Origin of the sequence: Nocardiopsis oceanisediminis (assembly GCF_048595525.1) — a bacterium.
Classification (GTDB): domain Bacteria; phylum Actinomycetota; class Actinomycetes; order Streptosporangiales; family Streptosporangiaceae; genus Nocardiopsis_A; species Nocardiopsis_A oceanisediminis.
On sequence record NZ_JAFMZJ010000001.1, the window covers coordinates 3,125,479 to 3,183,149 of the forward strand.

Sequence of the window (57,671 nt, forward strand, 5' to 3'; positions counted from 1 at the left end):
CTGCCAGACCGGGGCCCGCTGGAGGCCTGTGAAACCCTACTGGAGGCACATGCTCGCCAGAGCGCGCGAACTCGACCTCGGCCGGGGCCGCTGGCCCGACCTGTTCGACGAGCGGCACTTCACCGAATACGCCGAGACGGCATGAAGGGACCCCCGGATGGAGATCGTCGAACCGGTCGCGTACACCGAGGTCCGGCGGGTCTACCTGCGCGACCACCCGGCCGAGCGGGCCCATGAGGCCAACACCAACCGGGACGGCGAGGAGAACCTGCGCCGCGCCGAGGACCTGCTCGGCACCTGGTGGCGGGTGCGGCTCACCGAGGAGGAGGCCCTCGGCGTCATGCTCCCCTGGCACCTCTCCGAGGGCGGCGGCTACGAGCTGGTGCCCCGGTCCGGGCTGACGGTGGGGCAGGCGGTGCGGCGGCTGCGGGAGGACCGGGACCGGATCGCCGAGCTGAACCCGGTCTGCACGGAGAAACTGGAGCTGATGGGCCGCTCCCCGGCCACCCCCGTCTACCTGAGCACCCGGCCCGTGGACCACGTCGACTACGAGGGCCTGCGCGTCCGCACCGCCCTCACCCACCTGGACGGGCTGCACCGCATGCTCGCCTGGGGCCTCACCGGCCGCCTGCGGCGGGAGGAGGGCCTGGAGGCCTACATCGCGGGCGACGCCGGCCGGGCGCGGCCCCACGTCCCGGCGGAGGGCGGAACGGCCGCAGCGACCCCGCACGCACCGACCGGAGGCAGCCGTACATGACGCGCGCGACGCGCATACACTCTCCTTCCCCCTCTCCCGACCCGCCCCCTCCGGCCGCCCCGGTCCTGCCCGACCTGCTGTCCCGCGCGGCCGCGGCCCACCCGCACCTCCCGGCGCTGGCCGACGGCGCCCGCCGCTACGACCACCGCCGGCTCGACGCGGCCGCGGCGCGGATCGCGGACCGCCTGCACCGCCTCGGCATCGCCCGCGGCGACCGGGTCGCGGTGCTCGGCCCCCGCGACGCCCGGCTGATCGCGCTGCTCCACGGCGTACTGCGCTCCGGCGCGGCGGCGGTGCCGGTCGACCCCGGATGGAGCGCCGCCGACACCGAGCGCCGCCTCAGAACGGTGCAGGCGGCCCTCGCCCTGACCGCCGACGACGCGGCCCCCGCCCCCGCCGCCTGCCCCACCGAGACCGTCGACCTCGACGCGGAGGAGGCGGCGCACGCCGGCGCCCCCGGGGAGCCGCCCCCGGGCGCGGGCCCCCGCCCCCAGGACCCGGCCTACCTCTCCTTCACCTCGGGCTCCAACGGCGAGCCCAAGGCCGTCGCCGTCACCCACGCCAACGCGGCCCACTACGCCCTCTCGCTCCGCCGCCGCCTCGGCTGGGGGGAGGCCGAGGCGCCGCGCATCGCCCACGTCACCACGCTCGCCGCCGACCTCGGGCACACCTCCTGGCTGCTCGCCCCGGTGACCGCGGGGTCCGTGCAGGTCCTCCCGGACCGGCTGGTGCGCGACCCCGAGGGGTTCTGGGCCGAGCTGCACCGGACCGGCGTGTCGGTGCTGAAGACGACCCCCTCGCACCTGGCGGCCCTGCTGGAGGGGCGGCCGCCGGGCGCCCCCGCGCTGCGCGCGCTCATCCTCGGCGGCGAGACGCTGACCCGCTCGCTCGCCGCCCGCCTGCTCGACGAGGGCGTCGCGGAGCGGGTGGCCAACCACTACGGCCCGACCGAGACGACCATCGGCGCCGCCTGCTTCCTCGCCGGGGCCTCCGCCGAGCTGCCCGAGGACGAGGCGACGGTCCCCATCGGCACCGCCATCGGCGGGGGCGCGCTGCACCTGCTGGACGCCGCCGGGGAGCCGGTCCCCGACGGCGCCGCGGGCGAGCTGCACATCGGGGGCCGCGGCGTCAGCGCCGGCTACCACGGCCGCCCCGAGGAGACCGGGCGCCGCTTCTTCGACCACCGGGGGGAGCGGGTCTACCGCACCGGCGACCTGTGCCGCCGCCGCCCCGAGGGCGACCTGGTCTTCCTGGGCCGCGCCGACCGCCAGGTGAAGATCCGCGGGTTCCGCGTCGACCTCGCCGGGGTCGAGCGGGCGATCGAGGAGTTCCCCGGGGTCGGCCGGGCCGCGGTGGTGCTGCGCACCACCCCCGCGGGCGCCCGCCCGGCCGCCGCGGTGCGCCTCACCGACGGCCGCGCGGAGGAGGACGCGCTCGCCGCGCTCCGCGCGCACCTGCACGACCGGCTCCCGGAGTACGCCGTGCCGCGCCCCCTGCTCGCGCTGCGCGAGCTTCCGCTCGGCCCGAACGGGAAGGTCGACGCCGAGCGGCTCGGCGCGATCGTGGACGGCGCCCTCGAAGAGCGGGCCTTCCGCCCGGAGGCGGAGCGGGGCGCCGGACCGGGCGGAGCGGACCGGGAGCCGACCGCCCGCGCCATCGCGCGGCTGTGGGCGGACGCGCTCGGCCTGCCCGGCGTCGACCCCCACGCCGACGTGCTGGAACTGGGCGGCGACTCGATCCTCGCGATGTACACCATCGCGTTCCTGCGCAGGCGCGGCCATACCGCCGCCTTCGACGACTTCTACCGGAACCCGACGCCGAGCGGGCTGGCCGCCGCGGTGCACGAGGCGCGCCCCGCGGAGCGCCCGGCCGCCCCGGTCCGCTCCGGGGAGGCGCGCCCGGCCCCGGCGCAGCGGTGGCTCTTCCGCACCGTGCCGGACCCGCGGCACTGGAACCAGTCCGCGCTGCTCGCCTGCGGGGTGCGGGTGGACCCGGCGGCGCTCTCGGCCGCCGTGCGCGAGGTGCTCCGGCGCCACCCCGCGCTGCGCCGGCCGATCGGCCCGCAGGGTCCCGGGGAGCCGCGTCCCGCCGAGGACCTGGAGGCGGTGACGTTCTCCCCGGTCCGCGGAGCGGCGGACGCCGTCGCCGAGACCGTCGAGGGCACCTGCGCCGAGCTGCACCGCGCCCTCGACCCCGAGTCCGGGCTGCTGCTCCGGGTGCACCTGTTCTCCGGCGGACCCGGTGTCCGCGACCGGATCGCGCTGATCGCGCACCACCTGGCCGTCGACGGCGTCTCCTGGCGGATCCTCCTGGACGACCTGGCCGCCGCCTACCGGGCCGCGCTCCGCGGCGAGGAGGCCGGCCTGCCCCCGACGGCCGACTTCTACCGGTGGGCCGCGGACCGGCCCCCGACCCCCGACCCGGCCGACGCCGCCCCGCAGGCCTCCGACCCGGCCGACGGAGCCCCGGCGGAGGGCGCCACGGTGGCTCCCGCCCCGGCGGTCGGCGCCTCGGGGACTTCTGGTCCGGCGGACGGTGCCTCGGCGGCTCCTGGCCAGGCGGACGGCACTCCGGCGGTTCCCGGCCCGGCGGACGGCGCCACGGCGGCCCCCGCCCCGGCGGACGGTGCCTCGGCGGCTCCTGGCCAGGCGGACGGCACCCCGGCGGTTCCCGGCCCGGCGGACGGCGCCCCGGGGGCGGCCGCCGCGGCCGGCCCCGCCCTCCCGGTGGAGGGCGCCGGCGGCGACCCCGAGCCGGCCGCGCTGGTCTGGGAGCTCGGGGCGGACGCCACCGCCCGGCTCACCGCCCGGCACGGCCGCGGGCAGCGGCTCGAAGCGGTCCTGCTGTCGGCGTTCGCCGCGGCCGTCGCGGACCGGACCGGGCTGGACGCGGTCGGGATCGAGGTGGAGACGCACGGCCGCGGCGCCGCGCAGGGCGGCGGCGACCACCCGGACACCGTCGGCTGGTTCACCGCGGTCAAGCGGGTGCTGCTGGAGCGCGGCACCGGCGACCGGGCCCGCGCGGCCGAGCGAGCCGTGCGCGAGGCCCCCGAACTGCCGATGGACACCCCCGGCCCGCGCCCCGAGACCGGGTTCAACTTCCTCGGCGCGTTCAACCCGCCGGACGAACCGGCACTGGAGTGGACGCCGGCCCGCGAGCATGCCGGGACGGCGCGTCCCCCCGCCGGCGACCTGCTGCAGCGGCTCCGGATGACCGCCCGCATCGTCGGCGGCCGACTCGTGGCCGACCTGGTCTATGCCTGGCCGGGGACGTCCCACCCCGGCGCCGACCGGATCATGGCCGCCTTCGCCGCGGCCGTGGCGGCCGAAGCCGGTGCCGAGGCCCCCGCACACGCCCGCTCCGGGGCCTCCACCTCCGGCCAGGTGATGCTCACCGGCCCAGCCCGTCGCCCACCACCACCCTCAACGGAGGCCCTGCGGGCCGCTGATTCCTCTGCCCGTCGCCCACCACCACCCTCAACGGAGGCCCTGCGGGCCGCTGATTCTTCTGCCCGTCGCCCACCACCACCCTCAACGGAGGCCCTGCGGGCCGCTGATCCCTCTGCCCGTCGCCCACCACCGCCCTCAACGGAGGCCCTGCGGGCCGCTGATTCCTCTGCCCGTCGCCCACAGCCTTCCTCTGACGAGGTCTTCGGAGGCGCCGTCCGGCCTGCCCGCCGAGCACAGGGTCCCTCAAGCGAGGGCCTCCGGGCTGCTGACCGGTCCGCCCGTCGCTCACAGGCGTCCTCAGAGGAGGCCCTTGGAGGCGCTGACCTCTCTGCCCGCCGCCCGCCACCGTCCTCGGACGAGGCCTTGCGGGCCGCCGGCCCCTCTGGCCGCCCCCGGGCGGCGCACCAGGCCGTCCGCGAGGCGCCCCGGGTGCTGCTCACCGGTGCCACCGGCTACCTCGGCGGGCACCTGCTCGACGCGCTCACCGAGCGCGGCGCGCGGGTCACCTGCCTGGTACGCGGGGAGCGCGACGCCGACGCCGCCCGCCGGATCGGCGGCGTCCGGGCCGGAACCGACGCGGTCGCCGGCGACATCGACCGCGAGGGCCTCGGGCTCTCCCCGGAGGCCCTGGCCGGCCTCCGCGACGTGCAGTGCGTGGTGCACGCCGCCGCCGACGTCCGCCTGGTGGCCCCGCCCGCCGAACTGGAGCGCACCAACACCGCGGCGGTGCGCCGCCTGCTCGCCTGGATCGACGCAGAGATCCCCGGCGCGGCCCTGCACCACCTGTCCACGCTGGCCGTCTCCGGCGCCGTGGACGGCCCGCCCCGCCGGTTCGCCGAGGTCGACCTGCGGATCGGCCAGAGCTTCCGCACCCCCTACGAGCGGACCAAGTTCGAGGCGGAGGAGGCGGTGCGCGCCTGGGCCGCGTCCGGCCGCCGCTGCTACGTGCACCGCAGCGGCCACGTCGCGGCGCACAGCCGCACCGGGGCCTTCCAGCACAACATCGCCGACAACCGGGTCTACCAGCTGATCCGCGGCTACGTGCTGGCCGGCGCCGCGCCGCGCCGCCCCGAGGAGGAGTTCGCCTTCTCGCACGCCGACACGGTGGCCGCGGGCATCGCCGCGCTCGCCCTCCACCCGCACGCGGCGCCCGGCGCCTACCACGTGGAGACCCCGCACACGGTGCCGCACGACGAGCTGGTGGCCTGGACGGCCGCGTTCGGCTACCCGATCGAGCTGACCGGCGATGACGGGTTCGCGGCGGCGACGGCCCGGGCGGAGCGGACCCGCCCGGTCGAGGCGCGGCTGGCCGCCGCCTGGTCCCAGGCCGCGGCGCGCAACGTCGCCGTGGACCGGAGCCGCACGGTGTCCGCGCTGGAGCGCCTCGGGGTGCGCTTCGCGCCCCCTACACCGCAGTGGTGGGGCTCCGCGCTGTCCTGGGCGGTCGGCGCCGGTTTCCTCCCGCCCCCCGAAGGTTCCGGCCGGCGCCGCCGACCGCCCGGCGCCGGGCATCGCCGATGAAGGGAAGGAAGACGACATGTCCGATGGCACGGCGACCGACGTCGGGTGGGACACCGCTTACCTGGAGGCGCGGCGCGGCCTGTGGTCGCTGCCGCTCACCGCGGACGAGCGGCGGCTGCTCTGGAAGGACGCCTCCGCCGGCCGGTGGGGCGCCGCCGGCGGGGTGCGGGACCGGCTGCGCGCCTTCGTCCCGGAGGCCGTCGGCGCGGTCGGGTTCGCGCACGTCCGCGGCCTGGTCGACCCGGCCGAGCCCGAAGAGGCCGTCACCGCGGCCCTGATGTTCCTGCTCCGGGAGTTCGGCGAGGTCGTCCCGCAGAACGGCGCGGGGGACCTGACCCAGGTGCTGCGCGACCGGGACGGGGACGGCGCCACCGAGCTCGGCTTCCACTGCGACACCTGCGACCTGCTGGTCCTGCTCTGCCTGCGGCCGGCCGCCCGGGGCGGCGGGCTCACCAAGCTGGCCAGCGCCCGCCGGGTGCACGACATCATCGAGCGGGAGGACCCCGGGGCGCTCGCCCTGCTCAGGGAGGAGTGGACCTTCGACCGGACCGGGCGGGCCGGCCCGCAGCTCATCGTCTCCCCGATCCTGTTCACCCAGGAGGACGGGACGATCGGCTGCTACTACCAGACCCGCACGGTGCGCGCCTCCGCCGAGAAGTCCGGGCGGCCGCTGAGCCCGGGGCAGTGGGAAGCCCTCGGCGTCCTCGACGAAGTCCTCTACCGGCCCGAGATCGCCTTCGGGCTGCCGATGCGCGCCGGCGAGCTGCTGGTCATCAAGAACAGCCGGGTCCTGCACGGGCGCTCCCCCTACACCGACGAACCCGGCCCGCGGGCCCGCCGCATGCTGCGGCTGTGGATGAGCACGGAGGCCATGTGAGCGGCGGCGCGGACGGCGGCCCCCGGGTCGCGGTGGTCACCGGCGGCGGCAGCGGCATCGGCCGGGCCAGTGCGCTGGCGCTGCTGCGCGACGGGTGGGCGGTGGCGCTGGCCGGGCGGCGCGAGGAGGCGCTGGAGGAGACCGCGGAGCTGGCCGGCCCCGATGCCGCCCGGGCGCTGTGCGCCCCCACCGACATCCGCGACCCCGCCGCGGTCGCCGCCCTGTTCGCCGCGGTGCGGGACCGCTTCGGCCGGGTGGACCTGCTGTTCAACAACGCGGGCGCGCCGGCCCCGCGCCGGCCGATCGAGGAGGTGGACGACGGGGACTGGGAGCGGGTCCTGGGCACCATCGTCACCGGGGCCTTCCTCTGCTCCCGGGAGGCCTTCCGGGCGATGCGCGGCCAGTCGCCGCCGGGCGGGCGGATCATCAACAACGGCGCCCCCTCCGCCTACGCCCCGCGCCCCAACGCGATCGCCTACACCACCGCCAAGCACGCGCTGCTCGGGCTGACCCGCTCCCTGGCGCTGGACGGCCGCGCGCACGGGATCGCCTGCGGGCAGATCGACGTCGGCAACGTGGCCCCGGCGGACGGGAGCCCGCAGCCGCCCGCGATGCAGGCCGACGGCTCCATGGCGGTGGAGGCCGCGATCCCGGTGGAGCGGTTCACCGAGGCGCTGCTGATGATGGCGTCCATGCCGACCGACAGCAACGTCCAGTACCTCACGGTGCTCCCCACCGCCATGCCCTTCGTCGGGAGGGGGTGAGGGCCGGCCCCGCCGGACCGCCCGGGCGGTCCGGCGGGGCCGGGAGCGCGGCGCCGGGCTCCGTCCGAGACGGGGCCCGGCGGCCCCGGGCGCCGGTCAGAAGTAGATCGGGGTGAGGTCCTCGGTGGGCCAGGTGCCGACCCGGTTCGCGGCGTCCCACAGCTTCGGGTCGATCTCCGACCAGTCCAGGCCGTCGCCCTCGCTGCGCCGGTTGAACAGGGCGACCAGGGTGGTGCCGCCGCTGCGGGCCAGGAAGGTGTAGGTGCCGGGCATGCTGCCGGTGTGCCAGGTGTTGACCCGGTCGCCGACCGGGCGCACGGACCAGCCCAGGCCGTAGTGGGTGGCGCCGCCGCCGGTCTCGGGTGCGGCGAACACCGTGTCGATGGACTTCCCGGTGAGGATCCCGGCGTCGTCCGGGGCGTCGTAGATCGCGCAGAACCGGGCGAGGTCGGCGGCGGAGGCGACCCAGCCGCCGTTGCCCAGCTGGATCTCCAGGTTGAACCCGCCGTAGGGGTAGGGGACCTTGTCGCCGGAGCCGTCGAGGACGGTGGTCGCGGTGTACTTCGACTCGTAGCGGACCTCGCCCTCCTGGTCCGCGGCCAGCGAGCGGCCGGCGCGCATCCGCGCGATGCCGAGCGGCCCGAGGACGTCGGAGACCGCGTAGTCCTCGTAGGACTTCCCGGCGGCCTTCGCGATCGCCTCGCCGACCAGCAGGTAGCCGTAGTTGCTGTAGGCGTACTCGGTCGCCGGGGCGTGGTCCAGCTCCATCCCGCTGGTGTAGGCGATGACGTCCTTCTCGCTCAGCGGCAGGTCGAGGCCGGCCTCCTGGGAGATCTGGATGGTGCTCCACAGCGGGTCGAGGGAGGCCTCGCGGTCCCAGCCGCCGATGTGCTGCAGGGCCCGGCGCACGGTGACGTCCTTGAGCCGCGGGTCGGCGGTGCCGCCTGGCAGCGGCTCCAGGTCGACCAGCTCGGCCAGGGGCGCGTCCAGGTCCAGCCCGCCCTCCTGGGCCAGGCGCATCGCGGCGGTGCCGGCGACGGGCTTGCTCAGGCTGGCGATGCGGAAGACGTCGGTCGGCCCGGTGGCGGCGACCGAGTCGTCGCCCCAGGTGTAGCCGCGGGCCAGCAGCAGCCTCCCGCCGCGGGCCACCGCGAGGGAGCCCGCGGAGATGTCGCGGGCCTGCATGTACTCCTTCATCACGCCGTCGAAGTGGGCGAGGGGCTTCACCTCCTCGCCGGTGGCCCGCCAGGTGCGGGCGGCGGCGGACGCGGCGGAGGGGAGCGAGGCGGCCGCGGCGGCGACACCGCCGGCTCCGGTCAGCTTGAGCATGCCGCGGCGGCTGAGCAGGGGAGACAAGGGACCTCCGGGGAAGAGCGGGGAGATGCGGCATCGCGGGCTCAGGGCGACCGCTGCGACGGGCTGCCGATACCGCCGCAGAAGGCGCATTATTCACCCTCGGCCGCGGGGGAGGGCAACCGCGAGAGAACCGGCCGGTTTTTCGCGTCGCCGGCCCGGTCCGCCCCGGCCCCGCGCGCCTCCCCGGCGGGGATCGCCCGGAGAAAGAAAGGGGGTTTTCGCAGATGGGGGCGATCGCGGGGCCCGCCGCCTTTGGTGCACTCGGTGCGTGGTTGCACCGAGTGCACCGAACTGCGTACTCTTGCGCCATGCACGAGCAGCGGACGCCCGCCCGGCCCGGCCGGCGCGAGGCGCTCAAGGCCCGGCACCGCGGCGCGATCATCGACGCCGCGTCGGAGCTGATGAACGAGCTCGAAGGCGCGCACTTCACCGTCGACCGGCTGGCCGAGCGGGCCGACGTGTCGCGGCGGACCGTCTTCAACCACTTCGGCTCGCTCGACGAGGTCGTCCTCGAAGTGCTCGGCCGGGGGCTGGAGACGATCGTCGACGGCATCGACGCCGACCTCGCCGCCGCGCCCGCGGACCGGGCCGCGGAGGCACCGGTGTTCGACCGGCTGGCCGCCGCGCTGCGCGGCACCGACCTGGTGGCCCCGATCGTCCGGCTGACCCGGGCCCTCGGCGAGCCGTCACCGGCCTCCGCGCACGGCGAGGCGGTGCTGTTCGAGCGCGCGTTCACCGATCTGAGCGCGCGGATGGCCGCGATCGTGCGGCGCCACCACCCCGAGGCCGACGCCTTCACCGTGGACCTGATGTGCAGCGCCCTGGTCAGCGGCGGCCTGGTGGTCGTCCGGCGCTGGCAGGAGGCCACCGGCGGGGTCGACACCGCGGAGTCCCGCCGGGTCTGGGACGACCTCCTGGCGCGCATGGTCTCCGCGGTCCGCACCGGCTACGGCGTCCACGCGCCCGGCGCCGGCACGACCTGAGCGCACGCGCTCCCCACACCCCTACGTTTGCAGGCGGACCATGGCTGAACTTCTCTACCGGCTCGGGCGCGCATCGGCGCGCCGCGCCAAGACCGTCATCGCGGTCTGGCTGGCCCTCCTGGCGGCGGCCGGCACCGCGTTCCTCCTCTTCTCCGGCGACCTGGAGGACAGCTTCTCCATCCCGGGCACCCCCACCGACGAGGTGAACCAGACCCTGAAGCGGGAGTTCCCCGGGATGGGCGGCGGCGCGGGCACCGTCGTGTACCGCACCGAGGACGGCTCGGCCTTCACCGAGGAGCAGCGGGAGGCCGTCGCCGACCGCGCCGAGCGCGCCTCCCGGATCGACGGCGTCGAGGCCGCCGTGGACCCGTTCGCCACCGAGCAGGAGCGGTCCGAACAGGCGGAGGCGCTGGAGGACGGCCGTGCGGAGATCGAGGACGGCCGCGCCGAACTCGAATCCGGCCAGGAGCGGCTGGACGCCGGCCGGGAGCAGGCCGAGGCCGCCGGCCTGCTCGACCGGCTGGAGGAGGGGCTGGACGCCCGGCAGGCCGAGATCGACGCGGGCGAGGAGGAGCTGGACGAGGGCGCCCGGGAGATCGAGCAGGGCGAGGCCCTGATGGAGATGTCCGAGGGGGTCCGCCAGGTCTCCGAGGGCGGCGGCACCGCCCTGGTCAACATCGCCTTCACCGAGAGCCAGGAGGAGGTCTCCCAGGAGACCCGCGACGCGGTGATGGCCGTCTTCGACGACGACCCCGTCCCCGGCACCTCGGTCGACTTCGGCAACGACATCGCCATGGGCATGCCCACCCTGGTCAGCGCCGCCGAGGTGATCGGCCTGATCGTGGCGGGCGTGGTCCTGGTGGTCATGCTCGGCACCCTGGTCGGGGCCGGCCTGCCCATCCTGACCGCGCTGCTCGGCGTCGGCATCGCCGTGCTCGCCGCGATGTCGCTCTCCGACGTCCTGGCGATGGCCTCGGTGACGCCGATCCTCGGCCTGATGCTCGGCCTGGCCGTCGGCATCGACTACGCGCTGTTCATCGTCGACCGCCACCGCCGCCAGCTCAAGGAGGGCGTCGGGGCGGCCGAGTCCATCGGCCTGGCCAACGGGACCGCGGGCAACGCCGTGGTCTTCGCCGGGCTGACCGTGCTGATCGCGCTGCTGGGGCTGAACCTGACCGGGATCGGCTTCCTCGGCCTGATGGGGAGCGTGGGCGCCATGGCCGTCACCGTCGCGGTGCTGGTCGCGGTGACCCTGGTGCCGGCGCTGCTGGCGCTGGCGGGAGAGCGCGTCCTGAGCCGGCGCGAGCGCGACCGCCTGCGGCGGGGCGCGCGGGACGGCGCCCCGGAGCGCGCCGCCGGACCGCGGATCCGCCCCATGTCGGTCGGGTCGGCGCTGGGCCGCGCGGCCGCCGCGGTGCTCGCCCTCGGGATCATCGCGCTGCCCGCCCTGGAGCTCCGGGCGGGCATGCCGGACGGCTCCTCCGAGCCCGCCGAGTCCACCCAGCACCGGGCCTACACCGCGGTGGCCGAGGAGTTCGGCGAGGGCCGGAACGGGCCGCTGCTGGTCGCCGCCGAGCTGCCCGGCGGCCCGACCGAGGAGACCGCCGAGGCCAACGCGGAGAAGCACCGGTTCGAGGTCGCCGAGAAGCTCTACGCGCACGAGGACGTCGCCGCGGTGGCGCCGATCGGCGTCTCCGACGACCGCACCCTCGCCATCTTCCAGGTCGTCCCGGAGGAGGGGCCGTCCAGCGCCTCCACCGAGGAGCTGGTGCACACCCTGCGCGGCCTGGAGCCCGTCTACGGCATCGGCCCGCTCGGCGTGGCCGGCATGGCCAGCGGCAACATCGACATCTCCGAGACGCTCAGCGACGCGCTGCCGGTCTACCTCACCGTGGTCGTCGGCCTGTCGCTGGTCATCCTGCTGCTGGTGTTCCGGTCGCTCTACGTTCCGGTCATCGCCACCCTCGGATTCATCCTGTCCTACTTCGGCGCGCTGGGCGGCGTGGTCGCCGTCTACCAGTGGGGTTGGCTGGGCGGCCTGATCGGGCCGGACGACCCCGGTCCGGTGCTGAACTTCCTGCCCACGCTCCTGGCCGGCATCCTGTTCGGCCTGGCCATGGACTACATGCTGTTCATCGGCACCGGCATGCGCGAGGCCTACGTGCACGGCGCCCCGGCCCGGTTCGCCGTCGCCCAGGGCCTCCGGGCCGGGCGGGCGGTGGTCACCGCGGCGGCGATCATCATGATCTCGGTCTTCGGCGGGTTCGTCTTCTCCGAGACCGTGATGATCAGCTCGATGGGGTTCGCCCTCGCCTTCGGGGTCCTGCTCGACGCCTTCGCGGTGCGGATGCTGCTGATCCCCGCGCTCATGCGGCTGGCCGGGGACGCGGCCTGGCGGCTGCCCCGGTGGCTGGAGCGGATCCTGCCCGACGTCGACGTGGAGGGCTCCGCCCTGGAGCGCCGCCACCGCGCCGGCGCCGCCGGCGGCCCCCGGGCCGGTGGGGAGTCCCCCGCCCCGGACCCGGCCGAGCCCGCGGACGCGGCCGGCGGCCGCTGACCCGGACCGCCCGGGCCGCCCTTCCCCCCTCCGGAGGGCGGCCCGGCCGGCGGCCCCGGCCCGGGGCGGGCCGGGACGCCGCCGGAGCGGAAGGAATTCGCCGCCCCCGCCGCCAGGAATGAAATCCTGTTTCGCCGTTCAAATGCATATATGAGCGTTTTCTCGGGGCGGGGAAATTCCGGCCGCGGTCAATCCCGGGGGGTGGCCGGAGCCTCCCGCGGAGCCGCCTTACCGTGAGCCCATGACGAAATACGCGTTGATGTACCGCCTCGGTTTCACCCCGTGGGAGCGCTACGGAGACGGGGTCGGGGCGCAGCTCGGCGCCCTCCTCGACCGCGAGGGCGAAGAGCGCCCGTCCGGCCCCGGGCGGGCGCTGGACATCGGTTGCGGGCGCGGCCAGTTCACCCCCGAGCTGGCCCGGCGCGGCTGGGAGGCGACGGGCGTCGACATCGTCCCGGCGGCGATCGAGGCCGCCCGCGGCAAGGGGCAGGCGGAGATCACCTACACCGTGGCCGACGTGACCGACCTCGAATCGGCCGGCCTGGGCACCTTCGACCTCTTCCTCGACATCGGCTGCTTCCAGGGCCTCGAACCCGGCCTGCGGGCCGCCGAAGGGCGGGGCGTCACGGCGCTCGCCGCCCCGGACGCCACCCTGCTGATACTCGCCTTCGGGCCGTCGAAGTACCAGCGGCTCGTCGAAGGGGTGTCGCAGGCGGAGATCGAGGCGGCCTTCCCCGGATGGGAGCTCATCGCCACCCAGGACGCGGAGACCGCCGGCCTGGGCTGGCCGATGAACCGGACCTCCCCCAAGTGGTACCGGTTCCGCCGCACCGCCGGATGAGGCGGCCCCTCACCGGCCCGGACCGCGGCGGCCCTCCGCACGGGCCCGGCCCGAACGGCGCTCCCGGCCGGCGGGGGCCGCGGCCCCGCGGCTCCGTTTAGGGCGGGGCCTGCGCGGTAACGAGGCCCAAGAGACCACCGGGACGACCCGGGCGGGCCGAGGAGGGCGCCGTGGAAGCCGAGATCACCCTGGTCGTGGACGGCCGCCAGCTGAAGACGACCGTGGACACGCGCACGACGCTGCTGGACGCGCTGCGGGACCGGCTGGGGGTGATGTCGCCGAAGAAGGGCTGCGACCACGGGCAGTGCGGATCGTGCACGGTGCTGCTGGAAGGCCGCCGGATCGTCTCCTGCCTGCCCCTGGCGGTGGCCCACGACGGCGCCGCGATCACCACCGCACAAGGGCTCGCGCCGCCCGGAGAGCTCCACCCGGTGGCCCGCGCGTTCATCGACCACGACGCCCTGCAGTGCGGCTACTGCACGCCCGGCCAGATCTGCTCCGCGGTGGCGCTCCTGGAGGAGATCAAAGAGGGCCGGCCCAGCCACGCCGGCGACCCCAACGGCCCGGTCGAGGCCACCGACGAGGAGATCCGCGAGCGGATGAGCGGCAACCTGTGCCGCTGCGGCGCCTACACCGCCATCGTCGCCGCCGTCCGGGAGGCCGCCCGATGAGGCCCTTCGACTACCGGCGGGAGAGCGACCCCGCCGCGGCCGTCGCCGCCGTCGCCGCCGACCCCGGGGCCGCCTTCCTCGGCGGCGGGACCAACCTCGTCGACCACCTCAAACTCGGTATCGCCGCACCGACCGCGCTGGTCGACGTCTCCCGGCTCGACACCGGCGGCGTCGAGCGGCTGCCCGCCGGCGGGCTGCGCATCGGCGCGTCGCTGTCCAACGCGGACCTGGCCGCCCACCCCGCCGTCCGGAGCGAGTACCCGGTGCTGGCCTCGGCGGTGCTGTCCGGCGCCTCCGCCCAGATCCGCAACCTCGCCACCACCGCGGGCAACCTGCTGCAGCGCACCCGCTGCGTCTACTTCCAGGACGCGACCGCCCCCTGCAACAAGCGCGCCCCCGGGACCGGCTGCCCGGCCCGGGACGGCCACGACCGGTACAACGCCGTCTTCGGCACATCCGGCGAGTGCGTCGCCGTGCACCCCTCCGACATGGCGGTGGCCCTGGCGGCGCTGGACGCCCGGGTGCGCCTGCTGGGGCCCGAAGGCGAGCGGACCGTGCCCGTCACCGGCCTGTACCGGGACCCCGGAGCCGAGCCGCAGCGCGACACGGTCCTCGGCCACGGCGAGCTGGTGACCGCCGTCGACGTCCCCGCACTCCCGATGGCCGCGCGCTCCGCCTACCGCAAGGTCCGCGACCGCGCCTCCTACGCCTTCGCCCTGGTCTCGGTGGCCGCGGCGATCGCCACCGAGGACGGGGTGGTCACCGGTGCCCGGATCGCCTTCGGCGGCCTGGCCCACGGCCCCCTCCGCGCCCGCCGGGCCGAAGAGGCCCTGATCGGCGCCCCGGCCGTCGAGGAGAGCTTCCGCGCGGCCGGCCGCGCGGAGACGGCCGGCGCCGAGACGGGGCCCGGAACGGCCGCCAAACCGGCCATGGCGGTCGGCGCACTGGCCGCCGTCCTGCGCGAGCTGACCTCGGAGGAGACATGACGCAGCAGGCCGTCGGCGCCCCCGTCCCGCGCCTGGAGGCCGCGGCCAAGGCGACCGGTACCGCCCCCTACGCCTACGAGCACCCGGTGCCCGACCCCTGGTTCGCGCACGCCGTCCAGGCGACCATCGCCCGAGGGGCGGTGCTGGCCGTCGACACCGCCGGGGCGGAGGCGGTCGAGGGGGTGCGGGCCGTGCTCACCCCCTTCGACGCGCCGCGCCTGCCCGGCGCCGGCGACCGCCGGTTCGCCGTCCTGCAATCGCCCGAGGTGGCCTTCCGCGGCCAGATCGTGGCCGCGGTCGTGGCGACCACCCCCGAGGCCGCGCGGGAGGCGGCCTCCCTCGTCCGGGTCGAGTACGACGAGCACCTCCACGACACCGTGCTCACCGCCGACCGCGCCGACCTGTACCGCCCGGATGAGGAGGAGGCCGACACCGAGGCCGGCGACGTCGACGCCGCCCTGGCCGCGGCCCCCGTCCGGGTCGAGCACACCTACACCACGCCCATGGAGCACAACAACCCCATGGAGCCGCACACCACCGCCGCCCTGTGGGAGCGCGGCCCCGACCGGCTCACCCTGCACGACTCCACCCAGGGCCCGCACACCGTGCGCGCCGTCCTGGCCCCGGTCCTGGGCCTGGACCCGGAGCGGATCCGGGTGCTGGCCCCGCACGTCGGAGGGGGCTTCGGGTCCAAGGGCGAACCCCACCCGCACAACGTGCTGGCCGCGCTGGCCGCCCGCGCCCTGCCCGGCCGCTGGGTCAAGCTCGCGCTGACCCGCCGCCAGATGTTCGCCCTGACCGGCTACCGCACCCCCACCGTGCAGCGGGTCCGGCTCGGCGCCGGCACCGACGGGCGCCTGCTGGCCCTCTCCCACGAGTCGGTCGAGCAGACCGCCACGGTCAAGGAGTTCCCCGAGATGAGCGCGGTGTGCTCGCGGAAGATGTACGCCGCCCCGCACCGGCGCACCCGGCACCGGCTGGCCGCCCTGGACGTGCCCGCCCCGTTCTGGATGCGCGCGCCGGGGGAGGCGCCGGGCATGTTCGCCCTGGAGTCGGCGATGGACGAGCTCGCCCACGCCTGCGGCCTGGACCCCGTCGAGCTGCGCATCCGCAACGAACCCGAGGTGGCGCCGGACAGCGGCCTGCCCTGGGCCGACCGCCGCCTGGTCGAATGCCTGCGGGAGGGGGCCCGCCGGTTCGGCTGGGCCGACCGGGACCCCGCCCCCGGCCCGCACCGCTCCGGCCGGTGGCTGACCGGTACCGGGGTGGCCTCCGCGGTCTACCCCCACCTCACCCTGCCCGGATCGGTGGCCTCGATCCGCCACGGCGGCCGGGGCCGCTACACGGTGGCGATCGGCGCCGCCGACATCGGCACCGGCGCCCGCACGGCGCTCACCCAGATCGCGGCCGAGGCGCTCGGGCGCCCGATCGGCGACGTCGACCTCCGCATCGGCGACACCGACCTGCCCCCGGCCAGCGTCGCCGGCGGGTCCACCGGGACCACGTCGTGGGGGGCCGCGATCACCGCGGCCGCGGAGGAGCTCCGCCGGCTGCACGGCCGCGACCCGGCCGCCGGCGCCGAGGCGCGCGCCGGCACCCCGCCCAACCCCGAGGCCGAGCGCTACGCCATGTCCTCCTTCGGCGCCCACTTCGCGGAGGTCCGGGTGGACGCCGACACCGGCGAGATCCGGGTGCCGCGCCTGCTCGGCGTCTTCTCCATCGGCCGGGTCGTCAACCCGCGGACGGTCCGCTCGCAGTTCATCGGCGGCATGACCATGGGGCTGTCGATGGCCCTGCACGAGCAGAGCGTGCTCGACCCGCGCTTCGGCCACGTCGTCAACGGCGACCTGGCCGAGTACCACATCGCCGCCAACGCCGACGTCGGGCGGATCGACGCCGCCTGGCTGGAGGGCCCCGACCCCCTGGCCGGCCCCACCGGGTCCCGCGGCGCCGGCGAGATCGGCATCGTCGGCACCGCCGCGGCCATCGCCAACGCCGCCTTCCACGCCACCGGCGTCCGGGTGCGCGACCTGCCGCTGACCGCCGACCGATTCCTGGAGGCGGGCACCGGGCAGGCCCCGGGCTGAGCCGGGACGGGCCCCGGAGCGGGCCGGCGGGGGAGGACCGGCGGGCGCCCGGACGCCGCGGCCCCGGAGCGGTGCGGGGCGCGGCGCGGCGGCCGCCCGGGGCCGCACCCCGCCCGGCGGCCCACCGGAATCTGGCACGATGCCATCCGGACCGTCCGACCGGGCGCCCAGCCGCCCGCCCGACCGTGCAAGAGGCCTGACACCATGCCGCAGCTCCCTGTCATCGCGCTGACCGGACACCTGGGTGCCGGAAAGACGACCCTGCTCAACAGGTTGCTGCGTGCCCCCGGGGCGAGGATCGGCGTGGTCGTCAACGACTTCGGCGCCATCAACGTCGACGCGGGGCTGGTGATGGGGCAGGTCGACGACGCCGAGGCGATCAGCGGCGGCTGCGTGTGCTGCCTGCCCGACGCCGGCGGCCTGGACGCCGCCCTGGAGAAGCTCGCCCAGCCGCGGCTGCGCCTGGACGCGGTGATCGTCGAGGCCAGCGGCATCGCCGACCCGCCCGCCCTGGCCCGGCTCATCCGGTTCAGCGAGGTCGGCGGGATCCGCCCCGGCGGCGTCATCGACGTGATCGACGCCTCGGAGCACTTCGACACCGTCGACACCGGAACCCTCCCGCCCGAGCGGTACGCGACGGCCACCCTGATCGTCGTCAACAAGACCGACCGCATCCCCGCCCCGGATCGGGACGCGGTGCGGGCGCGGATCGTCGACCGGGTGCGGGAGCTCAACCCCCGGGCGCAGGTCATCGCCACCGAGCACGGCCGCATCGACCCCGCCCTGGTCTTCGACGCCGCCGCGGAGCAGGCCGCCCAGCCCGAGCTCCCCTTCGCCGAGCTGGAGCAGGGCGACGCGGCGCCGCACGTGCACGCGGACGCGGTGACCGTCGGCGCGGACGGCCCGATCGACCCCGGCCGGGTCGTCGACCTGATCGAGGACCCGCCGGAAGGCGTGTACCGGATGAAGGGCGCGGTCGCGGTGGCATCGGGCGGGCGGACCCGCCGCTACGCGGTCAACCTCGTCGGGCGGCAGATCCACGTCGCCCCGCACACCGGCCGCTCCGGTGCGGACGGCCTCGTCGCCATCGGCATGCACCTGGACCCGCCCGCCGTCCGGCGCCGGCTGGAGGAGGCGCTCCGCCCCGCCCCGGAAGGCCCCGCCGCCGACGGCCTCCGGCGCCTGGACCGGTACCGCCGGATCAGCGCCTGACCGCCCGGTCCCGGGGCGGGAGCGGCCTCCCCGCCCCGGGCCGGGACCCGGGGGCCGGAGCCGCCCCCGGACCACCCCCGGCAGGGAGCGCCCATGGCCACCGGGCGGGAGCACAGGGTGCCGGCCTGCAGTCTGCGGATGAAGGGCTTCGGCCACGAGCAGACCCAGCGCGGCCGCAACGGCCTCGGCGGCCAGGGCCGGGAGACGGCCGGCGCCATCGCCCCGGGCAGGGGCAGGCGGTCGGGGTCGGCGCCATCGTGAAGCGGCCGCGCGACTGACATCGGCCGGAGCGGACCGGCGGAGAACCGCTCCGATGCCGGTCCGCTCCGGCGGGGCGCCCCCTGCCGTCCCCGCGACCGGCCGCTCCGGTCCGCCGGTCCAGGCGCCGGGGAGGAGCGCGCCGTCGGGACGGGCACGGAGATCCGCCTGAGGATAGAGTGGGCCGGCCCCGGAACCCGGCTCATGAACGCGCTCTTCACCGAGAAGGCCCGCGCCTTCCTCGGGGCGGAGGCCGAGACTCCGGACCGCCGGGCGCGATGAGACCAGGCGAGGCCGGACCGGCCCCCGCGCCGGTCCGGACGGCACGGGTCGGGCGGCCCGTGTGAGACGCGCGGGCCGCCCGAACCCCACCCCCCCGACAAGCGAAGAGATGAGAATGCACCCCTCACCGCCCCCTCCCGCGGCATCGGCGCCCCCGAGCCGCGGCCTCTCCCGCCGGACCGGCATCGTGCTCGCCGTGGCCGGAGCGCTCTGCGCGGTCCTGGTCGCCGCCCTCGTCGCCGTGGCGGTGCGCGTGCCGCCGGCGTTCACTTCCCTGGCGGATTGCGCCCGCATCCTTCCCGCGGCCGAGTTCGCGCGCGTCCCCGGCACCGAGGGGCTCGAGCTCTCCACCGTGCAGACCGAGTACGAGAACAGGGAGATCCCCGCGAAGGCCCTGGCCGCCCAGTACTGCACCACGGGCGAGGGCGGGGAGGCGACGGCGCTGTCCATCCGCATCGCCCTCTACTCTCCGGAGCTGCGGGGCGACCGCTACGCGGTCCTGCGGGAGCACATCGCCGCGTCGCGGCCGGAGACCGACGGCGAGGGCCGGGGGAGCACCACCATCACCTCCTCCACGGCCGGCTCCAGCGGTACCGAGGAGCACGAGGCGGACCTGGTCGCCACCGACCTGCCGGACATCGGGGACGGCGGCTGGACGGCCTCCTACACGGCACCGGACGCACTGGGCATGGAGGACTGGAGCGCGGGGCACTTCTCCGTGCGCAACGTCATCGTGCACGTCCAGTACCGGGGGACCCCGGGCATGGACCCCGGGGAGCGGGGAGAGGCGCTGCGCCCCGTCCTGGAGACGGCGGCCGCGGCGATCTCCGAGCACTTCCCCGAGGAGTGAGACCCCGGCCGGGGCCTCCGAGGAGGTCCTGCACGCGATCGCGGGCGCGCTGCGCCTGGGCGGGGCGGGACCACCTGTTCGAGCCGGCCCGCACCGCGGGCACGCGGACGCGGCCGGGACCGCGCCACCGGACGCCGCTTTCGGAGCGGCGGCCCCGGGGGCGGTCCCGGCCGCGTCCGCCGTGCTCAGCCGGTGGGGGAGCCGAACCACTCCGCCAGGCGGGGGCGGAGCTCCTGCAGGTCTTCGCCGACCCACGCCACGTGCCCGTCCGGCCGCAGCAGCACGGCGGGCGCGTCCGGCTCCCCGCCGCCGTCGACGACGTGGTCGACCCGGTCCGCCCAGCCCTCCACCGAGAGCCGCCCGGTCCGGTCCAGGAGCAGCCCGCGGCCGCCGTGCATCAGGCCGTAGAGGCGGCCCCGCTCCAGCGCGATGTCGGGCATCCGCCTGCCGACCAGCTCGTGGCCCCCGCCCAGGTCGTAGCGGATCCCGATCGCGATGATCTTCTCGATCAGGCGCCGGTTCACCTCCTCGATGTCCATCAGCTCCGTCAGCAGCCGGCGCACCGCCCGGGGGCCCGGCTCGGTGGACATCAGCTCCATCTGCGCGCGGGTGTTGTCCAGCACGTCGGCGGCGACCGGGCGCCGCTCGTCCTGGTAGCCGTCGAGCAGCCCCTCCGGCGCCCACCCGGCGACCTCGGCGGCCAGCTTCCAGCCGAGGTTGAACGCGTCCTGGACGCCGAGGTTGAGCCCCTGGCCGCCGACCGGCGGGTGGACGTGCGCCGCGTCGCCGGCCAGCAGCACCCGGCCGACCCGGTAGCGCTCGGCCAGCCGGGTGGCGTCGCCGAAGCGGGACATCCAGCGCGGCGAGTGCACGCCGAAGTCGGTTCCGGCCACCGCCCGCAGCCGCCGCTTGAACTCGTCCAGGGTCGGCGGGACCGAGCGGTCCGCGGCCACCCCCTCGGCGGGCACGACGACGCGGTGCGTCCCGTCGTCCCCGAAGGGCCCGATGCCGAACCGCAGCTGGGTCTTGCGGACCTCGGCCGTCGCGGAGGCCAACTCCTCCGGCGGCGCGGTCACCAGCATCTCGCCCAGCAGGGTCTCGTTGCGGCTGGGCTCGCCGGGGAAGCCGACGCCGAGCAGTCTGCGCACCGTGCTGCGGCCGCCGTCGCAGCCGACCAGGTAGCGCGAGCGCAGCCGGGTGCCGTCGGCCAGCTCGGCGGTCACCCCCTCGTCGTCCTGCTCCAGCCCGACCAGCTCGCGGCCGCGCCGGATCTCGGCGCCGAGCTCGGCGGCGCGCTCGGCCAGCAGGCGGTCGGTGACGGGCTGCGGGATGGCGAGGACGTAGGCGTGCGCGGTGTCCAGCCCCTCGGGCTGCGGCTTGGAGATGCCCGCGAAGAAGCCGCCGAGCGGGTACTTCCGCCCGTGCTCGAGGAAGCGCTCCAGCAGCCCGCGCTGCTCCATCACCTCGATGCTGCGCACGTGCAGGCCGAGCGCGCGGACGTACCCGACCGGCTCCTCCTCCTTCTCCAGCACGAGCACGTCCACCCCGTGCAGCCGCAGCTCGGCGGCGAGCATCATGCCGGTCGGTCCGCCGCCGGCGATGATCACGTCGTTCATGAGACCCCCATAAGACAAGCCGGTGCCCGGTCGGCCGGTCCGCGCGGCCCGGCGGCGCGCACCGCGGCCGCGCAGGCGAGGGCGTGCGCGCTCCAGGGTGTCCGCGCCGGTGGGACCGGCCGTGGGCGCCGATTCTCCGGCACGACCCGGGTCTTGCCGCAAGCCCCCGGGTGCGCTATACGTTGAGAGTGGCAGGGAGCTCTCTTCTCCCTGCCTTCTCTGCTTCCGGGGCCCGGTCGGCCGCGCTCCGGCGCGGGGTGCCGGGGCTACGCCCCCGGGGAGCGGAAGGCCGGCGCCCGGTGCTCCGCCGGAGCGGGCTCCCCGGGGAGGGCCTCCAGGATGGCCCGGGCGGCGGCGCGGGCCTGGACGGCGGGCTCGGAGCTCTGCTGGACGGCGGAGAGGGAGAGGGTGCCGGCCACCAGGATGTGCAGCTGCCGGGCGAGGGCGTCCGGGTCGGGCGCGGTGGTGGCGGCGGCCAGGGCGTGCAGCTGCTCGCCGACGGCGTCCATGTGGTCGCGCACGGCCCGGTAGACCGGATCCGCGTCTTCGCCCAGCTCGCCGTAGGCGTTGCTGAACGCGCACCCGCGGAACTCCGGCTGCCCGCACCACGCCTGCAGCCAGTCGAACACCGCCAGGATGCGCTCCCGGGGGTCGGGGACGCCGTCGGTGTGCTCGCGCAGGGCCGCGCGGGACCGGGTGTCGCGGTACCGCAGGTAGGCCTCGACCAGCGCGGTCTTGGAGGGGAAGGCCCGGTAGAGGCGCTTGAGGGGCACCCGGGCGGCGTCGCGGATGCGGTCCATCCCCACCGCCTGGATGCCGTGCGCGTAGAACAGGGCGTCGGCGGCCTCCAGCACCCGTGCCCGGTCGGTCGCGATCGTGTCCAAATCCGGCCTCTTTTCCGCTCGCCCCTTGAGAACATCCATTCTCGATCGTACGCTCTCCGGTGGAGAACGAAGGTTCTCTTGCCGGTGGGACCCTGATCCGCCGAGGAGGGGGAGGGGGCGGGCCTCGCCCGCGATGCGGTGCGGCCCGCTCTCCCCTCCTGCGGCGGCGGCCTCACCGGAGCGCCCGCCGGGGGCCGCGGGGCGGAGGGATCCGGTGCGGGCGGCCGCGGGGGCGGCGCCCGCCCGGACGCCGGGAAGGGGCGGCCGCCCGGCCCCCGGGGCGCGGGCGGCCTGCCCGGCGGGGAGCACCGCCCCTCTCGGCGCGGTGCGCCGCAAGGGCCTGCCGGGGCCCGGCAGGCGGGCGGGGCCTTTCGAGCGGCCCGCCCCAGACGCGGTCGGCGGCCAGGACGGGGCCGCCTCCGCTCTGGGAGCGGGCCACCGTCCGCCTTCCGCACCGGAGGCGGATCCCGGCGCCCCCTCCCGCGCGGCCGCGGGGCGGCGCCCCCGGCGGCGCGGCCCGTTTCCGCGGTGTTCCCGGGGGCGGGCGGCCCGGGGTCAGCGGCCGGGCGTGCGCAGGGCGGTGCGGTGCAGCATGTCGAGGACGGCGGCGGTCCCGGCGGAGAGGTCGGCGTCCGCCTCCTCCAGGCCGCGCGCCACGACCGCGTCGATCGCGCCGTTGAGGATGACCGCCATGGTCTCGGCGTCCAGCTCCGGCCGGTACTCCCCGGCCCGCACCGCCGCGCCGATCAGGTCGGCGAGCGGCCGCCGGCGCGCGGCCGACCCGGGGCCGTCCTCGATGCCGGTGCCGCTGCCGGGGGCGAGCGCTTCGACGAGCATGCGCACGTGGGCCGGGTTCTCCGCCATGTGGCCGATCACCGACTCGACGTAGGCGTCCACCGCGTCCGCCGGGCCGGCGGCCCGCGCCAGCGCGGCCTCGACCCGCCCGGTGAGGGCGCCGATGACCGACTCGTAGGCGGCGCGGATCACCGCGTCCTTCGACGCGAAGTGGTAGATGACCGCGCCCTTGGTGATGCCGGCGGCGTCGGCGATGCGCTGCAGGGAGCAGCCGGCGTGGCCGCGGGCGGCGACGATGCCGATGGTGGCGGAGATCAGCTGGGCGCGCCGGGCCTGCTCGGTGAGGGTCGGCCGCCGGTCCGGCGCGCCGCCGGCGCTGCGGGGGCTGGTGGGCACTGCTGTTCGACCTTCCTGCGACGGTGCGGCGGCGGCCGCCGCCGCGCTCCATCCTTCCGCATGCCGCGCGGGCGGCGCGGCCCGCCGGGGCCGGGCCGGAGCGCCCGCCCGCCCCTCACTCCGCCCCGGCGAGGAAGTCCGCGACGTCGGCGGCGATCTCCTCCGGGTACTCGCCGCTGATCGCGTGCGAGGCGTCCGGGTAGGTCAGCACGGTGCCCCGGGACAGGGAGGCCTCCGCCCGGCGCACGGCCTCCGCCGGGTCGTGCATCACGGACTCGCCGGCGATGATCGCCAGCACCGGCAGGTCGACCGCGGCGATCCGCTCGGCGGGGAACCGGGACGGCGCCGGCAGCCGCAGCGCGTAGTTCCGCATGCCCGACTCGATCATGTCCGCCACCGGGACGTCCTCCACCGGTGTGCCGCCGGCGGTCCAGGAGTTGAATCCGTCCCGCCAGCTCTTCGGGAACCAGGGGACCGAGGCCGGGACGGACCGCAGCACCGTCTCCGCCGGCATGTCGGCGAAGGTCATCGCGGGATCGATCAGGACCATGCCGGCCAGGGCGTCCGGTGTCCTGGTGGCGAGGTTCATCGCGGTCCAGCCGCCGATCGAGACGCCGAGCAGGTGCACCCGGGGCTCGGGCAGCTCGGAGAGCGCCTGGTGCAGCCAGCGGGCCTGGCTCCCGTCATCGGTGATCGGGCGGGTCTGGACGCTGGCCCCGGGCTCGCCGAGCAGGTCGACCGTGTAGACGGTGCGCACCTTCCGCAGCGGCGCGAGGTTGCCGGCGAACATCGCGGCCCCCGAGGCCCGGCCCGGCAGCAGCACCAGCGGGGCCTTGTCCGGCTCGGCGCCGTCGAACCGGTACATCCGGACCACCCCGTAGTCGGTCCGCACGTCCAGCACCGCGTCGGGCTCCGGGAGCTCCTCCATCGCCCGCTCGTAGGCGGCGGCGTAGTGGTCGTACCCCTCGGCGGAGGTGAAGTGGCCCACCGGGGCGCCGCCGCGGGCGTGCGCCCAGCCGGCGAGCAGGGCGACCGCCAGGCCGGCCGCCGCCCACCGGAGCAGCCGCCGGCGCCGCGGCCGCCGGGCCGGCGCCTCCGCGGGGCCCGCCCGGTCCCGCCCGGCCGCCGCCTCTTCCTCGCCCATGGCGCGATCGCCCCCTCCGCCCGCATGTCACTGACCACTTGGTCAGCAGTCTGACCGAATGGTCAGTGAAGCGCAAGGGGGATTCCGCCCGCCGGGCGGGGAGCGCCGATCGCTTCCGTGTGCGGCGGAGGCCGGGCGCGGGTCGGGGGTGCGGTCAGGCGCCCGGGTCGGGGGCGCCGCCCGGCGGTGCGGAGACCGCGATGGCGCCCTGGGCGACGGCGCACAGCGCCTCGGCGCCCCCGGCGTCCTCGGTGGAGATGTCGCAGCGGCACACGACGCGGGTCCGCCCGGCGCGGACGACCCGGGCGCGGGCCCGCAGCAGGACCCCGTCGGCCGGGCGCAGGTAGTCGACGGAGAAGCCGGCCGTGATCAGGTCGGTGCCGGCCGCGGTGCCGGCGGCGAAGGTCAGGGCGTTGTCCGCCAGGTAGCCGAGCACGCCGCCGTGCACGAATCCGTTCTGCTGGCGCAGCTCGTCGCGGATGTCCAGCTCCAGTACGGCCTCGCCGCCGCCGAAGGCGGTCAGCCGGGTGCCGAGGAGGGCGCTGAACGGCTGGGCCGCCAGGACCTTCCGGGCCAGGGCCAGATCGGGGGCGCTCATGGTCCGTGCTCACCTCGCTTCACTAGTGAAGTGAGAATGGCGGGGCGCCCCCGGGTCTGTCAAGATCGGCTCATGCCCGACCCGGACCAGCGCCTCTTCTTCCTGCTGCAGCGGGCCGCCCACCGGCTGCGCACCACCGCGGACCGCCGCTGCCTGGACGCCGCGGGGGTCACCACCGCCCAGCTCGCCGCGCTGTTCGCGATACGCGACGGCTCGGCCCTCACCCAGCGGCGCCTCGCCGCCGCCCTGGACCTGCGCGAGTCCGCGGTCACCGCGCTGGTCCGCCGGCTGGCCGAGGCCGGCCTGATCACCCGGCGGGCCCACCCCGACGAGCACCGCGCCGTCCTCCTGGAGCTGACCGAGGAGGGCGACGCCGCCCTGCGCGCCGCCCGCCCCGCGGTCGACCGGTTCAACGCCGAACTCCGCGCCCTGCTCGGTGACGACGGCTTCGCCCGGACCGCCGCCGCACTGCACCGGCTCGCCCACTGGGAGCCCTGACCCCGGCCGCGGCGGACGGGCCGTCCCGGCCGGGCGCGGAGAACTCCCCGGCCCGCGCGTCCGAGACCGCCGGCGGGAGAGGCCCGCCCCCGGGCGTCGGCCTTGACGCTGCGGCCCTGTCGGAGCGCTCCGACAGGGCCGCAGCGTCAAGGCCGACGGGGAAGGGCGGGGGAGCCGGGTGCTCTTCTGCGCCCGCCGCCCTCTCCCGTCAACGATCGAGGCGTTCCGGTCCTCCGCACCGGGCACTCTGATGCTGTGGGCGCGGCCGCCGGAACCGGTCCGCGCGGCGGCCCGGTCCGGTCGGCCGCCAGGAGGCGGGGCACCGGTCCGGCCGAGGACGGGGAGGAGCGGGCCCCGGCCCGCGGGCGGACGGAGGAACCGGCCGCGGCGCGGGCGCCGAGCGGGCCCACCGATGTCGCCGACCATGGGAAGCGAGGCACCCGTGAACCGAAACCCCCCTGAGCAGAGCCGCCCCGGCGGACCCGGCGCCGAGGATCCGCGCGACGGCCTGATGCGGCTCCTGGTGGGGCCGTGGCTGTTCGGCGCGGTGGGCGCCGCGGTCCGGCTGGGCGTGCCCGACCTGCTCGCCGAGGGGCCGCGCACCGCCCGGGAGCTGGCCGCGAAGGTGCAGGCCGACGCGGAGTCGCTCCACCGCCTGCTCCGGGTCCTGGCCGCGGCCGGCGTGCTGGAGGAGGACGGCCGCGGCGCCCCGGGCGCCTTCGCCCTGACCGGGCAGGGCGCACTGCTCCGCCGCGACGCCCCCGGCTCGCTGCGGCCGCTGGTGCTGCTCTACTCCGAGCGCTACTTCGCCGACGCCTGGGAGCGGCTGGCCGAGGCGGTGCGCACCGGCGACCAGGCCTTCGAACTGGCCCACGGGACGGGCGTCTTCGACTACCTGGCCGCCCGCCCGGAGGAGGCGGCCCGCTACACCGAGGGCATCGCGGCGGGCAGCGCCTTCCTGAGCGAGGTCTCCGGCGCCTTCGCCTTCCCGGACAAGGCCCGGGTGGTCGACGTCGGCGGCGGCGACGGCGGCCTGCTGGCCTCGGTGCTGCGCGCCCACCCGGCGGCCACCGGCGTCCTGCTGGAACTCCCGGCGGCCGCCGCCGAAGCACGCGAGGCCCTGTCCGACCTGGTCGGGCAGGGCCGCTGCGAGGTGGCGGTCGGCGACTTCACCGAGGCCGTCCCGGAGCGCGGCGACGCCTACCTGCTCTGCCGGGTGCTGCACAACTGGGACGACGAGGCCTGCCGGGCGCTGCTGTCCCGGTGCGCGCGGGCGATGGCCGGCGGCGGGGCGGTGCTCATCCTGGAGCGGGTGCTGCCCGACCACGGCCACCCGCCGCTCTCGCTCGCCTTCGACCTGCACATGATGGTGATGACCGGGGGGCGGGAGCGCACCCTGGCCGAGTACCGGCGGCTGCTGGCCGCCGCCGGACTGCGCCTGGAAGAGGCGCGCGGGCTGGCCTCCGAGATGTCGCTGCTGGTCGCGCGGGCCGGGTAGCGCGCCGGCCCGGAGCAGGCGGGCGCCGGCCGGCGGCGGGGCGCGCGAAAGCGGGGCGCCCGGGGCCGGCGCCCCGCGCGGATTCCGTCCAGGGCGCCCCGCCTCGCCGCCGCGGGTGACGCCGCGTCATGGGCCCCCTCGCGGAAACGTCATGGGCGGGCGGTGACACGGCCGCACTGCCGGGCGTGCGTGTCAGGGGCTGGAATGGGGGCATGCCCGCTGCACCGGTCGTCGACCCGCCGCCCCGGCCCCGAGAGGGCGGCGCCGAGGAGAGCGACATGGCCCTGACCCTGCCGGAACGGCTCTACCTGCTCAGCTACGACCTCGACCGGAACCGGCTGGACCCGGTCAGCGCCGCCTGCCGCGACCACCTGCTGACCGCCGCCGCGCTGGCCGAGCTGATCATCGGCGGGCGGCTGCACGACCGGGACGGCAGGGCGGTGGGCGGCGGCGCCGGAGCACCGGACGACCCGTTCCTGGCCGAAGTGCTGGCCGGGGTGGTCCGGGACCGCCCGCTCCGCTGGGTCGGCGCCGTCATGAGCCGGATGGCCGAGGCCGAGCGGGCCGTGCGCGGACGGCTCGCCGAGGACGGGGCGATCACGGTCGAGCGCGGCCGGGTCCTGGGGGTGTTCCGCACCACCGAGGTGGCCCCGCGCGACCCCGGGCGGCTCCGCCGGATGCGCGAGCGGACCCGCCGGGCGGTGCTGGCGGAGCACGGCGGGGCGGCCGTCCCCGTCGAGGACGCGGTCCTGGCCGTGCTCGCGGTCGAAGGCGACGTCTGGACCCTGATCGCCCCGAAGGAGCGCAGGGAGCACCGGAAGGCGCTCCGGGCGCTCCGGGACCGGTTCGACGCGGAGTTCCCCGGCCTCCGCAGGGCGGTCCGCATGGCCGTCGCGCACAGCAGGTCCGCCTAGCCGGGCCGCCGGGGCCGGCGCCTTCGCCGCGGCGCCGCCGCGGAGCGCGCGACCGGTCCGGCCGCGCCCGGCGGCACCCGATGAGACCGACCGATACGGATGAGGCAAGGAGTCCGCCATGTCGACCGCCCGCCCCGACCACTCGCAGCGGCCGGCCCCCGCCGGGGCCGGCACGCCCCCGCGCCCCGGCTGGCCCGAGATCGCCGTCGGCCTGCTCGCCCTGGTGGCCGCGACGGCCGCACTGCTGCTCTTCGGGCCGATGGGGATGGACCTCGACCCGGTGCCCTACGGGCTGGTCGTCGCGGCCTGGTCCGGGGTGGCCGGCCTGGCCGGCTTCGCCGCGGCCGCGCTGCTGCGCATCCGCTCGCTCGCCGCCTTCAGCGTGCGCCGCACCACCTGGCGCTGGATGCTCATCGGCGTCCTCGGCGGGCTGGTCGCCCTGTTCGCCAAGGGGATCCTGACCTACGCCGTCACGATCCTGACCGGCCTCGAGTCCGACCCCCAGGGCATGTACTACGACGCGGCCGGCGGCGGTGTGCTGCCGCTGATCCTGACCATGCTGTTCCTGTCCGTGCTCACCCCCATCGGCGAGGAGTTCCTCTTCCGCGGGGTCGTCGCCAACGCCCTGCTCCGCTACGGGCCCGTCATCGGCGTGCTGTCCAGCTCGGTGGTCTTCGCCCTCTTCCACGGCATCAACATCATCCTGCCCGCGGCGGTCGTGGTGGGCGCCATCGCCGCCGAGCTGATGCGCCGCAGCGGGTCGATCTGGCCCGCGGTGGCGGTCCACGTCGTCAACAACCTGGCCCTGCCGCTGCTGGTGCTGGCCACCGGCTACACCGGGCCCGCCTGACCCGCCGGAGCGCACGCCGGAGGCGGCCCCGGGCACCGGCCCGGGGCCGCGGCGCGCCCGCCGGAGCGCCTGCGGCGGCCGGCCAGGCGCGCGGCTCAGGCGCGCGGCGCGACGCGCGCCAGGGAGCCCTCGATGTCGAGGACGCCGCGCGGCCGGTTGTAGGGCAGCTTCGCCAGCGCCATGCCCATCGCGCAGGTGTCGGTGATCGCGGCGAAGGTCAGCCCGGCGCCGATGAACCCGGCGACCCACACCGCGGGCGGCCACCACACCGAGGCCAGCACCGAGGCCAGCACGATGCCCCCGGCGACCAGGCGGACCTGCCGCTCCAGGGCCCAGGTGCGGCGGCCCTCGACCACCGGGCCGCCCGCGGCCCGCCAGGCGTTCATCCCGCCGGTGAGCACGGCGGTGTCCGCCGCGCCCGCCCCGGCCAGCTTCTCCTGGAACCGGAGGGCGCGGGCGCCGGACTGGCAGACGATGACCAGGCGGCCCCCGGTGCGGGAGGCGATGCGCTCCAGGTGCGCGTCGACCGCTTGCAGGGGGAGGTTGACGGCGCCGGGGATGCGCGCGCTCTCGTACTCGGCCGGGGTTCGCACGTCCACCAGCAGGGTGTCGGGGTCGGTCTCGGTCAGGGTGCGCACGGCGTGCACGTCGACGGAGGTGTGGGACACGGTCAGGGCTCCTGTGGAATCGGGTTGCGGGGAGGGGGATACGGGGGGGAGTACCCGCGGGACGGGGGTCGACCCGTCCCGCGGGCGCGGAGGGGGAGGGGGTCAGGCGGCGGTCAGCCGGTAGGCGCCGTATCCGCCGACCAGGTCGGACACGTTCTCCCGGCCCAGGGAGCGCAGGTAGCTGGCGGCCACGCTGGACCGGTAGCCGCCGGCGCAGTGCACCACCACGGGGCGGTCGGCGGGGATCTCACCGGCCCGGGAGGGCAGGGCCGCCAGCGGGATGTGCACCGCCCCGGGGACGGTGCCCTCCCGGTCGCGCTCGGCGGCGCCGCGCACGTCCACCACCACCGGCCGCTCCGGGCCGGCCAGCGACGCGCGCAGCTCCTCGGCCCCGACCCTGGGCGCCCGCTCGACCAGGTCGGCCATCCCGGCCAGCGACGCCTCGGGGCGGGCCAGGTGGCCGGCGATGCGGTCCAGCCCCACCCGGGCCAGGCGCATCGCGGTCTCGCGCTCGCTCCCCTCGGCGGCCACGATCAGGATCTCCCGGTCGGGCTCCACCACCATGCCGGAGGTCTCGGCGAACCGGCCCTCGGTGCCGATGTTGACCGAGCCGCGCAGGTGGCCGGCGGAGAAGGCGAGCTGGTCGCGGGAGTCGACCACGACGGCGCCCGCGGCGCGCCGGGCCAGGAACTCCTCCGGCTCCAGTGGGCGGGCCAGCGCATCGATGTCGACGGGCTCGCGGGCCTCGCGGTTGCGCCCGGCGTCGTGGGCGAAGTAGGCGGGGACGGCCTCCTGGCCCTCGGTGACCAGCTCGGTGAAGGTCTCCACGTCCATCGGCTGTACCGCGTAGTTGCTCAGGCGCTGCTCGCCGATGGTGGACCACTTCTCGGTGGACAGGTTCTTGCCGCAGGCCGATCCGGCGCCGTGGCCGGGGAAGAGCCGGGTGGCGTCGGGCAGGCCCATGAGCCGGTTGTGCACCGAGTCGTAGAGCATGGGGGCGAGCCGCTCGGGGGAGTGGCCGAAGGAGGCGGCCAGGTCGGGCCGGCCCACGTCGCCGATGAACAGCGCGTCGCCGGTGAGCACGCCGTAGGGGGCGGCGTCGCCGGGGCGCTCGTGGACCACGATGCTGATCGACTCGGGGGTGTGCCCCGGGGTGTGCATGACCTCCAGGACCACCTCTCCCAGGGAGATGCGCTCGCCGTCGGCCAGCGGGCGGAACGGGAAGCGGGCCTCGGCCCTGTCCCCGTAGCCGATCCAGGCGCCGGTGCGCCGGGCGATCTCGAAGTGGCCGGAGATGAAGTCGGCGTGCAGATGGGTGTTGATGACGCCCTCGACGGTGAAGCCGCGCTCGGCCGCGTCGTCGAGGTACTCCTGCACGTCGATGCGGGGGTCGACGACCACCGCCCTGCCGGTGGTCTCGTCGGCGACCATGTAGGAGGCCTGGGACAGGCAGTCCAGGTAGTACTGGGCGAGGTACACGTCGTCCGCCTTTCTCGTCGCTGGGCCGGCGGAGGGTCCGCCGGCCGTCCGGATACTCCGGGGAGTATCGACCGGATACAGGGGGGAGTATCCGGAGGATACACCGGGGGGTACCCGGTGGATGGACCTCCCCGCAGCCGCCTGCGGGGGAGGGGTCAGGCCAGGGCCAGGAAGAGCTTCTCCAGCTCGGCCTCGGTCAGCGGCGGCTCCTCGCCGCGCTCGCGTGCGGAGTTGCAGTGCCGCATCCCACTGGCCACGATCTTGAACCCGGCCCGGTCCAGCGCCCGGGAGACCGCGGCGAGCTGCTGCAGGACCTGGGCGCAGTCCTCGCCCTCCTCGATCATCGAGATCACTCCGGAGAGCTGCCCCTGCGCCCGCTTCAGCCGGTTGAGGGCGTCCCCGACGAGCTCGGGGGTCATCTGCATCTTCATCACCTCACTCGGCACCAACATACCCCCTCCAGTATCCATTCCCGACCGGACGGTGAGAGGCGCGACACAGAGGGCGGCGCGCCCCTCCCGCCCCTCCCCTCTCCATGTTTCCCGATCCGCCCCGGAGCGAGAGGGAGCAACCCGGGTTGACACTCCGAGTGTGCGCAACCTAGGTTGACACCATGGACGCGGTACAGCTGGCGGCCACCGCCTCGGACACCTCCGCTCCCGTCGAAGGGCTGCGCGCGGTCTCCTCACTGCGCACGCTGGTCGACACCCTGGAACTGCTCCAGGTCGAACAGGCCCTGCGGGCGGGGGAATCGTGGTCCTCCATCGCCGCCGCGCTGGGAGTGACCCGCCAGGCCGTGCACAAGAAGTACGGGAAACGACTCCGACACATCGGCACGACCGAGAAAGGCCAATGATGCCCGGACCCTCCGCGAAACCCGCCTTCGGCAACGGATTCGACCGCACCCTCATCCAGGGGGCGGCGAGCCGCGAGGCGATGCGCACCGGCCGGACCGAGGTCGGGTTCGAGCACATGCTGCTCGGCGTGCTCATGAACGGCGGCCCGGCGGCACGCCTGATGATGGACGCCGGGGTGGGGCTGGCCGAGGCGCGCTCGGCGATCGACGCGCTCCTCAAGGAGGACCTCGCCCTGCTGGGGATCGAGGCGCCGCTGCCCGCCCCCTCCGACCCGCCCGGAGGCGAGGGGCCCCAGCTGCTCCCGCTCACCCCGCGCCTGCGCGAACTCGAAGAGGACTGCCCCTCGGCCGGAGGCGACCGCGCCCTGCTCGCCGCGCTGATCGACGACGAGGGCGGCAGGGCGCGGCGGCTGCTGGACCGGGTGGGGGCCGACCCCGACCGGATCCGCGCCGCCCTCGACGCGGCGGCCCCGGCACCGCCCGGGAAGGAGGGCGGCGCGCCCGGCGGGGAGGCCCGCGGTCCCGAAGGGGGCGAGCGCATCGCCTGCGAACTGGAGGTGCCCGTGCCCGCCGAGCACCTGTGGGCCCTGGTCGCCGACCCGGACCGGCGCGGCGAGTGGGAGCTGCCGGCGGCCGCGTCGTCGCGCCGGCTCGACGGCGGCGCCGTGGAGCTGACCGACGACGAAGGGGCAGCGGTCCGGGAGCGGATCGTGCACAGCGTCCCCGGCCGCGAGGTCACCTGGGCCCGGGAGGACGAGGGCGTCCCCACCCCCCGCACGCTCCGCGTCACCGTCGAGCCCCTCGGCGGCCGCGCCCGGCTGCGGCTGGAGATGCGCTGGGAGACCGCCGTGCGCAACCGGCTCGCCAACCGCTTCGTGCGCTGGATCAACCGGAAGGGCCTGCACGTCCGCGCCCAGGCCATCGCCCAGGCCGCCGCCGCATAGCGCACCGCCCCGGCGCGCACCGACGCACCGACGGCGCGGCGCGGCGGCCGCCGCCGCCGGCCGGACCGCGGCGCCCGCACCGGCGGCGTGCACGCCGCGCAGCGGCAGGCCGGCGGTCCCGCCGCCGACACCGGAACGCTCCCCCCCCGGAAGGCACACGCCGCCCGCGCGGCACCGGCGACGGCCGGACCGGCCCTGGGCCCGCCGGGGCCGCCCGTGGCCCGGCGGTGTCCCGGCGGGGCGGGGGCGCGGCCCTCCGCCGCCGGTCAGACCAGGTCCACCGACGGCTCGATGTCCTCGATCACGTGGTTGTCGGTGTAGCCGAAGGCCTCGTAGGCGGCCCGCAGCTCCTCGGGGACGGCCGCCAGGTCGGCGGCGTCGAGGTCCTTGCCGCGGGTCCAGTAGCCGGAGAAGCGGGCGTGCTCCCGGGGCACGCCGAGGTCGCGGCGGATGTACCGGCGCAGCGCCTTGACCAAGCCGGTCTCGCCCGCCGCCCACACCCGGGTGCCGGGCACCCTCCACGGGGCCGCGCGCACCGCCTCCAGCAGGGCGCGGGTGCGCTCCTCGACACTGCCCGGGTCGGCGGGGGTGATCCAGTGCGCCCGAACGCGGGCGGGCGAGACCACCTTCTGCGCCTCGCCGGGGCCGCTGAGGGCCACGTAGGCGTGGGCGGTGGCGCCGGCCGGCAGCGCGCGGGCGGTCTCCGCGAGCGCGGGCAGCGCGGCGTGGTCGGCGATGAGCACGAACTCGCCGGCCCCGGGGTCGGCGGCGTGCCCGTAGGCGGGACCCGCGATCGTGACCCGGTCGCCGGGCCGGGCGAGGACGCCCCAAGCGGCGCCGGGGCCCTGTGCGTGCAGCAGGACGTCGAGGAACGCGGTGTCGCCGGCCAGGTCGCGCAGCGTGTACACGCGGGTGACCAGGCCGGCCGCGGCCAGCCGTTCGTGCAGGGGCGCGCTGCGGTCGTCGGGGTCCAGCTCCGCCGAGCGGCCCTGCGCGGTGAGCGCGACCTTGACGGCGTCGCCGGGGAGGTGGACGTCGGCGAAGGCGCGCAGCCCCGCCCCGGTCACCGTGATCCGGCGCATCAGCGGTGTGAGGGTCTCGACGCGGCCGACCTCGACGGTCGCGGCCAGGCCGCCGATCTGCCGGGTGGTCATGGCCGTCCGTCCTCTGCTCGGTGGGGTGGCGGGGGAGCCGGCGTTCACGAGGAGGCCTCCAGCGCCTCGAGGGTGGGGTCGATGGCCTCCAGCACGTAGGGCACGTTGAGCACGCTGGGGGAGATGAGCGCGTTGGAGGCGGCCAGGTCGAGCTCCTGGGCCGTGCCCCGCTCGACGGCCGAGAGGTCGTCCCACCCGGGCAGCTCCTCGACCGCGGTGCCGTCCTGGCTGACGTAGAAGACCGCGTCGGCGTCCAGGTCCTCCAGCAGCTCGGGCGAGACCACCGCCATGTTCTCCTCGCCCTCGAGCCGTTCGGGAAGGGTGAACCCGAGTCCTCCCAGCAGCGCCATGGTCGGGCCCTCGGGGTCGGTGACCGGGCGGTAGCCGTCGGCGGTGACCCCGGCGTAGACCGCGGTGGCGCCGTCGGCGGCGGGGCGGCGCTCGGCGGTTCCGGCGATGGCCTCCTCGGTATCGGCGATCGCCTGCTCCGCCTTCTCCTCGGCGCCCAGCAGCGTCCCGATCGCCCGGGTGGTGTCCTGCCAGGGGTCGCTGTCGGAGGTCGGGCCGAGCGAGACGTAGGTCGGCGCGATGCCGGAGAGCCGCTCGTAGGCCTCCTCGTCGGGCACCTGGTACTGGCTGGCGAGGATGAGGTCGGGTTCGAGCGCGGCGATGGACTCGATGCCGATCGGCTCATAGGCGTTGCCCAGGTCGGTCACGGTGCCGCCCTCCAGGTCGATCTCCCCCTCCAGCCAGGGGAACAGGGTGCCGTCCCCGGAGAAGTCGGCGATACCGACGACATCGGCGTCCAGCGCCGCGGCCGTGTCGGTGTAGGAGGCGAGCAGCGAGACCACGCGCTCGGGCGCATCGGGCACGGAGACCTTCCCGAAGTGGGTGTCCACGGAGGCGGGGAAGCCCGCGGACGGTGCGCCGCCGCCCTCCTCCTCCCGGGGCGACGCGCAGGCGGTGAGCGCCAGTACGCCGCTGAGGGCCAGGGCGGGGGCATGAGCCGGGGCGGTGCGAGCACGGTCGGATTCTCCTCGGCGTGGGCGGTTCGGGCCAAGCGCGGCCGGAGCTGAGGGGAGCGCCGCCAGAGCGGCCGAGACGCGGTCGTGTATACCCACCCCCTCCCGACTGGTGACTTAGGTCAGCCTTCCCTAATTTGTTGCGGCAAGTCTCGAATGAAGGATGAGAGAAGTCAACAGTGCTCTTGGGGAGACCCGGGTCACGGACGGGGCCGCCTCCGGATCGGCGGAGGACCGAGCGAGGCCTCGATCGCCGTTTCCGTCCGGACCTCCGTTCTCCCTCTGGCGAAGCGGACCGGTGATTCCGGCCTTCCCGGGACCGGGAGAGGGCGTCGCCGGGAGGGTGAAGAGCTCGAGCGCCCCTCTTCAGAAGAGGGAAAGGGCCTCTTCGATGCAAGAGGCTCCGGCGAGGGCGCCGAACAGGATCAGGCCTCCCCCGAGGAGGTAGCGCAGCCCGAAGTACTCCGCCCTTCCGTGTGCTCTTCCCTCTTCGCCGCCGTTTCCTCTGGTCGTGGCGGAGACGAATGCGTCGAAGGCGAACAGGAGGACGCCTCCCAGGGCGATGCAGAGAACGGCGACCACCGAGGCGTAGAGGACTTCTCCCAACGGCATGCCGCTCCAAGCGCGCAGGGGGCCAGTTCGAAAAGGGGCCGGTCGGGGCGTACGGGATCCCGGTGTGCGGAGGCGGGGAGCCGAGCTCCGCCGCCTCCGGGTTCGCCGCACGAGGTGCGAGCGCTCGGGGCGTACCGGGCGATCCGGGAACGCGGGAATCCTCTCGGCACCGGTCCCGGCCCGGGGCCCCTCCGTATCCCGGCGCCGCTCAGCCCTCGGCCATGGCCTCCACCAGGGAGCGGGGGCGCAGGTCGGTCCAGTGCTCGTCGATGTAGCGGAGGCAGGACTCGCGGGTCTCCTCACCGTGGACGGTGGTCCAGCCCTGGGGGACGTCGGCGAAGGCCGGCCAGAGGGAGTGCTGGCCCTCGTCGTTCACCAGAACGAGAAAACGGCCCTCGGGGTCCTCGAACGGATTGGCCATGGGAATTCCCTGTCCTTTCGGCGGTACTCGAATCGCCGCCATCGGATCCGGGCGCGCCGAATTCACGGCGGGCGCATCCGGAACGGTGCGCGGCATGACGAGAGCGTACGGCGGCGCCATTGCGAAGGCGCGGCGGGGTACGGAATTTCGGTCGGTGAATGATCGGCGCCGAGGCGGTCAGGGGCGCCGGGAGAACGTGCGAAGCGGCGTGGCGGGGGCCTTTCGGCCCGGTATCACCAGGGGGGATTTCCGGGTTCGCGGCGAGCGCTCGGGAAGGGTGACAGGCCGACGGACATGATGACGCCACCTCCTGCTTCGAGCCGGCGGGAACGGGTGCGGGAGGGCCGTTCTGCGGACGCCGGACGGTGATCAGCATGCCACACCGCTACCGGGAGTCAACATGTTTTCGCGCCGCCGCGGGGTCCGGCCACTCCCCTTCGGAACTGCGGTGATGCGGAAGAGTTCCTGGTCGTCGGCTTCGGTCGGAAAAATCGCCGAAGCCGCTCTGACCTGCGAGTATGAGGATCTTCGAGGATGGGTCCCAGTGTGAGGGAAAGTCGGGTTTTCTCATTTTTCAGGGGCCCTGGTCCGACCACTTTTCCCGGCGCCCGGCTCGACCTGCTGAAACAGCGGATGATCCGGTCGCGCTTGCCTTGGCGGTGATCGTTGCCTATCTTGTTCCGGCAGTGCAGTTGATCATCACGAAACCGGGGGAATGTGGAGCATGGGTTCGACGTAATGCGAGCGCCGCCTCGAACGCCCTTCGGCGCCTCCCCGCGGCCACCGCGAATCGCTGCCTCCATCGAGTGATTCAATAATCAACTTTTCATTCTCTTTGCTGTTTTATCGCCCGCTCGTCCAGGACGGATGCCGAACGCGCCCGGCCTCGCGCGAGCCTGCGCTCCTGCCTTTCGCATGCCCGGAACCCGCGTGCGCCCTCCCGAATTTCGACGGCCCCACCTGCAGAGGAGTGGCTTCGCTGTGTCGGCTTCTTCGGTCAATGACCTGACCATCGACGGGACCCCGCTCATCGGAATGACGCTGCCGGAGCTGCTCCGGGCACAGGCGCGCCGCACCCCGGATGCGGTGGCGCTGTCGGGCCCGGGTGTGGAGTGGACCTATGCGGGGCTGGAGGAGCGGGCCGACCGGGTCGCGCACTGGCTGATCGGGCGCGGCGCGGGCGTGGAGGACCTGGTGGGGGTGGTGCTGCCGCGCTCCGCCGATCTGGTGGCGGTGGTGCTGGGCATCGCCAAGGCGGGTGCGGCGTGGGTTCCGGTGGATCCGGATCATCCGGCCGAGCGGGTCTCGTCGATCATGGCGGGGGCGTGTCCGAGGCTGGTGCTGACCGACCGGGCGACCGGCGCCCGGCTGGAGGGTGCCTTCGGGGGCGCTCCGGTGGTCGCGGTGGACGATCCGGCGACGGTCCGGGCCTGGGAGACCGGCCCGGCCACCGCACCGGAGACGGCCGTCGGCCCGGCGCACCGGGCCTACCTGATCCACACCTCGGGGTCGACGGGCGCGCCCAAGGGCGTGCAGGTCACCCACGCCGGCCTGGGGGCGCTGGCGGCCACCCTGGTGGAGCGGTGCACCCGCACCCGGGACACCCGGGTGCTGCAGCTCGCCTCGGCCGGCTTCGACGCCTCCGTGCTGGAGCTGCTGCTGGCCCTGGGCACCGGCGGGCGGCTGGTGGTCCCGGCCGAGCACCGCCCCTCCGGCGCCGAACTGGAGCGGGTGATCACCGAGCAGCGGGTCACCCACGCGCTCATCCCGCCGTCGGTGCTGGCCACCCTCCCCGGCGGCGCGGAGACCCGGCTGACCGGTCTGGAGACGCTGATCGTCGGCGGCGAGGCCGCCCCCGCCGACCTGATCGACCGGTGGTCCCCCTGCCGCCGGATGATCAACGCCTACGGCCCCACCGAGACCACCGTCGCCGCCACCGTCAGCGGCCCCCTCGGCGACCGCCCCGAGGGCGCCCCGCCGCTCCCGATGGGCCGGCCGGTGGCGGGCACCGGCGTGCACGTCCTGGACGAGCGGTTGCGCCCGGTGCCCGAGGGCGCGGTGGGCGAGCTCTACGTGTCCGGGCCCGGCGTGGCCCGCGGCTACCTGGGCCGGCCGGACCTGACCGCGGAGCGGTTCACCGCCGACCCGTTCGGTCCGCCCGGATCGCGGATGTACCGCACCGGCGACCTGGCCCGCCGGACCGGAACCGGCGAGCTGGAGTTCGCCGGCCGCGCCGACGACCAGGTCAAGGTGCGCGGCGTCCGGATCGAACCGGGCGAGGTCGAGGCCGCGCTGCGCGCGTGCGCCGGCGTCGAGCAGGCCGTCGTCGTCCCGCACGGCGACGGCGCGGACCGGCGGCTGGTCGGCTACGTCGTCACCGGCGGCACCGCCCCGGCCTCCCGGCTCCGCGAGGAGCTCCGCGGCCGGCTGCCGGAGTACATGGTCCCGTCGGTGCTGACCGCCGTGGACGCGGTGCCGCTCACCCCGCACGGCAAGGTCGACCACGCCGCCCTGCCCGATCCCGACTTCGAGGCGCTGGCCACCGGCGGGGCGCCGCGCACCGAGCGCGAGGAGGCGCTGTGCGCCCTGTTCGCCGAGGTGCTGGGGCTGTCCCGGGTCGGCGCCGACGACCGCTTCTTCGACCTGGGCGGCCACTCGCTGCTCGCCACCCGGCTGGCCGGGCGGATCCGCGCCGAACTGGGCATCGAGGTGCCGGTGCGGGTGCTGTTCGACCACCCCACCGCCGCGGCCCTCGCCGCCGAACTGGGCCGCGCCGACCAGGAGGCGGCGCGCACCGCGGTCGCGCCGCGCCCCCGCCCGGAGGCGGTGCCGCTCTCCTTCGCCCAGCGCCGGCTGTGGTTCCTGCACCGGCTCGAAGGCGCCTCCGCCGCCTACAACGTCCCGCTGGCGCTGCGGCTGAAGGGGCGCGTGGACGCGGAAGCGCTGCGCGCCGCGCTGGACGACGTCGTCGGCCGGCACGAGTCGCTGCGCACCGTCTTCCCCGAACGCGACGGCGAGCCCTACCAGCGGGTGCTGTCGGCCGGTGAGGCGCGGGTCGCCTGGCGGACCCGGGAGGCCGCCGAGGCGGAACTCGGCCGCCTGCTGGAGGAGGCCGCCGGCCACCCCTTCGACCTGGCCGCGGAGATCCCGGTCCGGGCCGAGCTGCTGCGCGTGCACGCCGAGGAATCGGTGTTGCTGGTGCTGATGCACCACATCGCCGCGGACGGCTGGTCCATGGGGCCGCTCGCCCGCGACCTGGCCGCCGCCTACCGCGCGCGCGTCGAGGGCGCCGCCCCCGACCGGGCCCCGCTGCCGGTCCAGTACGCCGACTACACGCTCTGGCAGCGCGAACTCCTCGGCGACAGGACCGACCCGCAGAGCCTGCTCAACGCCCAGCTCGACTACTGGCGGACCAGGCTCGACGGGCTGCCGGACCGACTGGAGCTGCCCACCGACCGGCCGCGCCCGGCGGCCGCCTCCGGCGCCGGCGACCTGGTCGAGGCCGGCATCGACGCCGAACTGCACCGGGCCGTCGCCGACTTCGCCCAGGCCAGGGAGGCGACGGTGTTCATGGTGCTGCAGGCCGCCATGGCCGCGCTGCTCACCCGGCTCGGCGCCGGCACCGACATCCCGCTCGGCGCGCCCGTCGCGGGCCGCACCGACCAGGCGCTGGACGACCTGGTCGGGTTCTTCGTCAACACCCTGGTGCTGCGCACCGACACCTCCGGGAACCCGCCGTTCGCCGACCTGGTCGCCCAGGTCCGGGAGACGAGCCTGGAGGCCTACGCCCACCAGGACGTCCCCTTCGAATACCTGGTGGAGGACCTCAACCCGCGCCGCTCCACCGCCCACCACCCGCTGTTCCAAGTGGTCCTCGCGCTGAACGCGCCGGCGCCGGAGGTCCGGCTGCCCGGCGCGACCGGGCTGCCCGCCGCGGTCGCCACCGGCGCCGCCCGCTTCGACCTGCTGTTCCTGATGACCGAGGAGCACGGCCCGGACGGCGCCCCCGCGGGCCTGCACGGCCAGGTCGAATACGCCACCGACCTGTTCGACGGCGGCACCGTGCGCGCCCTGTTCGACCGCTGGATCCGGCTGCTCCGCGCCGCCGTGGCCGACCCCGCCCGCCGCATCGGCGACCTGGACCTGCTCGACGGCGCCGAGCGCGCCCGGCTCACCACCGGGCCGGCCGCGTCCGCCGAGGCCGCCCCGACGGCCGGCGCGACCCTGCCCGAGCTGTTCGAGGAGCGGGTGCGCAGCGCCCCTGGAGCCACCGCGCTCACCGCGGACGGCACCGAACTGACCTACGCCGAGCTGAACGCGCGCGCCAACCGGCTCGCGCACTGGCTGATCCGGCGCGGCGTGGGCGCCGAACACCTCGTCGGCCTGGCCCTGCCGCGCTCCGCCGACCTGGTGGCGGCGGTCCTCGCCGTCGGCAAGGCCGGCGCCGGCTACCTGCCCATCGACCCCGACCACCCGGCCGAGCGGGTGGCGCACATCGCCGCCGACGCCGCCCCCTCCCTGGTGCTGACCTCGGCGGACGCCCCGCCGGAGCTGCTCGCCGCGCTGCGCGCGGCCGACGTCGAGGCGGTTCCGCTGGACGCCCCCGAGACGGCGGCCGCGTGCGGCGCGTGCCCCGCCACCGACCCCGGCCCGGCCGAACGCGGAGCACTCCGCCCGGACCAGCGCGCCTACGTCATCTACACCTCCGGGTCCACCGGTACCCCCAAGGGCGTGGAGGTGGCCCACCGCAGCGTGGTCAGGCTGCTCGCCGCCACCTGGGGCGACTTCGGGTTCGGTCCCGCCGACGTGTGGACGATGTTCCACTCCGCCGCGTTCGACTTCTCCGTCTGGGAGCTGTGGGGTGCGCTCGCCTGGGGCGGCCGACTCGTCGTCGTGCCCTTCGACGTCTCCCGCTCCCCGGACCGGTTCCTGGAACTGCTCGCGGACGGGGGCGTGACCGTCCTCAACCAGACGCCCTCCGCCTTCTACCAGCTGCTCGACGCCGAGCGGGCGGCGCCGGAGACCGGGCGGCGGCTGGCGCTGCGCACCGTCGTCTTCGGCGGGGAGGCGCTGGACCCGGCCCGGCTGGCCGACTGGTACGCGCGCCACCCCGGCGGCGGCTGCGCGCTGGTGAACATGTACGGCATCACCGAGATCACCGTGCACGCCACGCACCACGCGCTGACCGCGGAGTCCGCCGCCCGGGCCGGCTCGCTCAGCCCGATCGGGCGGGCCCTGGCCGACCTGGCCGGCTACGTGCTGGACGAGCGGTTGCGCCCGGTTCCGCCGGGTGTGGTGGGCGAGCTCTACATCGCGGGTCCGGGTGTGGCCCGGGGCTACCTGGGCCGGCCCGGCCTGACCGCGGAGCGGTTCACCGCCGACCCGTTCGGTCCGCCCGGATCGCGGATGTACCGCAGCGGCGACCTGGCCCGGTGGAACGCCGACGGCGAGCTGGAGTTCGCCGGCCGCGCCGACGACCAGGTCAAGGTCCGCGGCTTCCGGATCGAACCGGGCGAGATCGAAGCGGCGCTGCTCGAACACCCCGGCGTCGCGCAGGCCGTGGTGGTGCTGCGCGAGGACGAACCGGGCGACCGGCGGCTGGTCGGCTACATCGTCGCGGAGGGCAGCGGGTCCGCCGACGGCGACCCGGCCCGGATCCGCGACGGGCTGCGCGCGGCCCTGCCCGACTACATGGTGCCCTCGGCGCTCGTCGCGCTCCCGGAGATCCCGCTGACCGGCAACGGCAAGCTGGACCGGCGCGCACTGCCCGCCCCCGACTACGCCGCCCCGGTCTCGGGCCGGGCGCCGCGCACCCCGCGCGAAGAGGCGCTCTGCGGGCTCTTCGCCGAGGTGCTCGGCCTCACCCGGGTCGGTATCGACGACGGCTTCTTCGACCTGGGCGGCCACTCCCTGCTCGCCACCCGGCTGGTCGGCCGGATCCGCGCCGAACTGGGGATCGAAGTGCCGGTGCGGCTGCTCTTCGACCACCCCACGGTGGCCGGGCTGGCCGCGCGCATCGGCGGGGACGCGCAGACCCGGCCGGCACCGGGCCCGCGCCCCCGCCCGGAGGCGGTGCCGCTCTCCTTCGCCCAGCGCCGGCTGTGGTTCGTCAACAAGCTGGAAGGGCCTTCGGCCTCCTATAACATGCCGCTGGCGCTGCGGCTGAAGGGGTGCGTGGACGCGGAAGCGCTGCGCGCCGCGCTGGACGACGTCGTCGGCCGGCACGAGTCGCTGCGCACCGTCTTTCCCGAGCGCGACGGCGAACCGCACCAGCGGGTGGTCCCCGCCGGCGAGGCCCGCGCCGGATGGGACGCGGCCGAGGCGGCCGAGGAGGAGCTGGACGCCGCGGTCGCGCGGGCCGCGCGGCACGAGTTCGACCTGGCGGCCGACGTCCCCGTGCGCGGCCTGCTGCTCCGGCTCGCCCCGGACGAATCGGTGCTGCTGGTCCTGGTCCACCACATCGCCGGCGACGGCTGGTCGCTGGCCCCGCTCGCCCGCGACCTGGTGGCCGCCTACGGCGCGCGCGTCCAGGGGACCGCACCCGACTGGGCCCCGCTGCCGCTGCAGTACGCCGACTACACGCTCTGGCAGCGCGAACTGCTCGGCGCCGCATCCGACCCGGACGCCCCGCTGAACCGGCAGACGGCGTACTGGCGACGGCGGCTGGACGGGCTGCCCGAGCAGATCGCGCTGCCCGCCGACCGGCCCCGCCCGCCGGTCGCCTCCTACCGGGGCGACCTGCTCGGCTTCGAGGTCGACGCCGAACTGCACCGGGCCGTCGCCGGGCTCGCCCGCGACTCCGGCGCCACCGTGTTCATGGTGCTGCAGGCGGCCATGGCCGCGCTGCTCACCCGGATGGGCGCCGGCACCGACATCCCCCTGGGCACGGCCCTGGCCGGCCGCACCGACCAGGCCCTGGACGACCTCGTCGGACTGTTCGTCAACACCCTGGTGCTGCGCACCGACACCTCCGGGAACCCCTCCTTCGCCGACCTGGTCGCCCAGGTCCGGGAGACGAGCCTGGAGGCCTACGCCCACCAGGACGTCCCCTTCGAGCACCTGGTGGAGGAGCTCAACCCGCGCCGCTCCGCCGCCCACCACCCGCTGTTCCAGGTGGCGTTCGCACTGCAGAACGCACCGGCCGCGGACTTCGAGCTGCCCGGCACCCGGGTCCGCACGTCCACCCCCGGAACCGGGACCTCCCGGTTCGACCTGCTCATCTCGCTGACCGAGCGGCAGGACGCGCACGCCGGGGAGAGCGACCCCGAGGGCATCGAAGGGCTGGTGGAGTTCGCCACCGACCTGTTCGACCGGGCCACCGTGCGCGCCCTGTTCGACCGCTGGGTCCGGCTGCTCCGCGCCGCCGTGGCCGACCCCGCCCGACCCATCGGCGACATCGACCTGCTCAGCGGCGAGGAGCGGGCCCGGCTGTCGGCCGGCGCGGACACCGCGCCCGCCGTGGAACCGCGCACTCTCCCCGAACTGTTCGAGGCACAGGCGCGCCGCACCCCGGATGCGGTGGCGCTGTCGGGCCCGGGCGTGGAGTGGACCTATGCGGGGCTGGAGGAGCGGGCCGACCGGGTCGCGCACTGGCTGATCGGGCGCGGCACGGGCGTGGAGGACCTGGTGGGCGTGGTGCTGCCGCGCTCCGCCGATCTGGTGGCGGTGGTGCTGGGCATCGCCAAGGCGGGTGCGGCGTGGGTTCCGGTCGATCCGGATCATCCGGCCGAGCGGGTCTCCTCGATCATGGCGGGGGCGCGTCCGAGGCTGGTGCTGACCGACCGGGCGACCGGCGCCCGGCTGGCCGGCGCCTTCGGGGGCGCTCCGGTGGTCGCGGTGGACGATCCGGCGACGGCCCGGGCCTGGGAGACCGGCCCGGCCACCGCACCCACGGCGGCCGACCGCGGCGGCGCACTCCTGCCCGGCCACCGCGCCTGGGTCATCTACACCTCGGGATCGACCGGCGTCCCCAAGGGCGTCGAGGTCGCGCACACCGGCGTGCACGCGCTCGCCGAGACGATCCGGCGCCGCTTCGGCGGCTCCGCCGAATCGCGGGTGCTCCAGCTCGCCTCGCCCAGCTTCGACGTCTCCATCCTGGAGATGCTCTGGGCCTTCGGCACCGGCGGGCGGCTGGTGGTCCCGGCCGAGCACCGCCTGGCCGGCGCCGAACTGGAGCGGGTGATCGCCGAGGAGCGGATCACCCACACCCTGGTCCCGCCGTCGGTGCTGGCCGCGCTCCCCGACGGCGCCGAGCACAGGACCACCGGCGTGGAGACGCTGGTGGTGGGCGGCGAGGCGGCCTCGGTGGACCTGGTCGACCGGTGGCGCGCCGGCCGGCGGATGATCAACGCCTACGGCCCCACCGAGATCACCGTCATGGCGACCGCGAGCGACCCGCTGACCGGCGGCGCCGCCCCCATCGGCCGCCCGGTCGAGGACGGCCGCTGCCGCCTGCTCGACGAGCGGTTGCGTCCGGTTCCGCCGGGTGTGGTGGGCGAGCTCTACATCGCGGGTCCGGGTGTGGCCCGGGGCTACCTCGGCCGACCGGACCTGACCGCGGAGCGGTTCACCGCCGACCCGTTCGGTCCGCCCGGATCGCGGATGTACCGCAGCGGCGACCTGGCCCGGTGGAACGCCGACGGCGAGCTGGAGTTCGCCGGCCGCGCCGACGACCAGGTCAAGGTGCGCGGCTTCCGGATCGAACCGGCCGAGGTCGAGGCCGCCCTGGTCGGCCACCCGGACGTGGGCCGCGCGGTCGTCGTCCCGCACGGCGACGGCGCGGAGCGGCGGCTGGTCGCCTACGTCGTCCCCGGGGGCGGCGCGGGATCCGACGCGGCCGGGGACGCCCAGGTCGACGAGTGGCGCGGCATCTACGACTCGGTCTACGCCGAGAGCGCGGCGGGCGCCGCCGCCTTCGGCGAGGACTTCGAGGGCTGGGACTCCAGCTATGCCGGTGGTCCGATCGACCGGGGCGAGATGCGCGAGTGGCGGGGGGCGGCGGTTGCGCGGATCCTGGCGGGCTCGCCGCGGCGGGTGCTGGAGATCGGCGTCGGTTCCGGCCTGCTCATGGCGCACGTGGCGGGGAAGGTGGAGTCCTATTGGGCCACCGACTTCTCCGGGGCGGTCATCGCCCGGCTGCGCGGCCAGGTGCGAGCGGCCGGTTTGGAGGGCCGCGTGGTGCTGCGGGAGCAGCCCGCCGACGACGCCTCCGGGCTGCCCGAGGGCTCCTTCGACACCGTGGTGATCAACTCGGTGGTGCAGTACTTCCCGGACGCCGACTACCTGCGCCGGGTGCTGGACCGGGCGCTGGGGCTGCTGGCGCCGGGCGGCCGGCTGATCGTGGGCGACGTGCGCAACGCCGCCACCCTGCGGATGTTCCACACCGCCGTGTACCGCACCCAGAACCCGGACGCCGACGAGGCCGCGGTCCGCGCGGGCGTCGAACAGGCCGTACTGATGGAGAAGGAACTGGTCCTCGACCCCGGCTTCTTCACCGAGTGGGCCGGGCGCGACGGCCGGGTGGCCGCCGTGGAGGTGGTGCTCAAACCGGGCCGGGCGCACAACGAGCTGACCCGGCACCGCTACGAGGCGGTGCTGCACCGCGCGGACGGCGGAGCGGACGGTGGCGCGGACACTGCGGAGACCCTCGACGTCGCCGATGCGCCGCGCCTGGTCTGGGGCCGCGACGTCGCCGACCTGGAGGGTCTGGCCGCGCGGGCGGCGGGCGGGGACGGCCCGGTGCGCGTCACCGGACTGCCCAACGCCCGGCTGGCCACCGAGGAGGGCGCCGCGCTCACCGGCACCCCCGTCGACCCCGAGGAGCTGCGGGTCCGGTCGGAGGAGGCCGGGGTGCGGGCGGTGCCGACCTGGTCGCCGGAGGCGCCCGACCGGTTCGAGGCGGTGCTGCTGCCGCTCGACGCGACCGCGCCCCTGGCCGGGGTGTACCGCCCGGCCCGGGACGGGCGGCGGCTGGCCAACGACCCCGTCGGCTCCCGCCGCATCGGCGCACTGGTCTCCTCGGTGCGCGAGCACGCACGGCAGGTGCTGCCGGAGTACATGGTGCCCTCGGCCGTCCTGGCCGTGGACGCCGTACCGCTCACCCCGCACAACAAGATCGACTACGCCGCACTGCCCGCCCCCGACTTCGACGCGCTGACCACCGGCGGAGCACCGCGCACCGAACGCGAGGAGGCGCTCTGCGCCCTGTTCGCCGAAGTGCTCGGCCTCACCCGGGTCGGTATCGATGACGGCTTCTTCGACCTGGGCGGCCACTCCCTGCTCGCCACCCGGCTGGTCAGCCGGATCCGCGCCGCCCTCGGCGTCGAAGTCCCGGTGCGGCTGCTCTTCGAGCACCCCACGGTCGCCGGCCTGGCCGAGCGGCTGGACGAGGGCGAGCGGATCCGCTCCGCCCCCGCCCCGCGCCCCCGCCCGGAGGCGGTCCCGCTCTCCTTCGCCCAGCGCCGGCTGTGGTTCGTCAACAAACTGGAAGGACCCTCGGCCTCCTACAACATGCCGCTGGCGCTGCGGCTGAAGGGGAGCGCGGACGAGACCGCCCTCCGCGCGGCCCTCGATGACGTCGTCGGCCGACACGAGTCGCTGCGCACCGTCTTCCCCGAACACGACGGCGAACCGCACCAGCGGGTCATCCCCGCCGATGAGGCGCGGATCGCCTGGCGGACCCGCGACGTCACCGAGGCGGAACTCGGTGCCGTACTGGAAGAGGCCGCCGGCTACGCCTTCGACCTGGCCTCGGAGATCCCGGTGCGCGGATGGCTGTTCCGGGTGGCGGAGCGGGAGTGCGTACTGCTGGTGCTGATGCACCACATCGCCGCCGACGGCTGGTCCATGGGGCCGCTCGCCCGCGACCTGGCCGCCGCCTACGGCGCGCGCGTCCAGGGGACCGCACCCGACTGGGCCCCGCTGCCGGTCCAGTACGCCGACTACACGCTCTGGCAGCGCGAGCTGCTGGGGACGGAGTCCGACCCGCAGAGCCTGCTCAACGCCCAGCTCGACTACTGGCGGACCAGGCTCGACGGGCTGCCCGAGCAGATCGCGCTGCCCGCCGACCGGCCCCGCCCGCCGGTCGCCTCCTACCGGGGCGACCTGCTGGAGGTGGACGTCGACGCCGGCCTGCACGCCGCCGTCGCGGAGTTCGCGCGCGCCTCCGGCGCCACCGTGTTCATGGTGCTGCAGGCGGCCATGGCCGCGCTGCTCACCCGGATGGGCGCGGGCACCGACATCCCGCTCGGCACCGGCGTGGCCGGCCGCACCGACCAGGCCTTGGACGACCTCGTCGGGTTCTTCGTCAACACCCTGGTGCTGCGCACCGACACCTCCGGCGACCCGTCCTTCGCCGAGCTGGTCGCCCAGGTCCGCGCGACCAGCGTGGAAGGCTACGCCCACCAGGACGTGCCCTTCGAGCACCTGGTGGAGGAGCTCAACCCGCGCCGCTCCGCCGCCCACCACCCGCTGTTCCAGGTCGGGTTCGCGCTGCTCAACACCGACCGGGCGCGGTTCGAGCTGCCCGACCTCAGCACCTCCCGGGAGACCGCGCTCACCCGCACCTCCCGGATCGACCTGCTGTTCATGTTCAGCGAGGAGCACGGGCGGGACGGCGCCCCGGCGGGCGTGCACGGCCAGATCGAGTACACCACCGACCTGTTCGACGGCGCCACGGTGCAGGGGCTGTTCGACCGCTGGGTGCGGCTGCTGCGCGCCGCCGTGGCCGACCCCGCCCGACCCATCGGCGACATCGAGATCCTCGCCGGCGACGAGCGGGACCGGGTGCTGGAGGAGTGGAACGCCACCGCCTCCGCGCTGCCCGAGGCCGCCTGGGCCGAGCTGTTCGAAGAGCAGGTGCGCAGCGCACCCGGCGCGGTCGCGCTCACCGCGGACGGCGCCGACCTGACCTACGCCGAGCTGAACGCGCGCGCCAACCGGCTCGCGCACTGGCTGATCGGCCAGGGCATCGGCCCCGAGCGGCGGGTCGGCCTGGCGCTGCCGAAGTCGGCGGAGCTGATGACCGCGATCGTCGCCGTGCTCAAGGCCGGCGGCGCCTACGCGCCGCTCGACCCCGCCCACCCGGCGGACCGGATCGCCCAGATGGTCGGCAACGTCGCCCCGGACCTGGTGCTGACCAGCGCGGAGGCGGCCGACCGGCTGCCCGCGGAGCTGGACCCGGCGGTCGTGCGGATGATGGACGACCCGCGGGTGCGGGACGCCTGGCGGGCCTGCCCCGCCGAGGACCCCGCCCCCCGGGCGTCGGTGCGCGATGCCGCCTACGTCATCCACACCTCCGGATCGACCGGCGTCCCCAAGGGCGTGGTGCTCACCCACGCCGGGATCGCCGGGCTGGCGGCCGCACAGATCGAGCGGTTCGGCACCGGCCCGGGCAGCAGGGTGCTGCAGTTCTCCTCGCCCAGCTTCGACGTGTCCTTCGCGGAGATCTCCGCGGCCCTGCTGGCCGGCGGGACGCTGGTGCTGCCGAGGGTGTCGCCGCTGGTCGGCGAGGTGCTGGGCGGCGTGCTGGCCGAGGAGCGGATCACCCACCTGCTGATCGCCCCGTCGATCCTGGGCACCGTTCCCACCGGCGGGCCGGGCCCGCTGCTGCCGGACCTGTCGCACCTCATCATCGGCGGCGAGCCGTGCCCGCCGGACCTGCTGCGGACCTGGGCCGCCGGCCGGCGGGTGGTCAACGCCTACGGCCCCACCGAGTGCACCGTGTCGGTGGCCACCAGCGGCGCGCTGACCGGCGGCGGCCGCACGCCGATCGGGCGGCCGGTGGTGAACACCCGGGTGTACGTGCTGGACGAGCGGCTGCGCCCGGTGCCGCCGGGGGTGCCCGGCGAGCTGTACGTGGCCGGCCGCGGCGTGGCCCGCGGCTACCTGGGGCGCACGTCGATGACGGCCGAGCGGTTCACCGCCGACCCGTTCGGCGCCCCCGGCGAGCGGATGTACCGTACCGGCGACCTGGCCCGGTGGAACGCCGACGGCGAGCTGGAGTTCGCCGGCCGCGCCGACGACCAGGTCAAGGTGCGCGGCTTCCGGGTCGAACCGGGCGAGATCGAGGCGGTGCTGCGCAAGCACCCGGGGGTGTCCGACGCCGCCGTGGTGCTCCGCGAGGACCAGGCCGGCGACCAGCGGCTGGTCGGCTACGTCGTCCCGGCGGCCGACACCGGTGCGCTCCCGGCCGCCGGGGCGGAGCCGTCGGCGGCGGCCGAGCAGGTCGGCGAATGGCGGGACCTGTACGAGTCGGCGTACGCGCAGACGGCCCAGGCCCCGTTCGGCGAGGACTTCGAGGGCTGGGACTCCAGCTATGCCGGTGGTCCGATCGACCGGGACGAGATGCGCGAGTGGCGGGGGTCGGCGGTTGCGCGGATCCTGGCGGGCTCGCCGCGGCGGGTGCTGGAGATCGGCGTCGGTTCCGGCCTGCTCATGGCGCACGTCGCGGGGAAGGTGGAGTCCTACTGGGCCACCGACTTCTCCGGGGCGGTCATCGCCCGGCTGCGCGGCCAGGTCCGCGCGGCGGGCCTGGAGGGCCGCGTGGTGCTGCGGGAGCAGCCCGCCGACGACGCCTCCGGGCTGCCCGAGGGCTCCTTCGACACCGTGGTGATCAACTCGGTGGTGCAGTACTTCCCGGACGCCGAGTACCTCTCGAAGGTGCTGGACCGGGCGCTGGGGCTGCTGGCGCCGGGCGGCCGGCTGATCGTGGGCGACGTGCGCAACGCCGCCACCCTGCGGATGTTCCACACCGCGGTCCAGCGCGCGCGGAACCCTGAAGCGGGCCCCGCGGCGACCCGGGCCGGCGTCGAGCACGCGATGCTCATGGAGAAGGAACTGGTCCTCGACCCCGGCTTCTTCACCGAGTGGGCCGGGCGCGACGGCCGGGTGGCCGCCGTGGAGGTGGTGCTCAAACCGGGCCGGGCGCACAACGAGCTGACCCGGCACCGCTACGAGGCGGTGCTGCACCGCGCGGACGGCGGCGCGGACACTGCGGAGATCCTCGACGTCGCCGATGCGCCGCGCCTGGTCTGGGGCCGCGACGTCGCCGACCTGGAGGGTCTGGCCGCGCGGGCGGCGGGCGGGGACGGCCCGGTGCGCGTCACCGGACTGCCCAACGCCCGGCTGCTGGCCGAGTCCGGAGCGGACACCGCCGAAGCGGTCGACCCCGAGGAGCTGCGGGTCCGGTCGGAGGAGGCCGGGGTGCGGGCGGTGCCGACCTGGTCGCCGGAGGCGCCCGACCGGTTCGAGGCGGTGCTGCTGCCGCTCGATGCGACCGCGCCCCTGGCCGGGGTGTACCGCCCGGCCCGGGACGGGCGGCGGCTGGCCAACGACCCCGTCGGCTCCCGCCGCATCGGCGCACTGACGTCCGCGCTCCGCGAGTTCGCCCAGGACCTGCTCCCCGACTACATGGTGCCGTCGGTGATCGTCGGCATCGGGGAGATCCCGCTGACCTCCAGCGGAAAGCTGGACCGGCGCGCGCTGCCGGTGCCGGACTACGCCGCCCCGGTCTCGGGCCGGGCGCCGCGCACCCCGCAGGAGGAGGTGCTGTGCGGGCTCTTCGCCGAGGTGCTGGGGCTGTCCCGGGTCGGCGCCGACGACGGCTTCTTCGACCTGGGCGGCCACTCGCTGCTCGCCACCCGGCTGGCCGGCCGGATCCGCGCGGTACTCGGCACCGAGGTGCCGGTGCGGGTGCTGTTCGAGCACCCCACCCCCGCGGCCCTCGCCGCCGAACTGGGCGGCGGCGCGGGCGGGGCGGTCCGCACCGCGGTCGCGCCGCGCCCCCGCCCGGAGGCGGTGCCGCTCTCCTTCGCCCAGCGCCGGCTGTGGTTCCTGTACAAACTGGAAGGCCCCTCGGCCACCTACAACATGCCGCTGGCGCTGCGCCTGTCCGGCCGGGTGGACGCCGAGGCGCTGCGCGCCGCGCTGGACGACGTCGTCGGCCGGCACGAGTCGCTGCGCACCGTCTTCCCCGAGCGCGACGGCGAACCGCAGCAGCGGGTAGTCCCCGCCGATGAGGCGCGGATCGCCTGGCGGACCCGGGAGGCCGCCGAGGCGGAACTCGGCCGCCTGCTGGAGGAGGCCGCCGGCCACCCCTTCGACCTGGCCGCGGAGATCCCGGTCCGGGCCGAGCTGCTGCGGATCGGCGCGGAGGAGTCGGTGCTGCTGGTGCTGATGCACCACATCGCCGGCGACGGCTGGTCGATGGGGCCGCTCGCCCGCGACCTGGTGGCCGCCTACACGGCGCGGACCCGCGGCGCGGTCCCGGAGTGGGCGCCGCTCCCCGTCCAGTACGCCGACTACGCCCTGTGGCAGCGCGAGCTGCTCGGCGCCGAATCCGACCCGGAGAGCCTGCTCAACGCCCAGCTCGGCTACTGGCGGACCAGGCTCGACGGGCTGCCCGAGCAGATCGCGCTGCCCGCCGACCGGCCCCGCCCGGCCACCGCCACCTACCGCGGTTCGCACCTGGAAGTGGAGGTCGGGGCCGACGTGCACCGCGCGGCGGCCGAGTTCGCGCGCGCCTCCGGCGCCACCGTGTTCATGGTGCTGCAGGCCGCCATGGCGGCGCTGCTCACCCGGATGGGGGCGGGCACCGACATCCCGCTCGGCGCGCCCGTCGCGGGCCGCACCGACCAGGCCTTGGACGACCTGGTCGGGTTCTTCGTCAACACCCTGGTGCTGCGCACCGACACCTCCGGGAACCCGCCGTTCGCCGAACTGGTGGCCCGGGTCAAGGAGACCGCCCTGGAGGCCTACGCCCACCAGGACGTGCCCTTCGAATACCTGGTGGAGGACCTCAACCCGCGCCGCTCCGCCGCCCACCACCCGCTCTACCAGGTGAGCTTCGCACTGCAGAACGTGGACGAGGCCCGGTTCGAGCTGCCCGGGCTGCGGGTCGGCGGCGAAGGGGTCAGCACCGGGGTGTCCCGGGTCGACCTCACCGTCCTCGTCGGCGAGCGGCACGGCGCGGACGGCGCCCCCGGCGGGCTGACCGCGACCGTGGAGTACTCCACCGACCTGTTCGACCGGGCCACCGTGGAGCGGCTGATGGCCCGCTGGGCCCGGCTGCTGCGCGCCGCCGTGGCCGACCCCGCCCGGCCCATCGGCCACCTCGACGTCCTGGAGGGCGGCGAGGCGGACCGGGTGCTGGCGGCGGGGCGGGGCGCCGAACCGCGGGCCGCCGCCACCACCCTGGCCGGGGTCTTCCGGGACCAGGTGCGCAGCGCCCCCGGGGCGGTCGCGCTCACCGCGGACGGCGCCGACCTGACCTACGCCGAACTGGACGCGCGCGCCAACCGGCTCGCGCACTGGCTGATCGGCCGGGGCATCGGCCCCGAGCGGCGGGTCGGCCTGTCCCTGCCGCGCACCGCCGACCTGGTGGTGGCGATCCTCGCGGTGCTCAAGGCCGGCGGCGTCTACGTGCCCATCGACCCCTCCTACCCCGAGGAGCGGATCGCGTTCATCCGCGCCGACGCCGCACCCGCGCTGGTACTGGACGAGGAGGCGCTGCGCTCCCTCCCCGACGGGCTGCCCGACGGCGACCCGGGGGAGCGGTGCGCACCGGACAACGCCGCCTACGTCATCTACACCTCGGGGTCGACCGGCACCCCCAAGGGCGTCGTGGTCTCGCACCGCAACGTCACCGCGCTGCTGGAGACGGCGCACCGCTGGTTCGACTTCGACGGCACCGACGTGTGGGCGCTGTTCCACTCCACCGCGTTCGACTTCTCGGTGTGGGAGATCTGGGGCGCGCTGTCCCGCGGCGGCCGGCTCGCCGTGGTCCCCTTCGACGTCAGCCGGGCCCCCGCGCGGCTGCTGGAACTGCTGGTCGAGCAGGGGGTGACGGTGCTCAACCAGACGCCGTCGGCCCTCTACCAGCTGCTCGCCGCCGAACCCGAGGACGGCACCCCCGGCCTGCGGCTGCGCACCGTCGTCTTCGGCGGCGAACCGCTGGACTCGGCGCGGCTGGCCGACTGGTACGCCCGGCACCCGGCCGACCGGACCCGGCTGGTCAGCGTGTACGGCATCACCGAGACCACGGTGATCGACACCGGGTACCGGCGGGAGCCGGGCGACACGACCGGGGTCGCGGCGATCGGCCGGGCCTTCCCCGGCGTCCGGGTGTACCTGCTGGACGAGCGGCTGCGGCCGGTCCCCGACGGCGCCCCCGGCGAGCTGTACGTGGCCGGCCCGGGGGTGACCCGCGGCTACATGGGCCGTCCCGGGCTGACCGCCGAACGCTTCGTCGCCGACCCGTTCGGCGCCCCCGGCGAGCGGATGTACCGCTCCGGCGACCTGGCCCGGTGGAACGCCGGCGGTGAACTGGAGTTCGTCGGGCGCGGCGACGACCAGGTGAAGCTGCGCGGTTTCCGGATCGAACTCGGCGAGGTCGAGGCGGGGCTGCTGGCCCACCCGGACGTCGCCGAGGCCGTGGCGGTGGTGCGCGAGGACGAGCCGGGCGACCGGCGGCTGGTCGGATACGTGGTGCCGGAGCGGCGCGGCGGCGCCGACCTGGACCGGCTGGCCGAGGAGGCGCGGCAGGCGCTGCGGGCGCGGCTGCCGCAGTACATGGTGCCCTCCGCCGTCGTCGGACTGGACGCGCTGCCGCTCACCGTGAACGGCAAGCTCGACAAGCGGGCGCTGCCCGCGCCCGCGGGGGCGGGCCCGGCCGCCGGCCGGGCGCCGCGCACCCCGCAGGAGGAGCTGCTGTGCGACCTGTTCGCCGAGGTCCTCGGGGTGCGGCAGGTCGGCGTCGACGACGGCTTCTTCGACCTGGGCGGGCACTCGCTGCTCGCCACCCGGCTGGTCGGCCGGATCGCCGCGGTGCTCGGCGTGGAGCTGCCCATCCGGGTGCTGTTCGAGGCCCCCACGGTCGCCGGGATCGCCCGCCGGCTGGAGGTCGACGGCCAGGAGAGCGCGTTCGACGTGCTACTGCCGCTGCGCGCGCACGGCGACCGGGCGCCGCTGTTCTGCGTGCACCCGGCGGGCGGGATGAGCTGGCCCTACACCGGCCTGCTGCCGTACGTGGACCGGGACGTGCCGGTCTACGGGCTGCAGTCGCGGCACCTCGACGGCCGGGACCCGCTCCCAGAGACCCTGGAGGAGATGGTCGGCGACTACGTCGAGCAGATCCGCCGGGTCCGCCCGGACGGCCCCTACCACCTGCTCGGCTGGTCGTTCGGCGGCCTGGTGGCGCACGCCATCGCCGCGCGGCTGGAGGCGGAGGGCGCGGAGGTCGGCCTGCTCATCCTGCTCGACGCCTACCCGCCGCGCGAGGCGGAGCGGGTGCTCGCCGAGCACGCGCCGGTCACCGAGCCGTCCGTCCTCTACCGGGAGCTGCTCCAGCTGTTCGACATCGACGCCGCGGAGATCGGCGAGGGCGACCTCGACCACGACCGCTTCCTGGACCTGCTGCGCACCCGGAACACGGCGCTGCGCAGCCTGGACCGCGAGCAGGTCGAGACCCAGATCGCGGTGATGATGAACAACATCCGGGTGGGTGCGGAATTCCCGGAGGCGCAGGTCGCGGCCCCGGCGCTGATCGTCGCCGCCGGCGAGGGGCCGGACCGGGTGCTCACCCCCGATTCGTGGCGGGAGCTGCTGACCGGCCGGACCGAATTCCGCGCCGTCCACTGGCCGCACGCGCGGATGCTGCAGCCCGAACCGCTGCGCGACATCGGCCCGATGGTCGCGGACGCCCTCGACCGCGCCGACGGCCGGAGCTGAGCACCGGGCGGGCCGCCCGCGCGGCGGCCCGCCCGGCCCCGCCCGTTCCCACCCCACCCCACCACGCCCTCACGCTGGGAGAACGCCATCCTTCCCCGACCGCTGACCAACGCCCTCTACGGCCTCTACGCCACCCACGTACTGCACATGGCCGACCGGCACGGCGTGTTCGCGCACCTCGCCGCCGGACCGGCCACCGCCGCCGAGACGGCGGCCGCGCTCGGCCTCGACCCGGACACCCTGGAGCGGCTGCTGCTGGTCCTGGAGGCGTTCGAACTCGTCGAGCGCGACGACCGGAACCGCTACGGGCTCCCCACCGAACTGGCCCCCTACCTGGACCGCGGCGGGGACCGGCACATCGGCGCGATGAGCGCGCACATGGTCAACGGCGCCGCCGCCCAACTGGGCCGCCTCGACGCCTACCTGACCCGCGGCAAGGCGGGGGTCGACGCCGACCTCCCCGCGCCCTTCGACGTCATCTACGCCACCCCGGAGTCGACCCGGGAGTTCCTGGACGCCATGTGGCAGATCGGCTTCGACGTCTCCGCCGAACTGGTGCGCCTGGCCGACCTGGGCGGGGTGCGGCACCTGGTCGACGTCGGCGGCGCGAGCGGCGCGTTCTGCGTCAGCGCGCTGCGCGCCCACCCCGGGCTCGCCGCGACCGTGTACGACCTGCCGCAGGTCGGCCCCTACCTGGCCGAGCGCACCGAGGAGTACGGCCTGGCCGGGCGGCTGGAGTTCGCCCCCGGTGACTTCTTCCGGGCGGCGGAGCTGCCCGAGGCCGACTGCCTGGCCTTCGGCTACATCCTCTCCGACTGGACCGACGACACCTGCCGGGAGCTGCTCGCCAAGGCCCACCGGGCGTGCGCCGACGGCGGCCGGGTGCTGGTCATGGAGCGGCTGTTCGACGAGGGGCGGCGCGGCCCGCTCGCGACCTCGGTGATGAACCTGTCGATGCACGTCGAGACCGAGGGGCGGCACCGCACCGCCGGCGAGTACGCGGACCTGCTGTCCGAGGCCGGGTTCGGCGACTGCCGGGTGCTCCGCTCCAGCCAGGACAAGCACCTGGTGGTCGGGTACAAGACCCGGCCCTGAGACGCGTCCCCCGCTCCGCACGACCCCCGAGACACCCCACCCGATACGGCGGTGAGTGAACCATGGAACGGATCCGTGCCCCGCGGTCCCTGTCCGACGAATGCGAAGAGGCCATCCGGCTCCAGGCGGCCGGCGGCCGCCTCGCCCTGAGCGGGCGCGACCGGCGGCGCCTGGCCCTGCTGCACGCGGCCGCGTCGGCCGGCACCGGCGAGGACGACGAGGTCCTGGCCCTGCTGACCCGCTCGTTCCGCACCGGGCGGCCGATCCCCGCCTACTACCGCTACACCGACCTGCACGCCTTCGACTGGTTCCTGCGCCGGCACGGGGACCCGGTGCCCGCGGCGGCGGTGGCGCTGGACGCGGTGCTGGCGGAGCTGGCCGGCATCGAGGAGCGCCACGCCCGGGAGGCGGCGCCGGTGCCCGAGGTCATCGCGGAGCGCATCGCCCTCCTGGCCGAGCTGCGCGCCTGGATCGCCGACCTCCCGGTGGACCCGGGCGCCGGGGCGACGCTGTCCGGCGCCGCCGCGGCCGCCGCGGCCGACCCCCGGACCGCGCTCGGGCTGGACGTGCTGCGCCGCGGCACCGGCTTCCCCATGTCGGACCGGCACGACGAGCACGTCTTCCTCCGCTCGGTGCACGCCTGCGAGCTGGTGTTCTTCCTGATCCGCCGGGCCGCGCTGCACGCGGTCCGGGCGATCGCGGCGCCCGGCGCCGACCGGAAGGAGGCGCTGCACTGGCTCGGCGCCCTGGGCCGCTACGCCGAACTGCCCAACCGGATCTTCGCGGTGCTGCGCACCCTCACCCCCGCGTCGTTCATGGAGTTCCGGGAGGCCACCGGCGACGCCAGCGCCGTGCAGTCGCTCAACTACCACCTGATGGAACTGGTGCTGTACGGGTTCGACCCGGAGAAGGAGGAGGTGCTGCGCCGCTTCGAGCACCTGAGGCCGCTGGCCGAGCCGCCGCTGCGGGACGCCTTCCCGCTGCGCGCCGCGGTCGCGGCGGACGGCGGCGCGGAACTGGCCGCGGCGCACGCGGCGGCCGAGCGCCCGCTGCTCACCTGGCGCGGCCGCCACTACGGCTTCGGCCGCCGCTACCTCGCCGACGTCGAGGGCTCCGGAGGCACCGAGGGCGCCGCCTACCTCAAGCGCTTCGTCGCCAAGGACTACCCCCCGCCCACCCGCCCGACCCCCGAACCGGACCCCCTCGCCGCCTTCGGCCACCGCTGAGCCGCCGAGCGGCGCCGCCCCGCGCGGGGCCGGCGGTCAGCGGGCCGGGACCTCGGAGGCGCCTTCGGGGGCGTGCAGCAGCGCCTCGGGGAGGTAGTCGGAGGTGACTTCGAGCCGCCAGCCGTGCGCCTGGACCGCCAGGGCGGCCAGTGCGATCACCCCGACCGGGAGCAGGGTCCCGGGTGCGGCGTCTCCGTCGGCCTCCATCGCTTCGCGGTGGCGCACCAGGTGCTCGGCCAGTGCCCGCTCGAACGCGGCCTGGTCGTCCTCCAGCAGCACGCGCAGCAGGCGCTGCTCGGGGCTCAGCCCGCCGGCGGAGTCCAGCCCCCGGGCGGCCCGGGCGCGCTCTTCGGCGCCGGGCCTGCACAGCACGCTCCGGGGGTGGCCGGGGCGGGGGCCGCCGCCGTTCAGGTAGATGCGGAGCGCGTCGATCTGCGCCAGGTCGGCCGGGTCCGGTTCGGGCTTCATCCGCGCGTAGGGCAGCCCCTCGTGGAACTGGGGCGCGAAGTCTTCGCGCAGCAGCGGTCCGATCATCCGGCCCGGTTCCCAGAGGACGCGGCCGACCAGGCACATCGCGAACGCCTCGGCCCAGAGACCGGGGCTGGGGGCCAGGTCGATGCCGTATTCGAGGGTGATGTTCTCCTCGGAGTCGTCGTCCATGTTGGTGAGCCGGCCGTAGACGAGCGGGAAGGGGATGTCGAAGTCGCCGTCGGGGAAGAGGCTCCGGTCCAGTGCGCCGAAGCAGGCCTCGGCCGCGGTGGCCAGCACCTTCCGGGTGAAGGCGGGGTCGGAGGCGAGCGCGGGGTCCTCCACGGAGCGGGCGG

37 protein-coding genes (2 of these 37 only partly in view) are annotated in these 57,671 nt (G+C 76.0%); 23 read left to right on the plus strand and 14 right to left on the minus strand.

What is annotated here, in order from left to right:
* The 5 genes in view from J0910_RS13750 to J0910_RS13770 are tightly spaced (at most 16 nt apart) and all read left to right on the plus strand, a layout consistent with a single transcriptional unit that may run on beyond the window.
* Positions 1–145, plus strand: the end of a protein-coding gene (locus J0910_RS13750; protein WP_420158896.1) for a phytanoyl-CoA dioxygenase family protein. It extends 647 nt beyond the left edge of the window; only the last 145 of its 792 coding nucleotides appear in the window; the start codon falls outside the window, past its left edge; the stop codon is at positions 143–145.
* Between the two features lie 12 nt (positions 146–157).
* Positions 158–757: a DUF6309 family protein gene (locus tag J0910_RS13755; RefSeq protein WP_420158897.1), complete on the plus strand. Its 600-nt coding sequence runs from the start codon at positions 158–160 to the stop codon at positions 755–757.
* A complete protein-coding gene (locus tag J0910_RS13760) occupies positions 754–5,727 on the plus strand; it encodes an amino acid adenylation domain-containing protein (RefSeq protein ID WP_420158898.1) in 4,974 nt (1,657 codons plus the stop codon). Before J0910_RS13755 ends, J0910_RS13760 begins: the two co-directional genes overlap by 4 nt.
* Before the next feature lie 16 nt (positions 5,728–5,743).
* Entirely contained in the window at positions 5,744–6,604 is an 861-nt protein-coding gene (locus J0910_RS13765; protein WP_420158899.1) for a TauD/TfdA family dioxygenase, read from the plus strand.
* Positions 6,580–7,368: an SDR family oxidoreductase gene (locus J0910_RS13770; RefSeq protein WP_420158900.1), complete on the plus strand. Its 789-nt coding sequence runs from the start codon at positions 6,580–6,582 to the stop codon at positions 7,366–7,368. Before J0910_RS13765 ends, J0910_RS13770 begins: the two co-directional genes overlap by 25 nt.
* A 96-nt stretch (positions 7,369–7,464) precedes the next feature.
* Here the strand turns inward: J0910_RS13770 and J0910_RS13775 are convergent, their stop codons facing one another.
* Complete coding sequence (locus J0910_RS13775; protein ID WP_420158901.1) at positions 7,465–8,724, minus strand: serine hydrolase domain-containing protein; 1,260 nt, start codon at positions 8,722–8,724, stop codon at positions 7,465–7,467.
* Between the two features lie 308 nt (positions 8,725–9,032).
* Between J0910_RS13775 and J0910_RS13780 the strand changes: the two genes are divergently transcribed.
* The 9 genes from J0910_RS13780 to J0910_RS13820 all read left to right on the plus strand — a co-directional run bounded on the left by J0910_RS13780 (position 9,033) and on the right by J0910_RS13820 (position 19,451).
* Positions 9,033–9,707: a TetR/AcrR family transcriptional regulator gene (locus tag J0910_RS13780; protein WP_420158902.1), complete on the plus strand. Its 675-nt coding sequence runs from the start codon at positions 9,033–9,035 to the stop codon at positions 9,705–9,707.
* A gap of 40 nt (positions 9,708–9,747) precedes the next feature.
* On the plus strand, positions 9,748–12,264 hold the full coding sequence (locus J0910_RS13785) for an MMPL family transporter (protein WP_420158903.1): 2,517 nt from the start codon (positions 9,748–9,750) through the stop codon (positions 12,262–12,264).
* 241 nt (positions 12,265–12,505) lie between these two features.
* Positions 12,506–13,105, plus strand: coding sequence for a class I SAM-dependent methyltransferase (locus J0910_RS13790; RefSeq protein ID WP_420158904.1), 600 nt, complete (start codon positions 12,506–12,508; stop codon positions 13,103–13,105).
* Between the two features lie 170 nt (positions 13,106–13,275).
* On the plus strand, positions 13,276–13,776 hold the full coding sequence (locus J0910_RS13795; RefSeq protein ID WP_420158905.1) for a 2Fe-2S iron-sulfur cluster-binding protein: 501 nt from the start codon (positions 13,276–13,278) through the stop codon (positions 13,774–13,776).
* On the plus strand, positions 13,773–14,762 hold the full coding sequence (locus J0910_RS13800; RefSeq protein ID WP_420158906.1) for an FAD binding domain-containing protein: 990 nt from the start codon (positions 13,773–13,775) through the stop codon (positions 14,760–14,762). Before J0910_RS13795 ends, J0910_RS13800 begins: the two co-directional genes overlap by 4 nt.
* On the plus strand, positions 14,759–16,849 hold the full coding sequence (locus tag J0910_RS13805) for a xanthine dehydrogenase family protein molybdopterin-binding subunit (protein ID WP_420158907.1): 2,091 nt from the start codon (positions 14,759–14,761) through the stop codon (positions 16,847–16,849). Before J0910_RS13800 ends, J0910_RS13805 begins: the two co-directional genes overlap by 4 nt.
* A gap of 204 nt (positions 16,850–17,053) precedes the next feature.
* Positions 17,054–18,061: a CobW family GTP-binding protein gene (locus J0910_RS13810; protein ID WP_420158908.1), complete on the plus strand. Its 1,008-nt coding sequence runs from the start codon at positions 17,054–17,056 to the stop codon at positions 18,059–18,061.
* Positions 18,062–18,154: 93 nt separating this feature from the next.
* A complete protein-coding gene (locus tag J0910_RS13815) occupies positions 18,155–18,322 on the plus strand; it encodes a DUF4177 domain-containing protein (protein ID WP_420158909.1) in 168 nt (55 codons plus the stop codon).
* A gap of 475 nt (positions 18,323–18,797) precedes the next feature.
* Entirely contained in the window at positions 18,798–19,451 is a 654-nt protein-coding gene (locus J0910_RS13820) for a hypothetical protein (RefSeq protein WP_420158910.1), read from the plus strand.
* Between the two features lie 185 nt (positions 19,452–19,636).
* Here the strand turns inward: J0910_RS13820 and rox are convergent, their stop codons facing one another.
* From rox to J0910_RS13845, 5 genes are all read right to left on the minus strand, one after another.
* Complete coding sequence (rox, locus tag J0910_RS13825; RefSeq protein WP_420158911.1) at positions 19,637–21,067, minus strand: rifampin monooxygenase; 1,431 nt, start codon at positions 21,065–21,067, stop codon at positions 19,637–19,639.
* A gap of 266 nt (positions 21,068–21,333) precedes the next feature.
* On the minus strand, positions 21,334–21,951 hold the full coding sequence (locus J0910_RS13830; RefSeq protein WP_420158912.1) for a TetR/AcrR family transcriptional regulator: 618 nt from the start codon (positions 21,949–21,951) through the stop codon (positions 21,334–21,336).
* A gap of 555 nt (positions 21,952–22,506) precedes the next feature.
* A complete protein-coding gene (locus tag J0910_RS13835; protein WP_420158913.1) occupies positions 22,507–23,142 on the minus strand; it encodes a TetR/AcrR family transcriptional regulator in 636 nt (211 codons plus the stop codon).
* Positions 23,143–23,257: 115 nt separating this feature from the next.
* Positions 23,258–24,286: an alpha/beta fold hydrolase gene (locus J0910_RS13840; RefSeq protein WP_420158914.1), complete on the minus strand. Its 1,029-nt coding sequence runs from the start codon at positions 24,284–24,286 to the stop codon at positions 23,258–23,260.
* A gap of 154 nt (positions 24,287–24,440) precedes the next feature.
* Positions 24,441–24,884: a PaaI family thioesterase gene (locus tag J0910_RS13845; RefSeq protein ID WP_420158915.1), complete on the minus strand. Its 444-nt coding sequence runs from the start codon at positions 24,882–24,884 to the stop codon at positions 24,441–24,443.
* 72 nt (positions 24,885–24,956) lie between these two features.
* On the opposite strand from J0910_RS13845, the gene J0910_RS13850 reads away from it, so the two are divergent.
* From J0910_RS13850 to J0910_RS13865, 4 genes are all read left to right on the plus strand, one after another.
* Positions 24,957–25,382, plus strand: a complete 426-nt coding sequence (locus J0910_RS13850; RefSeq protein ID WP_420158916.1) for a MarR family winged helix-turn-helix transcriptional regulator — start codon at positions 24,957–24,959, stop codon at positions 25,380–25,382.
* A 442-nt stretch (positions 25,383–25,824) separates the two neighbouring features.
* Positions 25,825–26,880, plus strand: coding sequence for a methyltransferase (locus J0910_RS13855; protein WP_420158917.1), 1,056 nt, complete (start codon positions 25,825–25,827; stop codon positions 26,878–26,880).
* Positions 26,881–27,092: 212 nt separating this feature from the next.
* Entirely contained in the window at positions 27,093–27,794 is a 702-nt protein-coding gene (locus J0910_RS13860) for a GPP34 family phosphoprotein (protein WP_420158918.1), read from the plus strand.
* Positions 27,795–27,912: 118 nt separating this feature from the next.
* Entirely contained in the window at positions 27,913–28,644 is a 732-nt protein-coding gene (locus tag J0910_RS13865; RefSeq protein WP_420158919.1) for a CPBP family intramembrane glutamic endopeptidase, read from the plus strand.
* 95 nt (positions 28,645–28,739) lie between these two features.
* Here J0910_RS13865 and J0910_RS13870 read toward each other — a convergent pair whose 3' ends face one another.
* The 3 genes from J0910_RS13870 to J0910_RS13880 form a co-directional block, all read right to left on the minus strand.
* Positions 28,740–29,312, minus strand: a complete 573-nt coding sequence (locus J0910_RS13870) for a rhodanese-like domain-containing protein (protein ID WP_420158920.1) — start codon at positions 29,310–29,312, stop codon at positions 28,740–28,742.
* 102 nt (positions 29,313–29,414) lie between these two features.
* Positions 29,415–30,791, minus strand: coding sequence for an MBL fold metallo-hydrolase (locus J0910_RS13875; RefSeq protein ID WP_420158921.1), 1,377 nt, complete (start codon positions 30,789–30,791; stop codon positions 29,415–29,417).
* A 155-nt stretch (positions 30,792–30,946) separates the two neighbouring features.
* A complete protein-coding gene (locus J0910_RS13880; protein WP_026120423.1) occupies positions 30,947–31,216 on the minus strand; it encodes a metal-sensitive transcriptional regulator in 270 nt (89 codons plus the stop codon).
* Between the two features lie 188 nt (positions 31,217–31,404).
* On the opposite strand from J0910_RS13880, the gene J0910_RS13885 reads away from it, so the two are divergent.
* Positions 31,405–31,647 (plus strand): hypothetical protein, encoded by a 243-nt coding sequence (locus J0910_RS13885; RefSeq protein WP_017593901.1) that lies wholly within the window; start codon positions 31,405–31,407, stop codon positions 31,645–31,647.
* Complete coding sequence (locus J0910_RS13890; RefSeq protein ID WP_420158922.1) at positions 31,644–32,591, plus strand: SRPBCC family protein; 948 nt, start codon at positions 31,644–31,646, stop codon at positions 32,589–32,591. The genes J0910_RS13885 and J0910_RS13890 overlap by 4 nt, the downstream gene beginning before the upstream one ends.
* A gap of 266 nt (positions 32,592–32,857) precedes the next feature.
* On the opposite strand, the gene J0910_RS13895 is transcribed toward J0910_RS13890, so the two are convergent.
* The 4 genes from J0910_RS13895 to J0910_RS13910 all read right to left on the minus strand — a co-directional run bounded on the left by J0910_RS13895 (position 32,858) and on the right by J0910_RS13910 (position 35,800).
* The gene (locus J0910_RS13895) at positions 32,858–33,745 is read right to left on the minus strand and encodes a siderophore-interacting protein (protein WP_420158923.1); all 888 of its coding nucleotides are present in this window, start codon (positions 33,743–33,745) and stop codon (positions 32,858–32,860) included.
* A gap of 44 nt (positions 33,746–33,789) precedes the next feature.
* Positions 33,790–34,617: an ABC transporter substrate-binding protein gene (locus tag J0910_RS13900; RefSeq protein WP_420158924.1), complete on the minus strand. Its 828-nt coding sequence runs from the start codon at positions 34,615–34,617 to the stop codon at positions 33,790–33,792.
* A 516-nt stretch (positions 34,618–35,133) separates the two neighbouring features.
* Positions 35,134–35,379, minus strand: a complete 246-nt coding sequence (locus tag J0910_RS13905) for a hypothetical protein (protein ID WP_420158925.1) — start codon at positions 35,377–35,379, stop codon at positions 35,134–35,136.
* A gap of 208 nt (positions 35,380–35,587) precedes the next feature.
* Positions 35,588–35,800 (minus strand): MbtH family protein, encoded by a 213-nt coding sequence (locus tag J0910_RS13910; protein ID WP_420158926.1) that lies wholly within the window; start codon positions 35,798–35,800, stop codon positions 35,588–35,590.
* A gap of 981 nt (positions 35,801–36,781) precedes the next feature.
* Between J0910_RS13910 and J0910_RS13915 the strand changes: the two genes are divergently transcribed.
* The 3 genes from J0910_RS13915 (at position 36,782) to J0910_RS13925 (ending at position 56,847) form a co-directional block, all read left to right on the plus strand.
* Positions 36,782–54,526 (plus strand): amino acid adenylation domain-containing protein, encoded by a 17,745-nt coding sequence (locus J0910_RS13915; RefSeq protein WP_420158927.1) that lies wholly within the window; start codon positions 36,782–36,784, stop codon positions 54,524–54,526.
* Between the two features lie 102 nt (positions 54,527–54,628).
* Positions 54,629–55,621 (plus strand): methyltransferase, encoded by a 993-nt coding sequence (locus J0910_RS13920; RefSeq protein WP_474646607.1) that lies wholly within the window; start codon positions 54,629–54,631, stop codon positions 55,619–55,621.
* Between the two features lie 62 nt (positions 55,622–55,683).
* Positions 55,684–56,847, plus strand: coding sequence for a tryptophan 2,3-dioxygenase family protein (locus tag J0910_RS13925; protein WP_420158928.1), 1,164 nt, complete (start codon positions 55,684–55,686; stop codon positions 56,845–56,847).
* A gap of 36 nt (positions 56,848–56,883) precedes the next feature.
* Here the strand turns inward: J0910_RS13925 and J0910_RS13930 are convergent, their stop codons facing one another.
* Positions 56,884–57,671, minus strand: partial view of an immunity 49 family protein gene (locus tag J0910_RS13930; RefSeq protein ID WP_420158929.1) — the 3' portion only. Its footprint extends 160 nt past the window's final position; 788 of the gene's 948 nt are visible here — the last part of the coding sequence; the start codon falls outside the window, past its right edge — the gene reads right to left on this strand; its stop codon occupies positions 56,884–56,886.

Coding starts and splice junctions, on each gene's coding strand:
- J0910_RS13780 (WP_420158902.1), top strand. CDS start 9,033: ATGCACGAGCAGCGGACGCCCGCCCGGCCCGGCCGGCGCGAGGCGCTC.
- J0910_RS13810 (WP_420158908.1), top strand. CDS start 17,054: ATGCCGCAGCTCCCTGTCATCGCGCTGACCGGACACCTGGGTGCCGGA.
- J0910_RS13905 (WP_420158925.1), bottom strand. CDS start 35,379: ATGCCGTTGGGAGAAGTCCTCTACGCCTCGGTGGTCGCCGTTCTCTGC.
- J0910_RS13755 (WP_420158897.1), top strand. CDS start 158: ATGGAGATCGTCGAACCGGTCGCGTACACCGAGGTCCGGCGGGTCTAC.
- J0910_RS13885 (WP_017593901.1), top strand. CDS start 31,405: ATGGACGCGGTACAGCTGGCGGCCACCGCCTCGGACACCTCCGCTCCC.
- J0910_RS13865 (WP_420158919.1), top strand. CDS start 27,913: ATGTCGACCGCCCGCCCCGACCACTCGCAGCGGCCGGCCCCCGCCGGG.
- J0910_RS13805 (WP_420158907.1), top strand. CDS start 14,759: ATGACGCAGCAGGCCGTCGGCGCCCCCGTCCCGCGCCTGGAGGCCGCG.
- J0910_RS13845 (WP_420158915.1), bottom strand. CDS start 24,884: ATGAGCGCCCCCGATCTGGCCCTGGCCCGGAAGGTCCTGGCGGCCCAG.
- J0910_RS13910 (WP_420158926.1), bottom strand. CDS start 35,800: ATGGCCAATCCGTTCGAGGACCCCGAGGGCCGTTTTCTCGTTCTGGTG.
- J0910_RS13765 (WP_420158899.1), top strand. CDS start 5,744: ATGTCCGATGGCACGGCGACCGACGTCGGGTGGGACACCGCTTACCTG.
- J0910_RS13860 (WP_420158918.1), top strand. CDS start 27,093: ATGCCCGCTGCACCGGTCGTCGACCCGCCGCCCCGGCCCCGAGAGGGC.
- J0910_RS13760 (WP_420158898.1), top strand. CDS start 754: ATGACGCGCGCGACGCGCATACACTCTCCTTCCCCCTCTCCCGACCCG.
- J0910_RS13895 (WP_420158923.1), bottom strand. CDS start 33,745: ATGACCACCCGGCAGATCGGCGGCCTGGCCGCGACCGTCGAGGTCGGC.
- J0910_RS13790 (WP_420158904.1), top strand. CDS start 12,506: ATGACGAAATACGCGTTGATGTACCGCCTCGGTTTCACCCCGTGGGAG.
- J0910_RS13880 (WP_026120423.1), bottom strand. CDS start 31,216: ATGCAGATGACCCCCGAGCTCGTCGGGGACGCCCTCAACCGGCTGAAG.
- J0910_RS13785 (WP_420158903.1), top strand. CDS start 9,748: ATGGCTGAACTTCTCTACCGGCTCGGGCGCGCATCGGCGCGCCGCGCC.
- J0910_RS13815 (WP_420158909.1), top strand. CDS start 18,155: ATGGCCACCGGGCGGGAGCACAGGGTGCCGGCCTGCAGTCTGCGGATG.
- J0910_RS13890 (WP_420158922.1), top strand. CDS start 31,644: ATGATGCCCGGACCCTCCGCGAAACCCGCCTTCGGCAACGGATTCGAC.
- J0910_RS13850 (WP_420158916.1), top strand. CDS start 24,957: ATGCCCGACCCGGACCAGCGCCTCTTCTTCCTGCTGCAGCGGGCCGCC.
- rox (WP_420158911.1), bottom strand. CDS start 21,067: ATGAACGACGTGATCATCGCCGGCGGCGGACCGACCGGCATGATGCTC.
- J0910_RS13925 (WP_420158928.1), top strand. CDS start 55,684: ATGGAACGGATCCGTGCCCCGCGGTCCCTGTCCGACGAATGCGAAGAG.
- J0910_RS13800 (WP_420158906.1), top strand. CDS start 13,773: ATGAGGCCCTTCGACTACCGGCGGGAGAGCGACCCCGCCGCGGCCGTC.
- J0910_RS13840 (WP_420158914.1), bottom strand. CDS start 24,286: ATGGGCGAGGAAGAGGCGGCGGCCGGGCGGGACCGGGCGGGCCCCGCG.